At 65.0% G+C, this 55228-nt stretch carries 55 protein-coding genes and 3 other RNA genes (2 of these 58 cut by a window edge); 16 read left to right on the plus strand and 42 right to left on the minus strand.

Annotated elements, in window-relative coordinates; genetic code table 11:
- Positions 1-518, minus strand: the beginning of a protein-coding gene (locus XdyCFBP7245_RS03990; protein ID WP_104614499.1) for an APC family permease. 865 nt of this gene lie to the left of the window's left edge; only the first 518 of its 1383 coding nucleotides appear in the window; it begins with the start codon at positions 516-518; the stop codon falls past the left edge of the window.
- A gap of 189 nt (positions 519-707) precedes the next feature.
- Here XdyCFBP7245_RS03990 and XdyCFBP7245_RS03995 point away from each other — a divergent pair, with 189 nt between their 5' ends.
- The 8 genes from XdyCFBP7245_RS03995 (at position 708) to cydB (ending at position 11199) form a co-directional block, all read left to right on the plus strand.
- The gene (locus tag XdyCFBP7245_RS03995; protein WP_104614500.1) at positions 708-1472 is read left to right on the plus strand and encodes a LuxR family transcriptional regulator; all 765 of its coding nucleotides are present in this window, start codon (positions 708-710) and stop codon (positions 1470-1472) included.
- A 406-nt stretch (positions 1473-1878) separates the two neighbouring features.
- On the plus strand, positions 1879-2820 hold the full coding sequence (locus XdyCFBP7245_RS04000) for a proline iminopeptidase-family hydrolase (protein ID WP_104614501.1): 942 nt from the start codon (positions 1879-1881) through the stop codon (positions 2818-2820).
- A gap of 848 nt (positions 2821-3668) precedes the next feature.
- A complete protein-coding gene (locus tag XdyCFBP7245_RS04010; RefSeq protein ID WP_104614502.1) occupies positions 3669-4730 on the plus strand; it encodes a pectate lyase family protein in 1062 nt (353 codons plus the stop codon).
- Between the two features lie 534 nt (positions 4731-5264).
- On the plus strand, positions 5265-6644 hold the full coding sequence (locus XdyCFBP7245_RS04015) for an amino acid permease (RefSeq protein ID WP_104614503.1): 1380 nt from the start codon (positions 5265-5267) through the stop codon (positions 6642-6644).
- A gap of 411 nt (positions 6645-7055) precedes the next feature.
- Complete coding sequence (locus XdyCFBP7245_RS04020; RefSeq protein ID WP_104614504.1) at positions 7056-8285, plus strand: membrane dipeptidase; 1230 nt, start codon at positions 7056-7058, stop codon at positions 8283-8285.
- A 149-nt stretch (positions 8286-8434) separates the two neighbouring features.
- Positions 8435-8510: non-coding RNA, sX9 sRNA (locus XdyCFBP7245_RS04025), on the plus strand.
- A gap of 275 nt (positions 8511-8785) precedes the next feature.
- On the plus strand, positions 8786-10183 hold the full coding sequence (locus XdyCFBP7245_RS04030; protein WP_104614596.1) for a cytochrome ubiquinol oxidase subunit I: 1398 nt from the start codon (positions 8786-8788) through the stop codon (positions 10181-10183).
- A complete protein-coding gene (gene cydB / locus XdyCFBP7245_RS04035; protein ID WP_104614505.1) occupies positions 10183-11199 on the plus strand; it encodes a cytochrome d ubiquinol oxidase subunit II in 1017 nt (338 codons plus the stop codon). Before XdyCFBP7245_RS04030 ends, cydB begins: the two co-directional genes overlap by 1 nt.
- A gap of 166 nt (positions 11200-11365) precedes the next feature.
- Here cydB and XdyCFBP7245_RS04040 read toward each other — a convergent pair whose 3' ends face one another.
- From XdyCFBP7245_RS04040 to XdyCFBP7245_RS04115, 16 genes are all read right to left on the minus strand, one after another.
- Positions 11366-12205: a carboxylesterase family protein gene (locus XdyCFBP7245_RS04040; RefSeq protein ID WP_170068499.1), complete on the minus strand. Its 840-nt coding sequence runs from the start codon at positions 12203-12205 to the stop codon at positions 11366-11368.
- Between the two features lie 97 nt (positions 12206-12302).
- Positions 12303-13664: a magnesium transporter gene (gene mgtE / locus XdyCFBP7245_RS04045; protein WP_005993208.1), complete on the minus strand. Its 1362-nt coding sequence runs from the start codon at positions 13662-13664 to the stop codon at positions 12303-12305.
- Positions 13665-13934: 270 nt separating this feature from the next.
- Positions 13935-14009: non-coding RNA, sX9 sRNA (locus XdyCFBP7245_RS04050), on the minus strand.
- Positions 14010-14086: 77 nt separating this feature from the next.
- Complete coding sequence (ptsP, locus tag XdyCFBP7245_RS04055; RefSeq protein WP_104614506.1) at positions 14087-15817, minus strand: phosphoenolpyruvate--protein phosphotransferase; 1731 nt, start codon at positions 15815-15817, stop codon at positions 14087-14089.
- Positions 15818-15875: 58 nt separating this feature from the next.
- On the minus strand, positions 15876-16145 hold the full coding sequence (locus tag XdyCFBP7245_RS04060) for an HPr family phosphocarrier protein (protein ID WP_104614507.1): 270 nt from the start codon (positions 16143-16145) through the stop codon (positions 15876-15878).
- Positions 16138-16530 (minus strand): PTS sugar transporter subunit IIA, encoded by a 393-nt coding sequence (locus tag XdyCFBP7245_RS04065; RefSeq protein ID WP_104614508.1) that lies wholly within the window; start codon positions 16528-16530, stop codon positions 16138-16140. The genes XdyCFBP7245_RS04060 and XdyCFBP7245_RS04065 overlap by 8 nt, the downstream gene beginning before the upstream one ends.
- A gap of 483 nt (positions 16531-17013) precedes the next feature.
- Complete coding sequence (gene rapZ / locus XdyCFBP7245_RS04070) at positions 17014-17886, minus strand: RNase adapter RapZ (RefSeq protein ID WP_170068500.1); 873 nt, start codon at positions 17884-17886, stop codon at positions 17014-17016.
- The gene (gene hprK / locus XdyCFBP7245_RS04075; RefSeq protein WP_005993219.1) at positions 17883-18833 is read right to left on the minus strand and encodes an HPr(Ser) kinase/phosphatase; all 951 of its coding nucleotides are present in this window, start codon (positions 18831-18833) and stop codon (positions 17883-17885) included. Before hprK ends, rapZ begins: the two co-directional genes overlap by 4 nt.
- Positions 18830-19288: a PTS sugar transporter subunit IIA gene (locus tag XdyCFBP7245_RS04080; protein ID WP_104614509.1), complete on the minus strand. Its 459-nt coding sequence runs from the start codon at positions 19286-19288 to the stop codon at positions 18830-18832. The genes hprK and XdyCFBP7245_RS04080 overlap by 4 nt, the downstream gene beginning before the upstream one ends.
- Before the next feature lie 21 nt (positions 19289-19309).
- Entirely contained in the window at positions 19310-19627 is a 318-nt protein-coding gene (gene hpf, locus XdyCFBP7245_RS04085) for a ribosome hibernation-promoting factor, HPF/YfiA family (protein ID WP_011037930.1), read from the minus strand.
- An 87-nt stretch (positions 19628-19714) separates the two neighbouring features.
- Positions 19715-21154 (minus strand): RNA polymerase factor sigma-54, encoded by a 1440-nt coding sequence (locus XdyCFBP7245_RS04090; protein ID WP_104614510.1) that lies wholly within the window; start codon positions 21152-21154, stop codon positions 19715-19717.
- A 40-nt stretch (positions 21155-21194) separates the two neighbouring features.
- Positions 21195-21914 (minus strand): LPS export ABC transporter ATP-binding protein, encoded by a 720-nt coding sequence (lptB, locus tag XdyCFBP7245_RS04095; protein WP_104614511.1) that lies wholly within the window; start codon positions 21912-21914, stop codon positions 21195-21197.
- Entirely contained in the window at positions 21914-22468 is a 555-nt protein-coding gene (lptA, locus tag XdyCFBP7245_RS04100) for a lipopolysaccharide transport periplasmic protein LptA (RefSeq protein WP_104614512.1), read from the minus strand. The genes lptB and lptA overlap by 1 nt, the downstream gene beginning before the upstream one ends.
- Positions 22446-23021, minus strand: a complete 576-nt coding sequence (gene lptC / locus XdyCFBP7245_RS04105; protein ID WP_104614513.1) for an LPS export ABC transporter periplasmic protein LptC — start codon at positions 23019-23021, stop codon at positions 22446-22448. The genes lptA and lptC overlap by 23 nt, the downstream gene beginning before the upstream one ends.
- Entirely contained in the window at positions 23018-23566 is a 549-nt protein-coding gene (locus XdyCFBP7245_RS04110; RefSeq protein ID WP_104614514.1) for a KdsC family phosphatase, read from the minus strand. Before XdyCFBP7245_RS04110 ends, lptC begins: the two co-directional genes overlap by 4 nt.
- A gap of 48 nt (positions 23567-23614) precedes the next feature.
- Complete coding sequence (locus tag XdyCFBP7245_RS04115; protein ID WP_104614515.1) at positions 23615-24616, minus strand: KpsF/GutQ family sugar-phosphate isomerase; 1002 nt, start codon at positions 24614-24616, stop codon at positions 23615-23617.
- Positions 24617-24669: 53 nt separating this feature from the next.
- Here XdyCFBP7245_RS04115 and XdyCFBP7245_RS04120 point away from each other — a divergent pair, with 53 nt between their 5' ends.
- The 3 genes from XdyCFBP7245_RS04120 to XdyCFBP7245_RS04130 all read left to right on the plus strand — a co-directional run bounded on the left by XdyCFBP7245_RS04120 (position 24670) and on the right by XdyCFBP7245_RS04130 (position 26624).
- On the plus strand, positions 24670-24897 hold the full coding sequence (locus XdyCFBP7245_RS04120; RefSeq protein WP_104614516.1) for a BolA family protein: 228 nt from the start codon (positions 24670-24672) through the stop codon (positions 24895-24897).
- Positions 24898-25029: 132 nt separating this feature from the next.
- Complete coding sequence (gene murA / locus XdyCFBP7245_RS04125) at positions 25030-26304, plus strand: UDP-N-acetylglucosamine 1-carboxyvinyltransferase (protein WP_104614517.1); 1275 nt, start codon at positions 25030-25032, stop codon at positions 26302-26304.
- Positions 26301-26624, plus strand: coding sequence for a hypothetical protein (locus tag XdyCFBP7245_RS04130; RefSeq protein WP_104614518.1), 324 nt, complete (start codon positions 26301-26303; stop codon positions 26622-26624). The genes murA and XdyCFBP7245_RS04130 overlap by 4 nt, the downstream gene beginning before the upstream one ends.
- 846 nt (positions 26625-27470) lie before the next feature.
- Here XdyCFBP7245_RS04130 and XdyCFBP7245_RS04135 read toward each other — a convergent pair.
- From XdyCFBP7245_RS04135 to purM, 6 genes are all read right to left on the minus strand, one after another.
- The gene (locus tag XdyCFBP7245_RS04135; protein ID WP_104614519.1) at positions 27471-28154 is read right to left on the minus strand and encodes a DUF3108 domain-containing protein; all 684 of its coding nucleotides are present in this window, start codon (positions 28152-28154) and stop codon (positions 27471-27473) included.
- Between the two features lie 2 nt (positions 28155-28156).
- Positions 28157-28987: a DUF3108 domain-containing protein gene (locus XdyCFBP7245_RS04140; protein ID WP_104614520.1), complete on the minus strand. Its 831-nt coding sequence runs from the start codon at positions 28985-28987 to the stop codon at positions 28157-28159.
- A gap of 65 nt (positions 28988-29052) precedes the next feature.
- Positions 29053-29721, minus strand: a complete 669-nt coding sequence (purN, locus tag XdyCFBP7245_RS04145) for a phosphoribosylglycinamide formyltransferase (RefSeq protein ID WP_104614521.1) — start codon at positions 29719-29721, stop codon at positions 29053-29055.
- A complete protein-coding gene (locus XdyCFBP7245_RS04150; protein WP_104614599.1) occupies positions 29708-30325 on the minus strand; it encodes a DUF2238 domain-containing protein in 618 nt (205 codons plus the stop codon). The genes purN and XdyCFBP7245_RS04150 overlap by 14 nt, the downstream gene beginning before the upstream one ends.
- Positions 30326-30347: 22 nt before the next feature.
- On the minus strand, positions 30348-30806 hold the full coding sequence (locus XdyCFBP7245_RS04155) for a hypothetical protein (RefSeq protein WP_104614522.1): 459 nt from the start codon (positions 30804-30806) through the stop codon (positions 30348-30350).
- 15 nt (positions 30807-30821) lie between these two features.
- Positions 30822-31955, minus strand: coding sequence for a phosphoribosylformylglycinamidine cyclo-ligase (gene purM / locus XdyCFBP7245_RS04160; RefSeq protein WP_211287637.1), 1134 nt, complete (start codon positions 31953-31955; stop codon positions 30822-30824).
- A gap of 22 nt (positions 31956-31977) precedes the next feature.
- On the opposite strand from purM, the gene XdyCFBP7245_RS04165 reads away from it, so the two are divergent.
- From XdyCFBP7245_RS04165 to hda, 3 genes are read left to right on the plus strand one after another with little or no spacing between them, the layout of a single operon-like run.
- A complete protein-coding gene (locus tag XdyCFBP7245_RS04165) occupies positions 31978-33090 on the plus strand; it encodes a DUF2066 domain-containing protein (RefSeq protein ID WP_170068503.1) in 1113 nt (370 codons plus the stop codon).
- On the plus strand, positions 33087-34256 hold the full coding sequence (locus XdyCFBP7245_RS04170) for an AI-2E family transporter (protein WP_104614525.1): 1170 nt from the start codon (positions 33087-33089) through the stop codon (positions 34254-34256). The genes XdyCFBP7245_RS04165 and XdyCFBP7245_RS04170 overlap by 4 nt, the downstream gene beginning before the upstream one ends.
- Positions 34253-34954 (plus strand): DnaA regulatory inactivator Hda, encoded by a 702-nt coding sequence (gene hda / locus XdyCFBP7245_RS04175; protein WP_104614526.1) that lies wholly within the window; start codon positions 34253-34255, stop codon positions 34952-34954. Before XdyCFBP7245_RS04170 ends, hda begins: the two co-directional genes overlap by 4 nt.
- Before the next feature lie 655 nt (positions 34955-35609).
- On the opposite strand, the gene murU is transcribed toward hda, so the two are convergent.
- From murU to XdyCFBP7245_RS04200, 4 genes are all read right to left on the minus strand, one after another.
- Entirely contained in the window at positions 35610-36320 is a 711-nt protein-coding gene (gene murU / locus XdyCFBP7245_RS04185) for an N-acetylmuramate alpha-1-phosphate uridylyltransferase MurU (protein WP_104614527.1), read from the minus strand.
- Entirely contained in the window at positions 36317-37336 is a 1020-nt protein-coding gene (locus tag XdyCFBP7245_RS04190) for an aminoglycoside phosphotransferase family protein (protein ID WP_104614528.1), read from the minus strand. The genes murU and XdyCFBP7245_RS04190 overlap by 4 nt, the downstream gene beginning before the upstream one ends.
- A 48-nt stretch (positions 37337-37384) precedes the next feature.
- Positions 37385-37657: a GlsB/YeaQ/YmgE family stress response membrane protein gene (locus tag XdyCFBP7245_RS04195; RefSeq protein WP_005993264.1), complete on the minus strand. Its 273-nt coding sequence runs from the start codon at positions 37655-37657 to the stop codon at positions 37385-37387.
- 344 nt (positions 37658-38001) lie between these two features.
- On the minus strand, positions 38002-39495 hold the full coding sequence (locus tag XdyCFBP7245_RS04200) for a M20 family metallopeptidase (RefSeq protein ID WP_104614529.1): 1494 nt from the start codon (positions 39493-39495) through the stop codon (positions 38002-38004).
- Positions 39496-39652: 157 nt separating this feature from the next.
- Here XdyCFBP7245_RS04200 and XdyCFBP7245_RS04205 point away from each other — a divergent pair, with 157 nt between their 5' ends.
- Together XdyCFBP7245_RS04205 and XdyCFBP7245_RS04210 are read left to right on the plus strand one after the other, a co-directional pair.
- Positions 39653-40027 (plus strand): ComEA family DNA-binding protein, encoded by a 375-nt coding sequence (locus XdyCFBP7245_RS04205; RefSeq protein ID WP_005993268.1) that lies wholly within the window; start codon positions 39653-39655, stop codon positions 40025-40027.
- A 213-nt stretch (positions 40028-40240) separates the two neighbouring features.
- Positions 40241-40945, plus strand: a complete 705-nt coding sequence (locus tag XdyCFBP7245_RS04210) for a HutD/Ves family protein (protein ID WP_104614530.1) — start codon at positions 40241-40243, stop codon at positions 40943-40945.
- Positions 40946-41100: 155 nt separating this feature from the next.
- Here XdyCFBP7245_RS04210 and XdyCFBP7245_RS04215 read toward each other — a convergent pair.
- From XdyCFBP7245_RS04215 to sufB, 15 genes are all read right to left on the minus strand, one after another.
- Positions 41101-41174: non-coding RNA, sX9 sRNA (locus tag XdyCFBP7245_RS04215), on the minus strand.
- A 240-nt stretch (positions 41175-41414) separates the two neighbouring features.
- Positions 41415-43043: a sulfite reductase subunit alpha gene (locus XdyCFBP7245_RS04220; protein ID WP_104614531.1), complete on the minus strand. Its 1629-nt coding sequence runs from the start codon at positions 43041-43043 to the stop codon at positions 41415-41417.
- On the minus strand, positions 43040-44014 hold the full coding sequence (locus XdyCFBP7245_RS04225) for an FAD:protein FMN transferase (RefSeq protein ID WP_104614532.1): 975 nt from the start codon (positions 44012-44014) through the stop codon (positions 43040-43042). Before XdyCFBP7245_RS04225 ends, XdyCFBP7245_RS04220 begins: the two co-directional genes overlap by 4 nt.
- Before the next feature lie 232 nt (positions 44015-44246).
- Positions 44247-45050, minus strand: a complete 804-nt coding sequence (locus tag XdyCFBP7245_RS04230; RefSeq protein ID WP_104614533.1) for a DUF4198 domain-containing protein — start codon at positions 45048-45050, stop codon at positions 44247-44249.
- Between the two features lie 169 nt (positions 45051-45219).
- Positions 45220-45735 carry a DUF2271 domain-containing protein gene (locus tag XdyCFBP7245_RS04235; protein ID WP_104614534.1) on the minus strand — a complete coding sequence of 172 codons (516 nt, stop codon included), beginning with the start codon at positions 45733-45735 and terminating at the stop codon, positions 45220-45222.
- Between the two features lie 21 nt (positions 45736-45756).
- Positions 45757-46395, minus strand: coding sequence for a PepSY-associated TM helix domain-containing protein (locus tag XdyCFBP7245_RS04240; protein WP_104614535.1), 639 nt, complete (start codon positions 46393-46395; stop codon positions 45757-45759).
- A gap of 6 nt (positions 46396-46401) precedes the next feature.
- On the minus strand, positions 46402-47160 hold the full coding sequence (locus tag XdyCFBP7245_RS04245; RefSeq protein ID WP_104614536.1) for a tetratricopeptide repeat protein: 759 nt from the start codon (positions 47158-47160) through the stop codon (positions 46402-46404).
- Positions 47153-47839 (minus strand): Fe2+-dependent dioxygenase, encoded by a 687-nt coding sequence (locus tag XdyCFBP7245_RS04250; RefSeq protein ID WP_104614537.1) that lies wholly within the window; start codon positions 47837-47839, stop codon positions 47153-47155. The genes XdyCFBP7245_RS04245 and XdyCFBP7245_RS04250 overlap by 8 nt, the downstream gene beginning before the upstream one ends.
- Positions 47840-47887: 48 nt before the next feature.
- Positions 47888-50206, minus strand: a complete 2319-nt coding sequence (locus tag XdyCFBP7245_RS04255) for a TonB-dependent receptor (protein ID WP_104614538.1) — start codon at positions 50204-50206, stop codon at positions 47888-47890.
- A gap of 343 nt (positions 50207-50549) precedes the next feature.
- On the minus strand, positions 50550-50879 hold the full coding sequence (locus XdyCFBP7245_RS04260) for a non-heme iron oxygenase ferredoxin subunit (protein WP_055849639.1): 330 nt from the start codon (positions 50877-50879) through the stop codon (positions 50550-50552).
- Complete coding sequence (locus XdyCFBP7245_RS04265) at positions 50876-51415, minus strand: GNAT family N-acetyltransferase (RefSeq protein WP_104614539.1); 540 nt, start codon at positions 51413-51415, stop codon at positions 50876-50878. The genes XdyCFBP7245_RS04260 and XdyCFBP7245_RS04265 overlap by 4 nt, the downstream gene beginning before the upstream one ends.
- Before the next feature lie 164 nt (positions 51416-51579).
- Positions 51580-52824, minus strand: a complete 1245-nt coding sequence (locus XdyCFBP7245_RS04270) for a cysteine desulfurase (protein ID WP_104614540.1) — start codon at positions 52822-52824, stop codon at positions 51580-51582.
- Positions 52821-54083 (minus strand): Fe-S cluster assembly protein SufD, encoded by a 1263-nt coding sequence (sufD, locus tag XdyCFBP7245_RS04275; RefSeq protein ID WP_104614541.1) that lies wholly within the window; start codon positions 54081-54083, stop codon positions 52821-52823. The genes XdyCFBP7245_RS04270 and sufD overlap by 4 nt, the downstream gene beginning before the upstream one ends.
- The gene (gene sufC, locus XdyCFBP7245_RS04280; protein ID WP_104614542.1) at positions 54083-54847 is read right to left on the minus strand and encodes a Fe-S cluster assembly ATPase SufC; all 765 of its coding nucleotides are present in this window, start codon (positions 54845-54847) and stop codon (positions 54083-54085) included. Before sufC ends, sufD begins: the two co-directional genes overlap by 1 nt.
- A 271-nt stretch (positions 54848-55118) precedes the next feature.
- Positions 55119-55228, minus strand: partial view of a Fe-S cluster assembly protein SufB gene (gene sufB / locus XdyCFBP7245_RS04285; RefSeq protein ID WP_104614543.1) — the end only. It continues 1348 nt past the right edge of the window; 110 of the gene's 1458 nt are visible here — the last part of the coding sequence; the start codon falls outside the window, past its right edge; the stop codon is at positions 55119-55121.

Here is a 55228-nt window from a genome sequence, read left to right on the forward strand (position 1 = left end):
ACCAGCTGCGCAAACAAGAAGAACCGATTCGCCCGCGCCGTCGTTTCGATGCCGCGCAGATTGACCACGGTATTGAGCACCACGAAGAACGCGATCCATGCCGGCTGCGGCACCGCCGGCAACACGTTGTGCATGGCATTGGCGCCAACCACGTAGAGCAAAGTGGGTACCAGCAGGTAATCGAGCAGGATCGCCCAACCGGCCAGAAAACCCATACCGCTGCTTAATCCACGGCCGACGTACGCATAGACCGAGCCGGCCACCGGAAACGCCTGCGACATCTGCTGATAGCTCAAGGCGGTGAACAGCATCGCCACGAAGCCGACCAGATACACCAGCGGCACCATCCCCGCGCTGATGTCGAACACCCCGCCGAAGATCGAGAACGGCGCGGTCGGCACCATGAACACCAGGCCGTAGATCAGCAGATCCTTCAGCGTGAGCTGGCGCTTGAGTTCCTGCGCGTAGCCAAAGCGTTGCAGCTCTGCCGCATCGTCGCGGCGTGGTGTCTCGGTCATGCAAGTGTCCGTTGTAAGGAAGGCAGGTTCAGCGCAGGCGCGCGGTCCGGAAAGCCGATGCTGCCCTGCAGCTATGTGACCGGCATTGTGACGATAATGTGGCCGGCAAGCCCATCCATTGGTAAAAGTGCTAGGTTTTCCGTGCTGGATGTCATCCAGCAGAGGCGTCAACCGCTCCGAAGGACCCCCATGTTCGACACTCTGGCCAGCCTGGGCCGCGATCTGCAGGCACTGCGTACGCTCAACGCCTGTCTGGATCGGGTGTTCGGCGACGTGTGCGTGTTGGGCTTCCAGTCGCTGGTATACGACTACGCGCCGGTGCCGCTGAGCATGGAAGGCGCGCTGATTACCCCGAGCGTGTTCATGCAGCGCAATGCGCCCGGCGATATGCAACATGTTTGGTGCGAGCACGGTTACTACCAACATGACCCCGTTCAGCAGCGTGCCACGCAACGCACCACGCCCTTCGTGTGGTCGTACCGCACCGATGGCAACCGGCCCGGGGTGGAATACGTCGGTGCGCAGCACCGCCAGGTGACGCGCTATCTGTGCGATAGCGGCATGGGTACCGGTGTCACCGTGCCGCTGCATCTGCCAGGCGGGGCGTTTGCCACGTTCAGTGGCGCGGTCGATGCGAGTGCCGCCGAAGCGCCGCGCCTGGCCGAAGCACAGCTTGCTCCGTTCTTGCTGCTTGCGCATGTGTTCCAGGCGCGCGCACAGGAACTGCTGGACCCGCAGGAGCGACGCTGCCACCACATCGCCCTGACCCGGCGCGAGCGCGAATGCCTGCAGTATTCGGCCAAGGGGCTGACCGCCAAGAGCATCGCCGCCGCGCTCAATCGGTCCACCGCCACGGTCAACCTGCATCTGAATTCGGCCGCGCGCAAACTGGGCGCGCGCAATCGTGTCGAGGCGGTGGTGCGCGGGATGCACTACCGATTGCTGGAGCCTTAAGTACGTTGCGGTGGCTGCTTGTGGCATTGAGTGCACACCGCACATCGATGCTTGGCGATCGACGCTTCCAATGGCCAGCGCTGTGTTGCGCAGGCTGAGGTACGACGACCGACTGCTAGCAGGGCACGCGCCTGCGGCGCAGTGCGTGATGCTGAAGACCTGGTCACGCTGCGCATCGCAGCAGTTGCAGCGATGTGGTCGATAGTCGTCGACCTTGAACATCGAATTTGCGATTGGTCTGCGCAATCGTCGGTACTTCATAGGCGTTTATCCGCAGCGTGTCCAACGCGCAAGCCACCCACGCGATGGCTCCGAAACCGCTGCAAACCTGTGAGATTTGCCAGTTAACGCAGACACGGCTGCCCGCTAGGCTCGGCGTTCATCATTGCCGAGACAGGCGCAGGTCATGCAGTCCACCGAGGGGTACGTCCAATTCCGCGGCTATCGCACCTGGTACCGCATCAGCGGCGACCTGCGCAGCGATGCCTGCCCGCTGGTGGTGGTGCACGGTGGGCCCGGTTGCACTCACGACTATGTCGACAGCTTCAAGGACCTGGCCGGCAATGGCCGTGCAGTGATTCATTACGACCAGCTCGGCAATGGCCGCTCCACCCATCTTCCCAACGCGGATCCCGGGTTCTGGACGGTCGGGCTGTTTCTGGACGAGTTGCAGACGCTGATCGAGCACTTGGGCCTGTCGCAATACGCGTTGCTGGGCCAGTCGTGGGGCGGGATGCTGGCCGCCGAGCACGCGGTGCGCCGGCCCAGCGGGTTGCGTGCGTTGGTGATCGCCAATTCGCCGGCGTCGATGGGCTTGTGGCGCGCGGCAGCACTGCGTCTGCGCGCTGGCCTGCCCGAGCAGATACAGGGCGCGCTGGACCAACACGAAGCGGCCGGCACGCTGGATCACCCGGAATATCGGGCGGCCAGCCAGGTGTTTTACGCACAGCATGTGTGCCGCCTGGTGCCGTGGCCGGATGAGGTGGCGCGCACCTTCGCCGCCATCGATGCCGACCCCACCGTGTATCACGCCATGAATGGCCCAACCGAATTCCACGTGGTGGGCAGTCTGCGCAACTGGAGCATCATCGAGCGGCTGCACCGCATCATGGCGCCCACGCTGGTGCTGTCGGGCAAGTACGACGAAGCCACGCCGGAAACCGTCGAGCCGTACGCGCGCTTGATTCCGGATGCGCGATGGCACGTGTTCGCCAATTCCAGCCATATGCCGCACGTGGAAGAACGCGCTGCCTGCATGCGTCTGGTCGGCGATTTTCTCGAGGACCACACGCCGTGGCCGGGCGGCGAGCTTGCGCATCTGTCGGGATCGATCACTCGCGCTGTGTAAAGGCGTGGCGCTACTGGTGGGTAGCTTGCCTGCTGCGTCGCGTTGTCGCTGTCGCGCGTCGACCGGTGTGCAAGCCGCGCATTCTCGCGCGAGCGTGGTGCAGTGCATCGCGCTCGCGTCCTGCCGCGTGAAAACACCGCGCCAGCGCTCGACCACACATCGGCTGCGTGAGTCGGCGATGTGCGTCACCCTGATCGTTCAAGACGTTGCCTGTGGCGCAATTGGGCATCAAGCAGGGTTTCCGCACCCACTGCGGCGTCATAGCGGTCGCAATCCACGCGCTGTCGGTCGTGCGTACTGCATGCAACACGTGGCTGCGTAAGGCCGTTATCGCCATGAGCATCGTCTGATCTGACACTGCGCAGCTTGCGCAGGCATGTCATCAGCACTTGCAGCAGCGAGGCGTATCTGCGGCAAGTGCGCGTCACTTCAGCGCTACAAGACAGGTGCGATGCATCGATGCTGCGGGGACGTCTCTCTCTGCCGCACTGCACAGCATCGAGGTGCGGTGCGCGGCATCGCACTGCAACGACAGATTGAATCAACGCGTTGCAGCAGCGCAACCGTGCAGCAGTCAACGCTGACGCAGCGACTCTCGCACGCAACCGGACCTCGTCAATCACGTATCAATTTGCACGCACGGCAGTGTCCTGTCCTGCGTGTCTCCTGCTGTCTCTTTTGCATGTCCCGCAAAGAGAACACCGTGGTGCGTCAAAGTTTCAAAGATGGATAATTGTTTTATGTTTTAAATCGCGCGAAGAATGCGGCCCCCACGCACTGCTTTGCCGACGTCCTTGCCATCACGCAGACGTCGCGCATCGCCTATCGACTTCTTTGGGAGAGGCTGCATGACCAGCAAGATGCTCCAGGGCGCACTCGCGCTCGCACTGTCCACCTGCGCTGCAAGCGCCATCGCCGGCCCGGTTGGCTACGGCGCTGCCACCACCGGCGGCGGCAACAAGACACCTATCAACGTGGCCACCTTCGAAGCGATGCAGGCTGCGATCGACAGTTATTCCGGCACTGGCGGGCTGGTGCTCAACTACACCGGCAAGTTCGACTTCGGCACCATCAAGGACGTCTGCGCGCAGTGGAAGCTGCCGGCCAAGACCGTGCAGATCAAGAACAAGAGCGATGTCACCATCAAGGGTGCCAACGGCTCGGCGGCCAACTTCGGTGTGCGCGTGGTGGGCGACGCGCATAACGTGATCATCCAGAACATGACCATCGGCCTGCTGCAAGGCGGCGAAGATGCCGATTCGATTTCGCTGGAAGGCAATTCCACTGGCGAACCGTCCAGGATCTGGGTCGACCACAACACCGTGTTCGCCTCGTTGACCAAATGCTCCGGCGCCGGCGATGCCTCGTTCGATGGCGGCATCGACATGAAGAAGGGCGTGAATCACGTCACCGTGTCCTACAACTATGTCTACAACTATCAAAAGGTCGCGCTCAACGGCTATAGCGACAGCGACACCAAGAACTCGGCCGCCCGCACCACCTACCACCACAACCGCTTCGAGAACGTGGACTCGCGCGTGCCGTTGCAGCGTCGCGGGCTGAGCCACGTCTATAACAACTACTTCAACAACGTCAGCACCTCCGGCATCAACGTGCGCATGGGCGGTGTGGCCAAGATCGAGTCCAACTACTTCGAGAACATCAAGAACCCGGTGACCTCGCGCGACAGCAGCGAGATCGGCTACTGGGACCTGATCAACAACTACGTCGGCAGCGGCATCACCTGGGGCACGCCGGATGGCAGCAAGCCCTACGCCAATGCCACCAACTGGGTCAGCTCCAAGGTGTTCCCGGAGCCGCTGGGCTATATCTACACCGTCACGCCGGCCGCGCAGGTCAAGGCCAAAGTGATCGCCACCGCGGGTGCAGGCAAGAATCTGGCCGAGTAAGCGTCGGCGTAGCGTTGCATCCACCGATCCCCGGCTATGCCGGGGATTTTTTATGTGCAGCGCTGTTGCAGGCAACGCTTTCTGCACGTGTCTGACGTAGCCGCGCGCCGCAGCGACATGCCGTCGGGAGGAGGGAAGGGCGATGACGACCGCGTATCGCCACACGATTGGTGGGATGGCGCCGCAGACGAGTTATCGCGGTACGAGATCACAGTGTGCACAGGCCGCCTTCGATGAGCGCGCACGCTCGGCAAGGTCGCCGCGTTGCAGCCCTGTCGTACGACCGATCAGCGCGTCGCGTCGCCTTGGCAATGCCAGTACCGCCGTCGGCCTTGCTCCTGCGGCCAGTGTGCACTGCAGCACGACGCGCGCGCGTCGCGCACCGGCATGGCCTTGGGCAATCGCTTCGGTTGGGAGTGCCGGCTGTCGACAGCGCGGCCGCAGCTTCAGCCTGGCCTGGACGTCTTCGTCAAGAGGCGCGGTCGGCGTCACGACGCGGTATCGTGTCGCGTTACCACCTTCCCGATCCCGTCCATGTCGCTTCCGACCGATCCTGTTGCTGAGACCGCTGCGCCTGCATTGCGCCATGCCTTGAAACCGCGGCAATTGATGATGATGGGCCTGGGTACGGCGATCGGCGCCGGGTTGTTCCTGGGCTCGGGGGTGGGCATCCATGCGGCCGGCCCGGCCGTGTTGGTGTCCTACCTGATTGCCGGTGCGCTGGTGATCATCGTGATGAATGCGCTCGGCGAGATGGCTGCGGCCAAGCCGGCCAGTGGTGCTTTTTCGGTGTACGCGGCCGATGCGATGGGTCCGACCGCCGGCGCCACCGTGGGCTGGCTGTGGTGGCTGCAGATCGTGGTGGTGATCGCCGCCGAGGCGGTGGGCGCGGCCAGCCTGTTGGCCACCGTCTGGCCGGCATTGCCGGTACCGATGCTGGCGTCGATCTTCATGGCCAGCTTCACCGTGATCAACCTGCTGGGCGTGCGTAATTTTGGCGAATTCGAATTCTGGTTCGCCATCCTCAAGGTGATCGCCATCGTGATCTTCCTGTTGATCGGCTGCGCGTTGCTGGCCGGCCTGCTGCCGGGCGTGGCGTCGCCGGGGCTGTCCAATTTCACCCAGCACGGCGGGTTCGCGCCCAAGGGCCTGGCCGGGGTGGGCACCGCATTACTGGTAGTGGTGTTCGCCTTCGGCGGCACCGAGATCGTGGCGGTGGCGGCAGCCGAAACCGCCGACCCCGGGCGCAGCCTGGCGCGCACCATCCGCACCGTGGCCTGGCGCATCCTGGTGTTCTATATCGGCTCGATCAGCGTCATCGTGGCGGTGGTGCCGTGGACCAGCGCCGCGCTGAGTTCGCCGTTCGCCGCCGTGCTGGAAGTGGCGCGGATTCCCGGCGCGGCCACCGGCATCACGCTGGTGGCGGTGGTGGCGCTGTTGTCGGCGCTCAACGCCAATCTCTACGGCGCCTCGCGCATGATCTTCTCGCTGGCCCAGCGCGGTGAGGCGCCGCGTTGGCTGGGTAACACCAGCCGCCAGCAAGTGCCGCTGGTCGCGGTGATCGCCAGCGTGCTGTTCGGTTTTGCCGCGGCGGTGCTGGAATTGCTGTATCCGGGCAAGGTGCTGCCGATGCTGCTCAATATTGTGGGCGCCACCTGCCTGCTGGTGTGGACCATCTCGCTGCTGTCGCAGTTGATCCTGCGTGCGCGCGCGGACCGCGCCGGTATCGCCTTGCCGTTCCGCATGCGTGGGTATCCGGTGCTGACGCTGCTGGCGTTGGCGATCCTGGCAGTGATCTTCGTGCTGCTGGCGTCCTCGGCCGACACCCGCGCGCAATTCCTGTCGATGGTGGGGCTCACTGCCGGCATCGCGTTGATCAGCGAACTGGCACGCCGGGTACGCGCCGAGGCGTAATCGTGCCGGGTGCATAGAACCGACGCATCGGTTTGTATCGGCAAACTGTCGGCGCCTGCAGTTCAGCGACCTGCAGGCGGGTATCGGCGGCAACGTCAGGCCGCCGGCTCGATCCCGTCGCTGCACGCACTTGCGGTTGCCGACGGCAATGCCATGACACGCGCGCATCCTGCGGTCAGATGACGCCACGCAGAGGGTCGGCTGCCCATCGACGCCAATGAGCACGACGTCGCCTTGTGGATGCGCTCTCAAAAAAGCGCTGCGGCCATGGACTTGCCGGAACCGTTCCATTAGGTTTTATGCAGTCGAATCCAGCGCTTTCAGCGCGTTTTCCGGATGCCATCTTTTATGCTCCAACGATCATAGGGCGCGGTGAGTCGTGCGTGTTTCAGGGTCATTGCCGGAGCGTCCATGAGTGCGGTGTCATCCCAGGAGTCTGCAGACCTGACTGTTGCGCGGACGCTGGAGGCCGTGCATGCGCTGGCCTATCCGATCGACACGCATCTGGATTCGCTGTATCTGTCGCGGTTGGGTGGTTACGATTTTTGGAAAGGCGACTGGAAGGCGCATCGACGCTCGTTGATCCTCTGGCTGATGAACAAGACCTCGCCGAGAGGTCGCAATCAACCGCTGATGCACCATGTGAGTGGCCCCGATTTTCTTGCAGGCGGTTACGGCGGTGCCTGTTTCAGTGCCCATGCGCTCTGGGAAAACCTCATTGCCGTGCCGTTCTTCGATCCCTGGAAAAACTGGGTGGATCATCGGCGCTATGTCGAGGCTATGGTAGAAGCGAGCCGGGGACGCATGCGGTTGGCACGTAGCGCCGCCGAGCTGCGTGCGATTCGGGCCGAAGGTCTGTGTTGCGCGATCCTGTCGTTGGAGGGGGCGCATATGCTCGGTCCACGCGGCAGTCGCAGCCAGGCGTTGCGACTGGAGCGTCTGGGCACCGCCGCCGAGGAAGGGGCCGCCTACCTGACACTCAACCATTTCAGCCATACCGACATCTCGCAGGCCGGTTATGCCACGCTCAATCCGTGGCGCACGATCGAAGGGGCGGGGCTGACGCAATTCGGTCGGCAGGTCGTGGAGCGTTGCATCGCGGTCGGACTGCTGGTGGATCTGTCGCATACCTCGAGCCAGGGGGTGATCGACGCGTGCGAGATCTGCGTGCAGCGCAACGTGCCGGCCATGGCCTCGCATGCGGCATCGCGCAGCATTACCCGTGGCACCGAAACGCGGCCATCGCGTCATCTCGAGCGCGGCTTCGACGATGCGGCGATCCGCGCCATCGTGCAAACCGGTGGCTGCATCAGCGTCATTCTGGCGCCGTACTTTCTGCAACATGCGTATCTGGCCGACGGCACCCCGAATATGGATGCCGATCTGGCCTTCGTCATCGGCTACTACGAAGCCTTTGCCCGGCTGATCGCCGGCATGGGGATCGTCGAAGATCCGTGGAAGCATCTGAGTTTCGGAAGCGATTTCGATGGCGGCATCTCCAGCCTGCCGACTGGCATGCGCAGCGGCGCGGATCTGCCCCGGCTCACCCAGGCGATGCTCGATGCAGGCTGGCCTGTCCAGCGTATCGTCGATGTCTATAGCGGCAATTTCCTGCGCGTCTGGGAGCAGGTGCGGCCATAGCGGCCTGGGTGATGCGGCGACGGCATGGGAGGGCAATGCGCTGTAATCGGCTCAACGGTGCCGGTGTCGGCAGGGAGGCGGACGACTAAGAGCACTAACAAACCGACTGTGATCACCGTCAGGCAGCCGCGGCCGGCGCTCGGTGCGGCCTTTACCCTTCGTACACACCGGTTCCTCCGCGCCGCCCGCGCCCACCTGGCGACTGCTCGCTACGTTTTGTTCGCCGATCTAAGGGCACGGCGAGCGGTGCGGCGTGCGCGCATCGTCTGAACGGGCCGCACTGATCAGTGCCTTGCCGCATGCGCACCGGTGCGCCGTTTTTGCCTGGCAGCTGCGACACACTGCCGCAGATGCGACGCCATGTCGCATCGGGAACCGGTGCATCCGTCCATACCATGTTGGTGTCGCGTAGACGTCGCGATCGACCACCGCAATGTGTCTCGGCGATCGATTTGCAGCGTGTGCGCCGACGCTTCCCACCCTTTCCTGGAGCACTCTCCGTGGACGCCCTGCTGCTATCGCGTATCCAGTTCGGATTCGTCATCGCCTTCCACGTCTTGTTTCCCGCCTTCACCATCGGCCTGTCCAGCCTGCTGGCCTTCCTGGAATGGCGTTGGTTGCGGACGCGCCTGCCGGTGTGGCGCGAGCTGTATTTCTTCTGGCAGAAGATCTTTGCCGTGTCGTTCGGCATGGGTGTGGTCAGCGGCATCGTGATGGCCTTCCAGTTCGGCGCCAATTGGCCGGAACTGAGCCGCATTGCGGGCGGGGTGATCGGGCCGTTGCTGAGCTACGAAGTGCTCACCGCGTTCTTCCTCGAAGCCAGCTTCCTGGGCGTGATGATGTTCGGCTGGGGGCGCATTTCCGAGCGCCTGCATTTCTTTGCCACCTGCATGGTGGCGCTGGGCACGCTGTTTTCCACGTTCTGGATTCTCTCGTCCAATAGCTGGCTGCAGACGCCGGCCGGCTATGAGGTGATCGACGGCATCGTGCACCCGGTGGACTGGTTGAAGATCATCTTCAATCCCTCGTTCCCGTATCGGCTTGCGCACATGGCGCTGGGCTCGTTCATCACCACCTGTTTCGTGGTGGGCGCGGTGGGCGCGTGGTATCTGCATCGCGGCGTGCACCGCGAGGCCGGCCTGCGCATGCTCAAGCTGGCGGTGGTGTTTGCGGCCATCACCGTGCCGCTGCAGATCTTTGTCGGCGACATGCATGGTTTGAACACGCTCAAGCATCAGCCGATGAAGATCGCGGCGATGGAAGCGCACTGGCATGCCGAAGAACCAGGCAAGGGATTCCCGCTGGTGGTGTTTGCCGTGCCCAATGCGCAGGCCGAGCGCAACGATTACGAGCTGGCGATTCCGCGCCTGGGCAGCCTGATCCTGACCCACCGCCTGGACGGCAACATCGCGCCGCTGACCTCGGTGCCGGCACGCGACCGCCCGCCGGTGACGCCGGTGTTCTTCGCCTTCCGCATCATGGTGGGGATCGGTTCGTTGATGTTGCTGGTGGCCTGGGTGTCGGCATTCGCGTTGTGGCGCGGCACGCTGGTGCAGTGGCGCTGGTTGCTGGCGACCTGGCGCTGGATGCTGCCAAGCGGCTTCATTGCGCTGATTTCCGGCTGGTTCGTCACTGAAATCGGCCGGCAGCCGTACGTGGTCTATGGGCTGCTGCGCACAGCCGACGCAGTGGGCCCGCAGTCGACGCTGATGACCGCCATCTCGTTGTCGGTGTATGTGGCCGGCTATGCGTTCGTGTTCGGCTGGGGCATCTGGTACCTGGTCAAGATCGGCAAGATCGGGCCGACCCCGCACGATGCGCCGCAGTTGGACCATGGCGAACACACCCCCGCACGGCCGCTCTCGGCCGCGGACGAACCGATCGATGGAGCCGCATGATGGACATGACAACAGTGTTGCCGGTGGCATGGTTCGCGGTGATCGGCTTCGGGGTGTTGATGTACGTGGTGCTGGACGGCTTCGTGCTCGGCATCGGCATCCTGGCGCCGTTTCGCAAGGACGAGGCGCAGCTGGACCTGATGATGAACACCGCCGCGCCGATTTGGGACGGCAACGAAACCTGGCTGGTGCTGGGCGGGGCAGGGCTGCTGGCGGCGTTTCCCAAGGCCTACGCGGTGATTCTGTCGGCGCTGTATCTGCCGGTGTTGCTGATGGTGATGGCGCTGGTGTTCCGCGGCGTGGCGTTCGAGTTTCGCTTCAAGGCGCAGCGTTCGCGGCGGTTGTGGAGCAATGCGTTTGCTGCCGGCTCGATCCTGGCCACCTTCGCGCAGGGCGTGATCCTGGGCGCGCTGGTGCAGGGCCTGCCGATCGAGAACGACCGCTATGTGGGCGGGATCTGGGGCTGGTTCAGCCCGTTCGCGATGCTGACCGGCGCGGCCTTGGTGTTCGGTTATGCGCTGCTCGGCAGCACCTGGCTGATTCTCAAGACCGAAGGTCACGTGCACGCGCTGGCGCGTCAGTTGAGCCGGCCATTGAGCCTGAGCGTGCTGGTTTTCATCGGCCTGGTCAGCGCGTGGCTGCCGTCGTTGCAATCGCATGTGATGGACCGCTGGTTCAACGAGGCGCATTACCTGTGGCTGATGCCGGTACCGGTGCTGGTTGCCGTGGTGGGCTATGCGCTGTGGCGCGCCACCGAACCGGGGCGGCCGGATACGCCGCCGTTCCTGCTGGCGATGGGCTTGTTCGTCCTCGGCTTCCTGGGCCTGGTGCTGGGCATGTGGCCGTATCTGGTGCCGCCGGTCTATACCATCTGGCAGGCTGCCGCGCCGCCATCCTCGCAGCTGTTTGCGATGGTGGGGCTGGTGATGTTGCTGCCGCTGGTGCTGGGCTACACGGTGTGGTCGTACCGGGTGTTCCGCGGCAAGATCACCGCGGAAACCGGCTACCACCACTGATGGCGGCAGTCAGGTCTTCGACTGCTGCGCGGGTTGAAATCGACTGGCAGGCGCGACGCGCGCTAGCGCCAGGTAGGCGCCGGCACGATCACGGTCGGCCTTCGCCTTCACTGCAGCAATCTCCGCGCGCCTGAGCGCGCGTCCACTGCGGCCAACTGCAACACGCTCAGCGCAGACGTTGCTTGAACATCCACTCCCACATCGCCGGGTCCGCGTAGGTCACGTCCCAGACGTTGTGGTTGCCTTCGGGATATTCGCTGTAGCGCAGGTTGGCGCCCACGCCTTTTGCCGCGCGGTACAACGCGCGGTCGTCGTGCGGTGGCACGGAGGTGTCCTTGGCGCCGTGGAATGTCCAGATCGGCACGTGCTTGAGCTGGGTGACCGCTGCCGTGTAGGGGTCGGCCTCCTTGGCCACCAGGCTGACGTACAGCGTGCGGCGCTCGTCGCGTGGCGCCTTGAGCGCGCCGCAGACCGGTACGATCGCGGCGAATCGCTGCGGCTGCATCAGCCCGATTTCCCACGCGCCATAGCCGCCCATCGAGATGCCGGTGAGGTAGGTGCGTTGCGGGTCGGCAGCGAACTCGGCGCTGGCCGCATCCAGCGCGGCGATCGCCATGCGCGCATTGATGCCCAGCCATTCCTCGTCGTCGGGTACCTGCGGCAACACCACCAGTGCCGGGAAGTCGGCGGTGTGTTCGCTCAGGTAAGGCCCGACGCCGACTTCGGCCTGGTCGCGTCCGTTGTCGCCGCGCTCGCCGGAGCCGTGCAGAAACAACACGATCGGCCGTGGCTGCGGCGCCTTGGCGGCCGGCACGAACACCTGATAGCGGTATAGCCGGCCTTCCAGCTGCAGGGTGCGGGCGACGAAGTGGCCGCGCCGCCCATCATGTTTGCGCTCAGCCATGCTGGAGCAACCGGCGAGCACCAGCGCAAGAATTCCAAGTAAGACGCAACGAGCAATCACGCAGCACTCCCCATCGATCACCAAGCTGCAGTATCGCCGCATGCAGGGGCGCTGGCACGTCGCGTTGCGGCGAGCAACGTGGATGCGTCATGTGCTCCACCATTTTCGGTTGCGCGTGCACGCGGTCAGGCGCACGCGCTCACGGCATCAGGATCAACGTGGCCAGGCCCAGGAAGCTCAAGAAGCCCATCACGTCGGTCAGCGTGGTCAGGATCACGCCGCCGGCCAGCGCCGGATCGAAGCCCAGCCGTTTGAGCGTCACCGGCACCAGCACGCCGCCGAAGGCCGCGGTCAGCATGTTCAAGGTCAGCGCCGTGCCGATCACCAGCGACAGCATCGGCTGGCCGAACCAGGCCAGCACGATCAGCCCAAGCCCCACGCCCAGACAGAGGCCGTTGATCAGCGCGACCGTGAGTTCCTTCTTGAGCAGGGTCATCACGTTGGACGAGCCGATCTGCCCCAGCGCCAGGCCGCGCACCATCAGCGCGAGTACCTGGGTGCCGGCGTTGCCGCCCATGCCGGCCACGATCGGCATCAATGCCGCAAGCGCCACCAGTTTTTCGATGGTGCCTTCGAAGCGGCTGACCACGCTGGAGGCCAGAAAAGCGGTGCACAGATTGATGCCCAGCCAGATCAGCCGGCGACGGAATGCACGCCGCGCCGGGCTGAACATGTCCTCGTCTTCGTCCAGACCGGCCGCGCTCATGGCCTGGTGCTCGGCCTGCTCGCGGATGATGTCCACCACGTCATCGATGGTGATGCGGCCGAGCAGGATGTTGTTGTCGTCCACCACCGGCGCGGAGATCCAGTCGTGATCGGAGAAGCGCCGCGCCACCTCGTCCGAGCCATCGCCCACATCGATCGCCGGTTGCTCGTCGTCGATCAAGCGATTGACCGGCGTGCTGTCCTCATGCGTGACCAGCGCGGCCAGCGACACGCGACCCAGGTACTGATGACGTCGGCTCACCACATACAGGTGATCGGTGTGATCGGGCAGCTCGCCGCGCAGGCGCAGGTAGCGCAGCACCACATCGACATTGACGTCGGCGCGCACCGTCACCACGTCCGGGTTCATCAGGCGGCCGGCGGTGTCTTCCGGATACGACAGCACCTGCTCCAGCCGCTCGCGGTTCTCGCGGTCCATCGACTTGAGCACTTCGTCGATGACGGTGTCGGGCAGGTCTTCGACCAGATTGGCCAGATCGTCGATGTCCAGGTCTTCGACCGCAGCGACGATTTCGTCGGTGTCCATGTCCGCCAGCAGGCTTTCGCGCACTTCGTCGCCGACATGCAGCAGCACTTCGCCATCGTCTTCGGGGTCGACCAGCCCCCACACCACTTCGCGCTTGCCCGGCGGCAGCGATTCCAGCAGGTTGCCGATCTCCGCCGGCGCCAGCGTGTTGACCAGCCGGCGTACCGGCCCCAAGCGTCCGCTATCCAGCGCGTCGGACAGCAATCGTAGCTGGCGCGCAGTCTTGTCGTGGCGGACGGCTTCGGCCATGCGCGGCTCCCCGGAAAAGTGGACGCGCCGTCAGTGGAAGACGCGGTGCTGGATCAGCGCGGCATTATCGCTTGCGCATGGTGACGAAACATACAGCGGTGTGGCGATCCGCATGCGGATTGCCGAAGCGATGCAGGATGCGCCCTGAAAGGGTGAGCGCATTGCGCCGGCGCTTGCCGCATCGGGCCAACGACGTGCGGCGTGCGCAAGTGGCTATGAAATGGCCGACTCTGCGTGTCGCGGTGCGCGCAGGGCAGAGGCGATCAGATCGGCTAACAACACGTAGCGAGCAGTCGTCAGCTGGGTGCGGGCTGCGCGGAGGAACCGGATGTCCGTGTGGTACATGCCGCACCGAGCACCGGCTGCGCACGCATGGCGGTGAACACAGTCGTTTTGTTGGCTGCTCTCAGTCGCCTGTGGCGCTAACGCAACACGGCCTGCGCATTGCAGGCCAGCCACTTCTCGATGCCCTTGCGGTCGCGTGCGCGCAACAACTTGTCGCCATGCACGCGCAGCTCGCCCAGGTGGATGTCGCGTACCGCGCGGCGCACTTCCAGCAAGGTGGCCGGGTGCAGGCTGAATTCGGTGAGCCCCAACGCCAGCAACATCGGTACGAACCGCGGGTCGCCGGCAATCTCGCCGCACACCGCCACCGGCTTGCCGTATGCCCGCCCGGTGGCGATCACCTGCGCAATCAGCCGCAACACCGCCGGATGCAATGGCGAATACAACTCGCCCAGCGCCTCGTTGTTGCGATCCACCGCCAGCAGGTACTGCACCAGGTCGTTGGTGCCGATCGACAGGAAGTCGATGTCGTCGATAAAGCAATCCAGCGCCAGCGCCGCAGCAGGCACCTCGATCATCGCGCCCAGCGGAATGTGCTCGGCAATCTCGTGGCCTTCGTCGCGCAACTGCGCGGTGAGCTTTTTCAGCTGTTTGCGCACCAACTGGATTTCTTCGCGGCCGCTGACCATCGGCACCAGAATGCGCACCGGGCCGTAGCCGGACGCGCGCAGGATCGCGCGCAACTGCGCCTGCGCCACCGCGGGGCGGGCCAGCGACAGGCGCACGCCACGCAGGCCCAGGGCCGGGTTGTCTTCGTCGCTCAAGGTCAGGCCGGTGCGGTCGGCCTTGTCGGCGCCCAGATCCAGCGTGCGAATGGTCACCGGGCGGCCGCTCATGCCCAGCACGGTGTCGCGGTAGGTGTGGAACTGCTCGTCTTCGTCGGGCAGCTCGTTACGCTGCAGGAACAGGAATTCGGTGCGGTACAGGCCCAGGCCGCTGGCGCCCAGCGCATGCGCGCGCGCGACGTCTTCCAGCGACTCGGCGTTGGCCAGCAGGGTGATATCGACGTTGTCGCGGGTGCGCGTGGGCTTGGAGCGCAGCCGGCCGAGTTCGCGCTGCTCCTTGGCCAGCGTGCGTAAACGCTCGCGGTAGTCGCGCAGATGGTCGGGCGTGGGGTCGACGATGACCTGGCCGGAGCCGGCATCGACGATCAGCACGTCGCCATCGTCGATCCGCTGCACCGCATCGCTGACTCCCACCACCAGTGGCAGATGCAGGCTGCGCGCCAGGATCGCGCTATGCGACAGCGTACTGCCGGCGGTGGTGACGATGCCGACCACGCCTTGCGCCTGCAGCTGCGCCAGTTCGGACGGCGCCACGTTGTCGCAGACCAGGATCTCGCCGGCCACGCCCTTGAGGTCGGGCGCACGCTTGTGCAAGAACGCATGGATGCGGCCGATCACGTGATCCAGATCGTCCATGCGGCTTCTGAGATAGGCGTCTTCCATACCATCGAACACGGCCGCCAGCCGGTCGCGCTGCACGCGCAGCGCGTAGTCGGCGCTGTAGCGGTGGGTGCGGATCAGCTCATCGAGTCCTTGCAGCAATTCCGGGTCGTCCAGCAGCAGCGCATGCAGTTCCAGAAATTCGCCGACTTCGCGCGCCAGCGCGCCATGCAGGCGGTCGCGCAGTTCCTGCATTTCGACACGTGCTGCCTCGATGGCGGTGTGCAGGCGCTGCAACTGCGTTTCCACCTGGTTGGCGGGCACGCGTTGCTCGGCCACTTCCAGCGTGTGGCTCTGGCGTACGCGCGCGCGCCCGAGCGCATTGCCGCGCGAGGCGCCATGTCCGCGCAGGCGCAGACTCATGCGTGTGCCTGGCGCAGTGGCGCCGTGTCGGTCGCAACGGCACCGACGCGACGCATGCTCAGCTGTCCTCGTCGAAACGACGCTCGAACAACTCCACCAGCGCCTGCAAGGCCTGCGCTTCGTCTTCGCCATCCAGGCGCACCATCACGCTGGTGCCTTGGCCTGCGGCCAGCAACATCACGCCCATGATGCTCTTGGCGTTCACCTCGCGGCCCTTGGCCGCCAGCGTGGCGTTGCTGCGATAGGACGACAACGTCTGCACCAGCTTGGCGGTTGCCCGCGCATGCAGTCCGAGTCGGTTGGACACAATGAGTTCGCGTTCAAGCATCGTCGATGATCGCTCCGTTGCGGGTACCGGCCGCCGCGGTGGCGGGCAGCTCCTGCAAACCTTGTTCGGGGTAATTCATCACCCGCAGCAGCATCGGCAGGCTGAGCGCGGACACCCGGCGAACCGGCGTGCCCAGCGTGGCCAACCGGCTGGCGAGATTGCTGGGGCTTGCGCCATACAGGTCGGTCATGACCAGCACGCCGTCGCCGCTGTCGACCCGACGCATCGCCGCCGAGGCCTGGGGCAACAACGCGCCCAGGTCTGCATCGAACGGCACATCGAATGCTTCGGTCTTCAGCGGCAAATGCCGCAACAGCCCCGTCGCCACGTTCAACAACGCTGCGCCGATGCCGGGATGAGTAATGAGGAGAATGCCACAGGCCATGCCGAAACGTTAACAGGTCAGCGTGACCGCGCGATAGCGTTTACCCGCACCGATGCGTTGCGAACTGAATAGCCGTTTAAAACCACAGCAACAGAGCGCGTACGCGGCGCGCAACCAGCGCGTTGCAGCGGGTATGACCAATGATCCGTGACACGCATCAGATCGCTGCCGAACACAGTTCAAGCGAACGCTGCAGTTCGCATTCTGCGGAGCAGTGCACGTCCAGATGCAGGAGAGGTCTGCTGGTTCTTCAACACGCACGCGCATGTCGAAGCACCTGCAATCCGCGCCGCTGCATCAAGACTAGGGAAGCTGCAACGACGCGCGCCAGACACATCCAGTCCTGCGGTCAACGCCAACCAGACGCAGCTGCCCCGCACCTCGACGAACGCACCACCCACTTCAGCGAAGCGATACACGTCACAGCACGCAGGGCTGCGCGTTGACGAATCCCGAATTGCCAATCCCCACTCCCAGCTCCAATCAGTCCTGCTCGCGATGAAACGTCGCCACCTCCGGCCAGCCCTGTTCGCGCGCATGCCGCGCCATGCGTTCGGCCATGTACACCGAGCGATGCTTGCCGCCGGTGCAGCCGAAGGCGATGGTCACGTAGCTGCGGGTGTCGTTGCGCAGCCGCGGCAGCCAGGTGTCGAGCAGGTCCACGATCTGCGCGCTGTAGCGCTGCACGTCCGCCTCGTTGTCCAGATAGTTGCGTACGCCGGCATCGCGGCCGGTGAGCGGGCGCAGCTCCGGGTCCCAGTGCGGGTTGGGCAGCACGCGCGCATCGAACACGAAGTCGGCTTCGGCCGGCACGCCGCGCTTGTAGGCGAACGATTCGAACAGCAGCGACAGGCGGTCGTTGGAGCCGAGCGCAAACTCGGTGACCACGCGGCGACGCAACTGATGCACGTTGAGCGTGCTGGTATCGATGATGGCGTCGGCCTGTGCGCGTAGCGGTTCGGTCAACTGCCGCTCGCGGGTGATCGCCTCCGGCAACGCCAGGCCGAGATGGCTCAGCGGATGACGGCGGCGGGTGTCGGCATAGCGTTTGATCAGCGCTTCATCGCTGGCTTCGAAAAACAGCAGGCGTGCCTCGATGCCGTATTCCTGCGCGGCCTGGCGCCATTGCGCCAGCTGGGTCAGGTCGCTGCGGCTGCGCACGTCGATGCCGACCGCCAGCCGCTGGTCGCCGATCGGGTTGCCGCGCAGGCGGCTCTTGACGAAGTCCGGCAGCAGCTCCACCGGCAGATTGTCCGAGCAGTAGTAGTCCAGGTCTTCGAAGGTCTTCAATGCGACCGATTTGCCCGAGCCGGACAGCCCGCTCACGATCATCAACGTGGAGGGCGCGGTACTCATGGCGTGCGTCGCTCCAGCAGGTTGCTGTGGCGGGCGATGAACATCGCCGCCGGGTCGATGCCCTTGGTGCGCAGGATATGCAGCCGGGTGGCGGCCTCTGTCAGCACGGCCAGGTTGCGGCCCGGCATCACCGGCAGGGTAATCAGCGGCACATCCAGATCCAGCACGTGGCGGCTGCCGGAATCGCCGGTCAGGCGCTCGTAGCCGGACGGCGTGGGCTCGGTCATCGGCCGGGTCAGGTGCACGATCAGGCGCAGATACTTGTTTTTCTTCACCGCGGTGTCGCCGAACATGTCGCGCACGTTCAACACGCCCAAGCCGCGCACTTCCAGCAGGTCCTGCAGCAGTTCGGGGCAGGTGCCGTCCAGCACGTCGGGGGCGATCTGGGTGAATTCCGGCGCGTCATCGGCCACCAGGCGGTGACCACGGCTGAGCAGTTCCAGCGCCAGCTCGCTCTTGCCCGAGCCGGCTTCGCCGGTGATCAGCACGCCGATCGAATAGATCTCCATGAACACGCCATGCAGCGTGACCCGCGGCGCCAGCGTGCGCGCCAGGTGGTAGGAAAGGTGGTTGAGCAGCTCATGGCCACGCTTGGGCGAAATCCACAGCGGGGTATTGGATTCGTCGGCCGCCGCACGCAGATCTTCCGGGCACGACTGGTTCTTGCTGATCGCCAGTGCCAGCGGCTGCACCTGGATGATCTTTTCGATGGTCTCCCAGCGCTGCCGCGCGTCCAGCGAATCCAGCCAGGCCAGCTCTTCGGTGCCCAGGATCTGCACCTTGTTGGGATAGATCACATTGAGATAGCCAGCCAGCGACGGGCGGCGGGCGTTGTTGCTGCCTGCCTGGATCTCGCGGTGCTCGCCTTTCTGCCCGGCGACCCAGCGCAGCGCCAGCTTGTCGCGTTGCTGGTCGAATAATTCGCGTGCGGTGATGCTGGTATTCATGCCGCGCTGGCCTGTGGTGGAGGCGCATCGGTGAGCAGGGCCATCAGCGCGTCGGCATCGGGCGCGGCGCGCAGCTGCTGACGGAACTGCGCGTCGGAGAAGCGCTCGGCCAGTTCCGACAACAGCATCAGGTGTTGGTGGGTGTAGTGCGCAGGTACCGCCATGGCGAACACCAGGTCCACCGGCTCATCGCTGCCGAACGCAACCGGCGCATCCAGCCGCAGCAGCGCGCCGCGCGGTTCGGTCAGATTGGGGCAGCGTCCATGCGGAATGGCGATGCCATGGCCGATGGCGGTACTGCCCAGTGCCTCGCGCTCGCACAGGTTGGCGTAGAGCTCGTCGGCACCGGCCTGTCGGCAGGACAGCAACTCGGCGGCGGTGTGCAGGACGGTGTCGCGATCGGCGGCCGGCGACACCACGGTGCGCACGGCCGCCATCAGATCGGTTAAAGGCATGAGGGCATCAAGCGGGAAGCGTCATGCGGGATTGTCGCGCACCTCGCGTGCGTGGTGGTTACATTTCTTTTCTTTGTGCTTGAGCACCAGGCGGTCGAGCTTGTCGACCAGCAGGTCGATGGCTGCATACATGGTGGAACCGCTGGCATCTGCGTGCAGGGTGCGACCGGGAAGGTTGACGGTGGCGACCACGTGGTGGTCCGGCTTGCGAACGGCCAGCTGCGTTCGGACTTCGCAGTGCTGGTCGAAATGGCGCTGCAGTCGCTGCAGCTTGCTTGCCACGTAGTCCCGCAGGGCGGGGGTTACTTCAAGCTGGTGGCCATACGTCTCGATGCGCATCGGATACCTCCATTGGTCGGTGGGCCAATGAACCTTTCCGGTGATCCGACTCACCCGGCGCAGGCCGGCGTTGCGGTGGTTGCAACGTCAGGCGATGCGTACGCGTTCGTGGGAGGCGGAAATGTTCATGGCCTCACGATACTTCGCAACGGTGCGCCGCGCCACTGGTACGCCGGAAGTCTTCAACAGATCTGCCAACTTGGCGTCCGACAAGGGTTTGCGCGGGTTTTCTGCGTCGATCAGGCGCCGGATCATGGCCTGGATGGCGGTGCTGGACGCTTCGCCGCCGCTGTCGGTGTCGATGCCGGAGGCAAAGAACGAGCGCAGCGCGATGGTGCCGCGCGGGGTGCGCACGTATTTGCGGGCAATGGCGCGGGAAATGGTGGATTCGTGCAGGCCGAGCTCGCCTGCGATCTCGCGCAGGGTCAGCGGGCGCAGCGCCTGCGCGCCGAATTCCAGAAACCCGGCCTGGTGCTGCAACAGGCAGCGCACCACCCGCAGCAGGGTTTCGCCGCGGGCTTCCAGGCTCTTGAGCAGCCAGCGCGCCTCCTGCAATTGCCCACGCAGGTAGCCGGCGTCGGATTCGCCGCAGCTGCGGATCAGGTTCTCGTAGCCGCGATGGATGGTGACCTTGGGCTGCGAGCGGCCGGCCAGCGACGCGCGCCAGACGCCGCGCTGGCGCCAGATCACGCAGTCGGGCACCACGTAGGTGTCTTGTGACAGGTCGCCGATCTGCTTGCCCGGGCGCGGGTCCAACGAACGCACTAGCTGCACGGCCTGTTCGACATCGGCGGCCGAGCGCTTGAGTTCGTGCGCCAGGCCGGGCACACCGGCACGCGGCAGCCGTTCCAGCGGGCCGGCGACGATCTGCAGCGCCAGCTCGCGCCCGGGGATGGCCGGGTCGAGCACCGCCAGCTGCAAGGTCAGGCACTCGCCCAGCGTACGCGCACCCACGCCGACCGGGTCGAAACGCTGGATCTGATGCAGCACGGTCAGTACTTCCGCCTCGTCCACCGCAGCGCCCAGCGCCAGTGTTTCGAGAATGGCCGACAGCGGCTCGCGCAGATAACCGTCTTCGTCCAGCGCATCGATCAGCAGCGCGCCGATCTGGCGGTCGCGTGGCGACAACGGCGACAAGTGCAGTTGCCACAGCAGATGGTCGGCCAGGGTTTCCGATTCGGCCACGCGCTCGGCGGCATCGCCGGACTCGTCATCGTCGAAACTGCCACCGCTGCCCGAGCCGGTCCACTGCAATTCGTCCTGCGACCAATCGTCGTCGCGTTCGGCAGGCGCCGGTTCTTCGCGCTGGGGTTCCTCGCTGGACGAGGACGACGCGGACTCCACCGCTGTGTCGCCGGCCGCATGCGCGGCTTCGTCGGCCCATTCCAGCAGCGGGTTGGTTTCCACCGCTTCGGCGATTTCCAGTTCCAGCTCGGTGGTGGACATCTGCAATAGCTTGATCGCCTGACGCAATTGCGGCGTCATGACCAGCTGCTGTCCTAGCGATGTCTGAAGCCGGGCTTTCATGCAGGCACTGACTGGAAGAATCGATGGCGCGGCGACGCGCTCAAAGGCGGAAAGTTTCCCCCAGATACACGCGACGGACGTCGGGATTGGCTAGCAGCGCGTCCGGTGCCCCCTGCGCCAGCACGCCCCCCTCGGCGAGGATATACGCGCGGTCGCAGATTCCCAAGGTCTCGCGCACGTTGTGATCGGTGATCAACACGCCGATGCCGCGTTCCTTGAGGTGAATGATGATGCGCTGGATCTCGCCGACCGAAATCGGGTCCACGCCGGCAAACGGTTCGTCCAGTAGCATCATGCGCGGCTTTGCGGCCAGCGCGCGGGCGATCTCGCAGCGGCGGCGCTCGCCGCCGGAGAGGCTGGCGCCGAGCTGATCGGCCACATGGGTGATCTGCAATTCTTCCAGCAGCGAGGCCAGTTCCTTCTCGCGGCCGGCGGTGTCCAGTTCCTCGCGCAGCTCCAGCACCAGCCGGATGTTGTCGGCCACGGTGAGCTTGCGGAAGATCGACGGTTCCTGCGGCAGGTACCCCACGCCGAGCTTGGCGCGCGCGTACATCGGCTCGGCGGTGAGGTCGCGTCCGTCCAGCTCGATGCGCCCGGCGTCGGCTTCGACCAGGCCCACGATCATGTAGAAGCAGGTGGTCTTGCCGGCGCCGTTGGGGCCGAGCAGGCCGACCACTTCGCCGGCCTCGAGCGTGAGGCCGAATTCCTTGACCACTTCGCGTTGCTTGTACTTCTTGCGCAGACCGGTGGCGACCAGCATTACTTCTTCCCCTGCGGCTTGGCAGCAGGCTTGGCGGCCGGTGCCGGCGTTGCCGCGGTGGGGGCTGCATTCTTGGGCTGGATGATGGTGCGCACGCGGCTGCCGTCGCCGCCGCTCTGCATATTGCCGGTCTTGGTGTTGTAGACCATGCGCTGGCCGGCGTTGGTGCCCTTGGGCGAGTCGACCTTGTAGTTGCCGGTCAGGATGATGATCTCGTCGGCGACCTTGTATTCGATGTTGTCGGCCTGGCCGTTCATCATCGCGCCGTCGTCCATCTGCTGCTTGAGCGTGGCCTGCTTGCCGTTGAGCACCACACGGTCGGTCTGGCCGTTCTTCTGGAAGATGTCGGCGGTATCGGCGTGGATTTCCAGCGTGCCCTGGGTGATCACCACATTGCCGCTGAAACGGCACTTGCCGCTGTCGTCGAGCATGTTGCAATCGTTGGCATTGGAGTCGATCGCCATCGGCTGATTGCGGTCGCTGGTCTTGGCCATCGCCATGGCAGGCAACAGCAGCGCGGCAAACGCCAGTTTAGCGGGCAGCATTCGGTTCATAGCGGGTCTTGACCTGAGAAAGGAGCTTGTACTGGCGTGATTTGAGATCGGCTTCGAAGCCGACCCCGCTTTGCATGATACCCGGCCGGCGCATGGTCACCGGAGCAGCGGTCTTGGCGAGGTTCTGCTGCGGAAACACGTCCAGACTTTCGGTGCGGAAGGTGGTGGGCGGCGTCGCGCCGGCGGTCGGGCTGTCGCCTTGGACATCGCCGCGCAAGCGCAGCTCGTCGCCCTTGGGGCTGACCCAGCCGGTCTTGGCGCGCAGCGTCCACGGCTGGTTGGCGTTGTCGGGCAGCAGGAACACCGGCGTGGTGATGTCGGAGGTCTGGTCGGCGCGGTTGCGGTGCATTTCCGGCGCGCGCAGCGTCATCGATTCCTTGCCGCTCTGCTTGTCCAGGGCGATCAGTTCGAAGTCGCGCAGCACATAGTCGACTTTCGACTCATCCACCGCTGCCGCGACCGGGCGGGCGCGTTGCTGCCATGCCGACCAGCCGGAGATGACTGCGGCGGCAAACAGCACCACGCCCAGGGTGGTGCGCCAGTTCACGCTCATGCGGAAAACCTTTCGATGATGCCCTGGACCTGGCCTTGCGCGGCGAGCACCACATCGCAGACCTCGCGAGCGGCGCCTTCGCCGCCACGTGCCTGGGTGTGCCACTGCACGCGCTCGGCGATCCAGGGGTGCGCGTTGGCTGGCGCCACCGGCAGGCCGACCGCCAGCAACGCCGGCAGATCGGGCAGGTCGTCGCCCATGAACAACACCTGGTCCAGCGACAGGCCGTGTTCCTGACACAGCGCCAGCACCGCCAGGCGCTTGTTCTTGACTCCGATCTGCACGTGCAGTCCCAGATCCTGGCCGCGCTTTTCCGCCGACAGGCTGGCGCGCGCAGTGATCAGCGCGACATGGATGCCGGCGTATTCGAGCTGTTTGAGGCCCTGGCCGTCGAGCACGTTGAACGCCTTGCTCTCGTTGCCGGCATGGTCGTAGTACAGGCGCCCGTCGGTCAGGGTGCCGTCGACGTCGAAACAGGCCAGGCGGATACGCGCGGCGCGTTCGATCAGCTCGGCGGGGAGGTGCTGCAAGGGAGAGTAGGGCATCGGCACGAATCGGTGAGAACGGGGTTCCGCAGTTGAAAACTGAACCTGTTAAACCACCTTGGCGCGCAACAGGTCGTGAATGTTCAATGCGCCGACCGCACGCTGCTGGGCGTCCACTACGATCAGGCCATTGATCTTGTAGTCCTCCATCAGCCGCGCGGCCTCGGCTGCCAGCTGGTCGGCGCCGATGGTGCGCGGGTTGCGCGTCATCACCTCGGCAATGCCGGCGCTGCGCACGTCGATGTCGCTGTCCAGTGCGCGGCGCAGGTCGCCGTCGGTGAACAGGCCGATCAGGCGACCGTCGTCGTCGACCACCGCGGTCATGCCCAGGCGCTTGCGGCTCATTTCCATCAGCGCCTGGCTCAGGCTGGCATCTTCGCGCACGCTGGGCAGGTCATCGCCGCCGTGCATGACGTCGGTGATGTGCAGCAGCAGGCGCCGGCCCAGGCTGCCGGCCGGGTGCGAGCGCGCAAAGTCGTCCGCGGTGAAACCGCGCGCATCCAGCAGCGCCACCGCCAGCGCATCGCCCATCGCCAGCGAGGCGGTGGTGCTGGAGGTCGGTGCCAGGTGCAGCGGGCAGGCCTCGGCGGAGACGCTGACATCCAGGTGCACGTCGGCGGCCAGGGCCAGACTGGAGCCGGGGCGGCCGGTCATGGCGATGATCGGGTTGCCCTGGCGCTTGAGCACCGGCAGCAACATGCGCACTTCGTCCGATTCGCCCGAATACGACAGCGCCAGCACGATATCGGCCTCGGTGATCATGCCCAGGTCGCCATGGCCGGCTTCGCCGGGATGCACGAAGAACGCCGGGGTGCCGGTGGACGCCAGGGTGGCGGCGATCTTGCGCGCGATATGGCCGGATTTGCCCATGCCGGTGGCCACCACCCGCCCGCGCGACGCCAGCACCAGCCGGCATGCCGCGGCAAACGCGTCGCCGATGCGCGCGCCCACGCTGGCCAGCGCCTCACGCTCGATCTCCAGCACGCGCTGCCCGCTGGCGACCAGGCTGGCGTCGCTGACGGTGGCGGTGGGCAGGTGCGAGACGGCCATGCGGGACTCGGGTGAAGAGTAGAATGTGCACTCATTTTATGAGGAAACGCCCTGTGGACGCCGAAACCATCCGTAAACTCATCGAATCCGGCTTGCCCGAAGCCCGCGTCGACGTGCACGGCGACGACGGTGTGCACTTCGAGGCGACCGTGGTCAGCCCGGCATTTGCCGGCAAGGCCCCGTTGGCGCGTCACCGCATGGTCTACGCGACCCTGGGCGAGTTGATGGGTGGCGCGATCCACGCGCTGCAGCTCAAGACGCTGACCCCCGACGAAGGCTGAGCGGCGCCGTCGGGCAGACCGGCCCCGGCCGTAGTGCCGCCCGGGGCGCGTCGTCCGGCACGCCGTTGTCTCAGCTCTTAATCCCGCGATCTCTCATTCCCCCGACATCTCTTTCGGATCTCCCAAGCTCCCATGGCAAAAATCGTAGTGACCGGCGGCCAAGCGCTGCATGGCGAAGTCAATATTTCCGGCGCCAAGAACGCAGTGCTGCCGATCCTGTGCGCCACCCTGCTGGCCGATGCGCCGGTGGAAATCAGTAACGTGCCGCACCTGCACGATGTGATCACCACGGTGAAGCTGCTCAGCGAGCTGGGCGCCGAGGTCACCATCGACAAAGGCACCCTGGCCAAGGGCCGCTCGATCCTGGTCGACCCGCGCTCGGTGACCCATCAGGTTGCCCCGTACGATCTGGTCAAGACCATGCGCGCCTCGATCCTGGTGCTGGGCCCGCTGCTGGCGCGCTACGGCACCGCAGAAGTGTCCCTGCCCGGTGGTTGCGCGATCGGCTCGCGCCCGGTGGACCAGCACATCAAGGGCCTGCAGGCGCTGGGTGCGGAGATCAGCGTAGAGAACGGCTACATCAAGGCCACCAGCAATGGGCGTCTGAAGGGCGGCCGGTACGTGTTCGACATGGTCAGCGTCACCGGCACCGAAAACGTGCTGATGGCCGCCGTGCTGGCCGAAGGCACTACGGTGCTGGAAAACGCGGCGATGGAACCGGAAGTCACGGATCTGACCGATTGCCTGATCGCGCTCGGCGCGCAGATCGAAGGCGCCGGCACGCCGCGCATCGTGGTGCACGGCGTGGAGCGTCTGGGGGGCGGGCACCATGCGGTGCTGCCGGATCGCATCGAAACCGGCACCTTCCTGGTCGCTGCGGCGATGACCGGTGGCAGCGTCACCGTGCGTCGCGCGCGCCCGGACACTCTGGATGCGGTGCTGGACAAGCTCACCGAAGCCGGCGCCACCATCACCACCACCGCCGACAGCGTCACCCTGGACATGCACGGCAAGCGCCCGCGCGCGGTCAACCTGACCACCGCGCCGTACCCGGCGTTTCCCACCGACATGCAGGCGCAATTCATGGCGCTCAACTGCGTGGCCGAGGGCGTGGGCGTGATCAACGAAACGATCTTCGAAAATCGCTTCATGCACGTCAACGAACTGCTGCGCCTGGGCGCGGACATCCAGGTCGAAGGCCATACCGCGATCGTGCGCGGCGCCGAGCGCCTCAGCGGCGCACCGGTGATGGCCACCGATCTGCGCGCGTCGGCTTCGCTGATCCTGGCCGGGCTGGTGGCCGACGGCGACACCACCATCGATCGCATCTACCACCTGGACCGTGGTTACGAAAACATCGAGGAGAAGCTGGGGGCGCTGGGCGCGACCATCCAGCGCACCGCATGATCCTGCGCGGGCGATTCACCACCCGACGCAAGATCCTGTTGGGCGTGATCGTGCTGATCCTGGCGTGGCTGGCCTACGCCTGGAGCGTGGGCATGGCCATCACCCAGGGCGTCGAGTTCAAGGATATGGATTGGAACGGCGACGGCACTGCCAGCCGCAACGAGATCGCGCAATCGTTCTACGCGGTGGCGGTGAAAAAGACCGTCGAAGGCAAGCGCCATTGCGATCTGTTCTATTGGCGCAGGAACGACGAACAGATCCGCGTGGATTGCCGCACGGTGTTCAGTACCGGCGATGACAAGGCTGCTGCCAAGCCCTGAGAAGTGATAGGTGCGTGCGGATGGATCACCATTGGAGCAAGTGATAGGTCAGCGAGGACAGATTACTTGTGGAGCGGCTGATCTGCGGCTTCGGTGCAGGGCCCTTGCCCGCCCACCATCACGGGACACGCCGCAAGTACGTCCGTGTAAGCTCTTACGCGGCATCCATGCCGCATAAGGTCCTGCGACGGTGGGCGGGCAAGAACCAGTCATGATGGTCGGTGTGCATGGTGCAAGTAGTGCATGACGTGCTTCTGATGCGCTGGATCTCATGTAGTTGCAGCCGTGCTCGCAAGCCAATGCAACCCGCGAGATGGCAACCTTTTACTTGGCTACCGACCAACTTCCTGGTGCGGTGTCCTCGCCGCTTGCGGGACCGTGTGGCGGCATGGATGCCGCCAACGAGCCTGCAAGGAAGGATTCACGGCGTGTCCCGCGAGCGGTGAGGGCATCGCGCCCTCGACGCCGCGAGTTTGCTGCAGAGCCCTTAGCCGCTCACCACCGCAGGACACGCTGCAAGTACGTCCTTGCAAGCTCTTACTGCGGCATTGCATTGATGCTGCGTAAGGTGCCTCGGCGGTGAGCGGACAATGACCCGTCGAGACGATCGGTGTGCATGTTTTCAACAAAACAACCGACTAACTCTCTGGCGCGGTGTCCTCACCGATTGCGGGACCGTGTGGCGGCATGGATGCCGCCACCGAGCCTCCAAGGAAGGATTTACGGCGTGTCCCGCGAGCGGTGAGGGCACCGTGCCCTCGACTCAGTAAGCGTTTGACTGCACTAAATGACTTTACGACCGGGACTATGGTGGCAATCAGTCCTTTGGTCGACGGTTTGACGCGCTTAACGCAGCGACTTGATGGTCAGGTCCAGCACGTCCTGGCCCTTTTCCTTCTGCAACAGACGCGCCGGCACCGGCAGGTCCTTGACCACCCAGGCGATCAATTCCTTGTCGCCATCCACGCGCGAAACCTTGGTGGCCTGTTCCTGCTTGCCGTTGACGGTGATGGTTTCCTTGCCGATCACCTTGTAGCTCATCGGCTTGATGCGGCCTTCGTCCACCATGCGGTAGTTGAGCGGCTTGCCGGCGGCCACATCGCGGGTGATCGCCAGGTTGATCAGCAACGCGTCCATGTCGCCAGGCTGCAGTTTGACCGGACCGCGGCGGTCCGGCTTGATATCGCCGCCCCAGGTCGCCTGGCTGGTTTTCCAGTCGTAATTGGCGGTGACGTTGCGACGCTTGATCATCATCGACGAGGTGTCGTTGCTGCTGACCGGGCGCAGCTGGCCACTGGTTTCTTCGAACACCGTGCTCTGGGTCAGATTGGCCAGCTGGTTCTGGATGGTCAGCGTGTAGCGCCACTGGTTGGCGCCGGCCGCGGCCAGCGTCATCGTGCCGTTGGCCTGCATGCCCATGTAATTGGCGGAGTAATCGGCCTGGAATGGCTTCATCGCGAATGCCGGCAGGCTGGCCACGGCCAGTGCGGCGGCAGCGATCAAGGTGCTGGTGCGAGAGAAGGTTTTCATGGTCACACTCCTTGGTATTCGACGAGGCGGAGATCGACCTGATCCTCACCTTTGTCACGTTGCAGGATGCGCACCGGAGTCGGAACCCCGTTGGCGATCCAGAGGATGGTTTCGTTGTCGCCGCTGTTGACGCGGTACACGCGCAACGCGTCGTAGCTCAGGTCGCCGACCTGCACCACTTCGGTGGTGTCGGCGGCGCGGTAATCGTATTTGCGCACCCGGCCCACATCGACATAGCGGTAGCTCAGGCTGCGGCCGGGCTGCGCATCGCGCATCAGCGAAAGATTCAACGACAGTGCGCTTTGATCGCCGTGCTGCAGTGGAATGGGTTGCTGACGCTCTTTCTTCAGGTCGCCGTCCCATTGCGCGGTGCCGGCTTGCCAGTTGTAGACGCCGGTGACTTTTTTGCCGAAGAACATCGCCTTGCGCACGGTGCTCTGGCTCAACGGCACATAGGTATCTCCATCGACGCGAAACACCGTGCTCTGTTCCAGGTTCAGGCCCAGGATGCTGGCGAAGCCCTTGCGGCCGCGGACCGACATGTCGATGCGCCACTGGCTGCCTTCGCCGTGGCTGACCTGCATGGTGGCATCGCCGGCCTCCTTGCTGCGGTAGAACGCCTGGTAGGTCGCCACGAAAGGCTCCAACGGCGGCGGCGTCCAGGTGCTTGCCGGCAGCGCGGCTGCAGCCGCGGGGGCAACCGGCGGAACAGGCGTGGCAGGTGTTTGCGCGGCAGCTGCCGACGGGGCCGCTGCCTGTTGCGCACGGCCTGCGCCGGCCTGGCAAAGCAGGGCCGTGGTCAACAGCGCGGCGGCGATCGGGATGGCTTTCATGCGCGGGAGCGGAGGCACGGGGCCACAAGGATGTCCGAGACGGGATGAGGGGGGCGTATCCGCATTCAGGCGAGCGCGGCGTCAGCGGACTCTAGTCGTAGTGGCGTAAACAGGCACTGACCGTCGACATGCACCGCATCCCCGTCCACCTGCAGGCGTCCGCTGGCCAGCAGGTCGAGTGTGGCGAGCAGCAGCGGGTGCTCGCGGGCCAGAACGCGCGCGGCCAATTGCTCGGCGCTGTCGCCGGGAAGCACCGGCACGCGCGCTTGTGCGATCACGCTGCCGGCATCCAGTTCCGGCACCACCAGATGCACGCTGGCGCCGTGTTCGGTATCGCCGGCCTCCAGCGCGCGCGCATGGGTGTGCAAGCCACGGTACTTGGGCAGCAGGGACGGGTGGATATTGAGCATGCGCCCGGCAAAGCGCCGCACCAATGGCTCGCCCAGAATGCGCATGTAGCCGGCGCAGATGACCCAGTCCGGCTGTACGACGGCGATGGCATCGCCCAGCGCGGCGTCGAAGGCGTTGCGGTCGGCGAAGTCGCGCGGGCTGGCGCTCCAGCGACATGTCGCGTCCATTTTTTGAAGCGCCGGCGCCTGCGGACGGTCGGAAAACACCCCGACCACTTCTGCGTGCAAGCGCCCGCTGGCGATCGCGTCAAGGATGGCCTGCAGATTGCTGCCGCGGCCGGAGGCCAGCACGGCCAGGCGCAGGCGGGGATCAGTTGCGAGCATTGAACAGTGTCCTCACCACGGGGTAGGCCGCCAGGCTGCCGAAGGTTGCCAGCAGCATGTCGGTATGTGCGTCCCAGGGGTCGCCCTGCTGGCCGTTGTAGGCTTCGGCGGACTGTGGCGACAGCAGCAGCGCAATGCCCCACTCGAACCACTCGTAGACCAGGCTGACGCACATGATGCTCATCACCGTCAGCGCGAAGGCCTGCCGCAGCGTTAGGCGGGGCCACAGCCGCAACGCCAGTTGCGCAATGGCCGGCGTGAAGCACAGCCCGAACAACAGGTGGATCAAACGGTCGAAATGATTGCGCGTCCAGCCGAACGTGGTGCTGGGCGACCAGTGCACTAACTGCATGCTCCATTGCTCGTAGGGCACGTTGGAATACAGCCAGCGCGCGCCGATGCAGTGCAATCCGATAAACACGCAGATCGCCACGAAGGCGGCGTTCTCCAGCGGCCAGCGACGGTCGGCCCACACCAGTGCGATCAAGCCGATCACGGTCAACGAACTATGCAAGGCCTGTTCGACCGGCCATAGCGGTGCGATCCAGCTCGCCAGGAACACCGCGATGGTGACGGTCAACGCAGCCGGTTTGGCGCGGCGCAGGGTCCTGATGATCACGTGGCTCTCAGGCGGCGGTTGCGGCAGGGCCGAACAGTGCCTTGACCTGGGGGCGCAACAAGGTGATCAGCGTAAAGACGCCAAGCACGGTGCCGAACGGCATGAAGGAGCACGAAATGCCGGCCACGACCAGGCACAGCAGATGCCGCCGGCGCTGGGCGATACAACGGCCGGCATAGGCCATGAAGCCGGCCAGGGTCAGGCCGCAGGTGATGATTGCGGCCGCAAACACCACGAAGATCCAGCCGAACAAGCGCATCTCGTCCGGTGCCGCTTCGCCATTGCTGCCCTGCATCGGCAAGTGCCCGGTGACGATGGCCAGCCCCATGAACAGGTGGATCAGCGGAAACAGCGAAAACAGCCCGGTGATGCCGGCCAGCACGTAATGAAAGATCGACAGCAGCTTGAGGTGCTGCAGGTCATCGGCGCTGGCCGGCGTCGGCAGGGCAGGAGGGGAAGCGTCCATGCAGGTCTCCTTGGCTCAGCCAATCCGCACGCGTTCGTCGCCATGCGCGGCGACCACGTGGCCGATGCGCCAATGCGCAAGCGATTGCGCGTCCAGTGCCTGTTCCAGCTTGGCGGCCTGCTCGGGCGAGGCGATCAGCACAAAGCCGATGCCGCAGTTGAAGGTGCGCCACATTTCGGCATCGGCCACCGCGCCTTCGCGCTGCAGCCAGGCGAACACCGGCGGCAAGGTCCAGGCGGTGGCATCGATGTCCAGGCCCAGGCCGTCGGGAATCACGCGGATGATGTTTTCGGTGAGCCCGCCGCCGGTGATGTGCGCCATGGCATGGATCGTTTCGCCGTGCGACCTGAGCAACGCCAGCACCGGCTTGACGTACAGCGCGGTCGGTGCCATCAGTGCGTCGATCAGCTTGGTGCCGTCGTCCAGTACATGCTCTGCCGGCGCGCCGACACGTTCGTAGATCTTGCGGATCAGCGAATACCCGTTGGAATGCGGGCCGGAGGACGCAAGGCCGATCAGCACATCGCCCTCGCGCACCTGCGCGCCGTCCAGCAGCTGCGATTTTTCCACCGCACCCACGGTGAAGCCGGCCAGGTCGTATTCGCCGGGCGGGTACATGTCGGGCATTTCGGCGGTTTCGCCACCGATCAAGGCGCAACCGGACAGCTCGCAGCCGCGCGCGATGCCGCCGACCACCGCTGCGGCGGTGTCCACGTCGAGCTTGCCGGTGGCGAAGTAGTCCAGGAAGAACAGCGGTTCGGCGCCCTGCACCAGCACGTCGTTGACACACATGCCGACCAGGTCGATGCCGATGGTGTCGTGGCGGCCGAGCTGCTGCGCCAGCTTGAGTTTGGTGCCCACGCCGTCGGTGCCGGAGACCAGCACCGGCTCCTTGTACTTGCCGGACAGGTCGAACAGCGCGCCAAAACCGCCCAGGCCACCCATCACCTCCGGCCGGAAGCTGCGCTTGACCAGCGGCTTGATGCGTTCGACCAGGGCATTGCCGGCATCGATGTCGACACCCGCGTCGCGGTAGGTCATGGGCGAGGGAGTGGAAGGCGTTGGGCTGGTCACGGGCGTGGGTGGCTCGGCAGTAAAGGCGGCGATTTTAACAGCCACGTTGGCGCTAGCGCCCCATTCGGGCAACAATTCACCCGGATACGCTTACACCATGGAACCGTCGATGCGCCGCAGTCTCGCTTTCTTTCTTGCCCTCGTGGTCGCCATGCCTGTGGTTCCGGCCTTTGCGCAGGCCGATCTGCGCACCGAAGGCGACGTCGCCAAGGCGCAAAGTGCCTACGACGCCGAAGTGCCGGTCAACAGCCAGGGCGAATCCGATCGCCCCGGTGCCCTGGCGCGCGCGCTGGGCGCCGTGCTCGGCAAAGTCTCCGGCGATCGCTCGGTGATGAGCCGCCCCGGCGTGCCGCAGGCGCTGCGCAATGCGCCCAACTACGTCGAACACTACGACTACCGCCAGGATCAGGGCACCTCGCGCGCCGGTGCGCCGACCTTCCGCACCACCCTGGTCGCGCGTTTTCGCAAGTCCGATGTGGATGGCTTGATCGCCGCGCTCGGCCTGCCGGTGTGGCCGCTGCCGCGCCCCAAGCCGGTGTTGTGGCTGGCCATCGATGACGGCAGCGGCCCGCGCCTGGTGGGCGTTGCCCAGGCCAACGCCGCACGCAGCGTGCTCGACCGCGCGATCGAGCGCGGCTACCGGCTCGGCCTGCCGGGCGGAGCGGCCGCCGAGCAGGCGCTGGCCGGTGCGATCTGGCGCAAGGACACCGCCGCGGTGTCGCGCGCGTCGGCCAAGTACAGCCCGCCGGTGCAGCTGATCGGCAAGCTCTACCGCAATGATGCCGGCTGGACCGCCGACTGGGTGTTCGTGGACAACGGCAATGTGCTGTCGAGCTGGACCAGCAGCGACGGCGATGCGCGCCGCGCGATGGCCGCCGGTGCCGATGGCGCCGCCGATGCCTTGGTCAAGCGCTATGCCAAGCGGGTGGATTCGGGCGTGCCCGGGGTGTACCGCGCCGTGATCACCGGCATCCACAGCGCCGACGATTACCTGCGGGTCGCCGCCGCGTTGCAGGGCGTGTCGGTGGTGCGCAGCATTCGCCCGGTCAGCGCCAACGGCGACCGCATGGAAGTGGATCTGGAACTGCTCACGGGCATTTCGGGGCTTAACCGTATGCTCGGCGACAACAGCCCGCTGGTCTCGGTCTCTGTACCGACCGAGGGCCCGATCATTCTCGACAACGAGCACGCCGAGTACCGCCTGAAATGACGTTGACGCCCGAAGCCGAAATCGCTTTATTCCTGCGCCGCCTCAAATGGGTGGCGGTCATTGTCGGCGTGCTGTGGGTGGTCTCGCTGCTGTCCCCGATCCTGACGCCGTTCGTGCTTGCGCTGTTGCTGGCCTGGCTGGGCGACCCGCTGGTGGACCGCATCGAACGCGCCGGCCGCTCGCGCAACATGGCAGTGTCGCTGGTGTTCGTGCTGGCGCTGCTGTTGGTCGTGCTGGCGCTGATGATTCTGGTGCCGATGATCGAACGCCAGATCATGACCTTGATCGATGCCTTGCCGCAGATGCGCACCTGGGCGATCAGCACGGCCATTCCGTGGCTGGAAGCCAAGACCGGCGTGGAGCTGATGGGCTGGCTGGACCCGGAGCGCTTGATCGACTGGATCCGCAGCCACTGGGAGCAGGCCGGCGGCGCCGCCAAGACCTTCTTCGGTTACGTGCAGCGCTCGGGCTTTGCGATGGTGACCTGGGTGATCAACCTGGCGTTGCTGCCGATCCTGGCGTTCTATTTCCTGCGCGACTGGGACCGCCTGGTCGAGCGTGTGGCGGCGGTCATCCCGCGTGCCTACATCGGCACCGTGAGCCGGCTGGCGCTGGAGTCCAACGACGTGCTGGGTGGCTTCATCCGCGGCCAGTTCCTGGTGATGCTGGCGCTGGGCGCGATCTACGCCACCGGCCTGTCCATCATCGGGCTCAATCTGGGGTTGTTGATCGGCATCATTGCAGGTTTCATCAGTTTCATTCCGTATCTCGGGGCAACCACCGGCATCGTGCTGGCGCTGCTGGCGGCCATCGTGCAGGCGCAGGGGCTGGATCTGAAACTGCTGATCGGCGTGGGCGTGGTGTTCACGGTCGGCCAGTTGCTGGAAAGTTATTTGCTCACTCCGCGCATCGTCGGCGACAAGATCGGCCTGCATCCGGTGGCGGTGATCTTTGCGGTGATGGCCGGCGGCCAGTTGTTCGGCTTCCTCGGCATGCTGCTGGCGTTGCCGGTGGCAGCGGTGGCCAACGTGCTGCTGCGGTATGCGCATGAGCAGTACACCCGCAGCGACCTGTATGCCGGCGAGCGTGCGGGCATCGTGCTGCAGTCCACCACGGCCGAGCGCAGCGTCATCATCGACCCGAGCAAGGACGCAGATCGGTCGTGAGCGTGCCGCAGTTGCCATTGGCGTTGCGCGCGCCATCCGATCAGCGTTTCGATAGTTACATTGCCGCGCCCGAGGGCCTGCTTGCGCAATTGCAGGCGCTGGCTGCCGGTCAGCTGAGCGATTGGCTCTATCTTGCCGGACCCGCCGGTACCGGCAAGACGCATCTGGTGCTGGCGGTGTGCGCAGCGGCCGAGCAGGCCGGGCGGGCAACCGCGTATCTGCCGCTGCACGCAGCAGCCGGCCGCCTGCGCGATGCGCTCGAAGCGCTGGAGGGCCGCAGCCTGGTGGCACTGGACGGCGTGGACAGCATTGCCGGGCAGCGCGACGACGAAGTGGCGCTGTTCGATTTCCATAATCGCGCACGCGCCGCCGGCATCAGCCTGCTCTACACCGCACGGCAGATGCCCGACGGCCTGGCGCTGGTCCTGCCGGATCTGCGTTCGCGGCTGTCGCAATGCATCCGGATCGGATTGCCGGTGCTCGACGATGCGGCGCGCGCGGCAGTGCTGCGCGATCGTGCGCAGCGGCGCGGGCTGGCGCTGGACGATGCGGCGATCGACTGGCTGCTGACGCACAGCGAACGCGAACTTGCCACCTTGGTAGCCTTGCTGGATCGGCTGGATCGCGAATCGTTGGCGGCCAAACGCCGCATCACGGTGCCGTTCCTGCGCCGTGTGCTTGAGGATCGCGGGGCGTAAGGCATTGGATTTGCGGCTGTCTTGCAGCGCGCTTGCCTGCCCACCATCGCGGGACACGCTGCAAGTACGTGCAGGCAAGCTCTTACGCGGTACCCATGCCGCGTAAGTTCTCGCGAGGGTGGGCGGATAAGGATCAGTCGCGATGGTAGGTCAGCATCGCTTTCAATAAAGCAGCCAGCAAACTTTCTTGTGCGGTGTCCTAGCCGCTTGCGGGACCGTTGGCGGCATGGATGCGGCCATCGAGCCCCCATGGAGGGGTTTACGGCGTGTCCTGCAAGTGGCGAGGGCACCGCGCGCTCGATGCTGCGAGTTTGCTGTTGAAGTCTTGCCCGCCCACCATCGCGGGACACGCTACAAGTACCTCCATGCAGGCTATTGTGTGGCATCCATGCCACGTAAGGTCCGTCAACGGTTGGCGTGCAAGGACCCGTCGAGATGGTCGCTGCGTGGTTGCGAGCGGTACACGCGATGCTGCCTGCCGCTAACGTGCGGTGTGATCAGCTCCTTTCGTCCCAGCGATGTCATTGCCAGTCCGGACATCCCCTCACCCATCGGCGAAGGCGCATGTGGCAGACACCGTTGCAACCAGTGAGCCAGCGCTCGAAGGTTTTTAGTCGATGCGCTTGATGACGAGCCTTGCAGCAACGAGTTGCGATCAGCCGCCGTTGCGCAGTAACTGTGCATCCAATTCTGCCAGGCGCTGCGGCGTGCCGACATCGGTCCAGCGCCCGGCATGGTGGATGCCATCGATCAGGCCTGCCGCCATCTGCGCGCGCAGGATCGGCGCCAAGGCAAACCGCGGCGCCGCGCCGGCCTGCTCTGGCAACGGACCAATCACCGATTGCCAATCGTGCAGCAGCGTCGGTCGATACATGCCGATGCCGGAGTAGGTAAGCGTTGCAGGCAGATCTGCGCGCACCTTGCCGTCCGCATCCAGCGCAAAGTCAGCGCGCTCTGCATACGCGGGGCGATCCACCAGCACCAGCTGCACCAGTCCTTCCGGTGCATGCGACAGCCGGGCAAAGTCCAAATCGGTCCAGATATCGCCATTGACCAACAGAAACGGTGCATCGCCCAACAGCGGCAGTGCATGCAACATGCCGCCGCCGGTTTCCAGCGGCGTTGCGCCTTCATAGGAATACGTCAGACGCAGCCCGAACGCGCTGCCGTCTCCCAGCGTTTGCGGAAACTGCTCGGCCAGCCACGAGGTATTGATCACTACCTCGTCCACGCCCAACGCCGCCAGTTTGCGCAAATGCCAGACGATCAACGGCGTGCCCCCGACAGACAGCAAGGGTTTGGGCGTGTGCTCGGTCAACGGCCGCATCCGCTCGCCAAAGCCTGCTGCAAAAATCAACGCCTTCATGCGTCCGCCTGCACTGCGCGTGATGCCAATGCGGGTTTGACAACCTCGTCCAGCAGCGCGATCAGCGGCGCCAGCTCGGCATAGCGCGGCAGTACTTCGTCCAGATAAGCGATGAAGCGCGGCACGTTGTCCAGATACCAATGCTTGCCATCGCGATGGCTCAGACGCGAAAAAATGCCCAGGTTTTTCAGATGCCGCTGCACGCCCATCCAGTCCGCATCGCGCAGAAACTGCTGCAGTGGCGGCACCGGCAATCCGGCGGCCTGCGCACGTGCGTGATAACGCGCCAGCCAGCCGTCGACGCGTGCGATCGGCCAACTTACCGAGGTGTCCTTGAACAGACTGATCGGGTCGTAGGCGATCGGCCCGATCACGCAATCCTGAAAGTCCAATACTGCCGGGCCATCGGGCACCGGCATCAGATTGCGCGGCATGAAGTCGCGATGGGTGAACACGCGTGGCTGCGCTAGCGCGTTGTCCATCAAGCGCCGCTGCACCAGCTGCAACTGCTCGGCCTGGCCGCAGTCCAGCTGCACGCCAAGATGGCGACCTAGAAACCATTCCTCGAACAAACCGGCATCGCGTTGCAGCAGCGCCTCACCGAACACCCCGCTGTCGGCAGGTGGCGGGATCTGTTGCAGCAACAGTAATTGCGCGATGGCGCCATCCAGCAGGGCGTCGGCATTGGCGTCGGTCAGGACCTGCGCCAGCGTCGGTACGCCCAGATCCTCCAGCAGCAGGAAGCCGATCTCCAGGTCCTGTGCCAGCACCTGCGGCACGCGGACTCCATGCGCGCCCAACACGGCGTGCATGCGCAACCACGGCGCCACATTTTCGAGCTGCGGTGGCGCATCCATCAGGATGCGATCGGTGCCGCGTCCCTGCGTGCGCCAGTAACTGCGAAACCCCGCGTCGACCGACGCGCGTTGCAACACCGTAGAGGGGTCATCCAGTGCGTGTCGCGCCCATTGCAGGCGCAGCGCGTCGCGCGCAGGGTCAGAAGGCGATACCGTCATGTGTCGTGGTTGCGTAGTGAAGTGAGGACGAAGCGTGCAATGCAGTGGTCAGCGTTTGCTGCCGCTGAACAAGCGCAGCAGTGCAAGGATGGCGATGGCACCCAGCAACGCGCCGAGGAAACCGGCAGGCTCGCCTGCGTGGTACCAGCCCATGTAGCGGCCAAACCAGCTTGCCACCACCGCCCCGGCGATGCCCAGCACGATGGTCAGCAGGCAACCCAGGCGCTGCGTGCCGGGCGTGATGAAACGCGCCAGCAGCCCGACCACAAATCCCACCAGCAAAATGTAGAGCCAGCTGTCGCTACCAAACAAAGTGTTCATTGCAGCACCGAAGGCAAACGGGATCGGCAGACTAGCATTTCGGATGTCGGCGACTCGCGCTGCACGCACAGTGCGAATGGCGCTGATGGGGTGCCTTCAGCAAATCGTTGCGTTGGGTATTGCCACAGAAACCCTGTCATGGAGTGACTGCCCAGACAGCCGCCGCCTTCAATCGCATGATCGAACACCCAGCGCATGATCGAACACCCAGCCTCTGTCCCTGCGGGAGAGGAGCTGGGTGAGAAGACGCTGACCAAGTTGCCGATGCCGTGTCCTTTGCGCCAAATGCAACGCAATGCTTCACGTCAGGGCACGCCCTCAACCCGCAGTCGTCTCTCGTCGACTCAACAGCAACCGTGTCCACCATGACGGGTGCCGCTATCGGCAGCCACCGGCGAGCCGCTGGTTTCGCCGCGCAGGCAGGCCGCGTGATGCTCGGCGATCACCTTCGACACGCAGGCGGTGACGCGCTTACCCATCGGGATGTGCAAAAACTCGTTCGGGCCATGCGCATTGGAATGCGGCCCCAGCACGCCGGTGATCATGAACTGCGCGCCGGGGAACTTTTCGCCCAGCATGCCCATGAACGGGATCGAGCCGCCTTCGCCCATGTACATCGCCGGCTTGTCGAAGAAGGCCTGGCTGGCATCGTCGATGGCCTTCTCCAGCCACGGCGCCATGGCCGGGGCATTCCAACCGGACGATGCCTTTTCCAGCTCCAGCGTGACCTGCGCGCCATTGGGCGGATCGCGCAGCAACGCCTGCTTGAGCAGTTCGCCACAGGCCTTGCTGTCGGCGGTTGGCGGCAGACGCAGCGACAGCTTCACCGCGGTCTGCGGACGCAACACATTGCCGGCCGAGGCCAGCGGCGGCATGCCATCCACGCCGGTGATCGACAGCGCCGGGCGCCAGGTCCGGTTCAAGACCAGCTCGGTGAGGTCGTCATGCATCGGCACCAGGCCATCGACCATCGGGAATTTATCGAAGATGGCGGTATCCAGCGTCGCCGCTGCAGCCTTGGCCTGGGTCAGGCGCTCGGCCGGCACCTCCACATGCAACCCCTCCAGCAGGATGCGGCCCGTGGCCTCGTCTTCGATGCGCGACAGCAACTGCCGCAGCAGCCGGAAGCTGGACGGCACCACGCCGGACGCATCGCCGGAATGCACGCCTTCTTCCAGCACCTTCACGCTGAGGTTGCCGCCGGTCAGGCCGCGCAGCGAAGTGGTGCACCACAACTGCTCGTAATTGCCGCAACCCGAATCCAGGCATACCACCAGCGACGGCTTGCCGATACGCTCGGCCAGATGGTCCACGTAAGCGGGCAGATCGTAGCTGCCCGACTCTTCGCAGGCTTCGATCAGCACCACGCACCGCGCATGCGACAGACCCTGGGTGCGCAGCGCCAGAATCGCCGCCAGCGAGCCGAAGATTGCGTAACCGTCGTCGGCGCCGCCCCGGCCATACAACTTGTCGTCGCGCAGCACCGGCTCCCAGGGGCCCAGGTCGGCATCCCAACCGGTCATCTCCGGCTGCTTGTCCAGATGGCCGTACAACAACACGGTGTCGTCGCCGGACTCCGGGCCGGTGGCCGGGATCTCGATGAAGATCAGCGGCGTGCGGCCGTCCAGGCGCACCACCTCCACTTGCATGCCATCGATGGCCTGTGCGCGCGCCCAGGTTTCCATCAGCGTGACGGCCTGCTCCATATAGCCATGGGCCACCCAATCGGCGTCGAACATCGGCGACTTGTTGGGGATGCGGATGTAATCGACCAGCTGCGGGACGATTTCGCGGTCCCAGGTTTCGCTGATGAATTGGTCGATCTTGGCGCTGTCCATGAAGGCTCCGAATGCGTGACGTAACGACACATTCTACGCCCGGGGGCAGGGGTAGGTATTTCCCTACAAGGCGGCGCGCAGTTCACCTGCTGTGTGAAAAGTTCGTTGGCGATAGGATTGCTGCATGTGGCGCGGGACACTGGCTCCGCCGGCAGGAATGCTGGCTAGGACCATCACCCAAGCCACAAGGAGCGTTGCAATGAAGTCATTTACCGTAGTCCTGAAGTCCCTGCTACTGGCGTTGTTGTTGTCCTCGAATGCGTACGCGCTTGAGAAGGTCGATATCAACACCGCGTCTGCTGAGGAATTGGACAAGGTGCTGACGAATGTCGGGCGATCAAAAGCCGAGGCAATCGTTGAGCACCGTCAGGCAAACGGTCCCTTCAAAAGTGCCGAGGAACTGGCACTGGTCAAGGGCATCGGACTCAAGACGGTCGAACGGAATCGTGACCTGATCGAAGTAGGAGCCACGATGGCTCCCGCCAAGAAGGCTGCCAAGGGGGCGGCGGTGAAACCGGTGGGACGGCGTTAAGGGGAAGGGATCCGAGATACGGTTCGACGCGAGGATGCGTGGCCGCAACCTAACTGGACAGGATGTCCGGGGGATGGCTGGAAGCCGACAAGGACGTGGAATCGCCCGGTGTTGCACTTGGATGTGCAGCCGGGCGTTTTTCGTTTCAGGGTGTGCCGCTCTGCCACGCAGCGGCGGAGGGCTTCGGTAGCGGGCTTCGGGCACAATGCGCCGATGCAGCTGACAGACCTGAGCAGCCGGGTGATTCCGGCCACCGAGTACCGCCGCGAGCGGTGGCGCAATCAATTTGGTTGGACACGCGAGATCCTGCGGCTCGGAGAGCCTGAGGCCTGGGCATTGCGGCTGTCGATTGCCGAGATCGAACGCGACGCCGCGTTTTCCGCATTCCCGGGGATCGACCGCGAATTGGTGCTGCTGCATGGCAATGGGATGCGGCTGCAGTTTGGCGACGGTGAGCTTGATCCCGGCAATGCTTCTGCGCGTGCTGATGGCCTGATCACAGGTACACCTACTGATGACGGTGATGCTGGCGCACGCGTCGCTGGCGCCGCGCGTGTCGTCGAATTGCTGCCGCCCTATCAGCGCGTCCGATTCGCTGGTGAGGAGACGGTCGACGCGAGCTTGCTCGATGGGCCGACGCAGGACTTCAATCTGATGTGGCGCCGCGATCTGCTGCGTACCGAGCTGCTGCATCGCCCCTTGGTCGGCACCATGCTGTTCTTTGCGGACCCGGGCAGCGCCTGGGTCATCCACCTGTTGGCGGGCCAGGCCAGCTTTGGGCGCGACAGTGGGCTGCCGCCCCTGGCTGCGGGCGACACCGCATGGCTGAGTGCATCGACGCGGACCCGCTACGTGCTCGATGGCGGCGGCGAGCTGCTGGCGATCTGGGTGAGTCCGCTTGCTGGCGCCTCTGATTAGCCGGTTCGGGCAGTTGAGAGTGTTCTTGCTTGCATTGAACGGCCGAGATGCAAGTGTAAGTGCAAGTAAAGGTCAAAGCGCAGCCAGTGAACCGGGTAGTTAGCAATTGGGATTGATACGTGTCACGTGCACTGTCTGCGTCGAGGAATTAAAGAGGCTGACAACAAGTAGCGAGCACTCGTCTGGTGGGTGTGAACGGCGCGCAGGGACTAGAGTGTGAGTGGCACACACCGATGCCGAGCAACGGCCGCGGCCGTCTGGCAGCTGCACAGTCGTTTTGTAAGCTGCTTTTAGCGAACTCGCAGAACTGCAGCAACTTGCCGAAGCGTGCCGATGCAGAGCACGGTTGCCGACAAACGAGCGTTGCTGCATGCAGGATTCGGATGCCATGTCTGCCTGCCCACGATCGCCACGTGATGGCAGCGCTCCACGCTGCCAAGCTGCGATCGTCAGCCTGCACGCTTGCTGTTCAATACACGTCGCGACGGTAGCGGCCGCTGTGTAGCAGTTCTTGCCTGACCTCGGTGCCCAGCAGGGTGTCGAGGGTGCGGTCCACGTCGGGTGCCATGCCGCGCAGGCTGCCGCAGAGATAGATGCAGGCGCCGCGGTCGATCCATTGCCGCAGGCGATCGCTGGCGGCAGCCAATGCATGTTGTACATAACGTACCGACGGGTTGTGGTCGCGCGAGTACACCAGGTCCAGACGCGCGATCCAGCCATCGTGTTGCCACTGCTGCAGTTCGTCGGCATACAGCGCATCGTGCGCGGCATTGCGTTCGCCAAAGATCAGCCAGTTGTCGCGCGCACCGGCTGCAATGCGTGCGCGTAGGTGGGCGCGCAAGCCGGCGATGCCGGTGCCATTGCCGATCAGCAGCATGGGCTGCGCGGGTGCGGGTGGGTGGAACCCCGGATTGCTGCGCAGGCGCAAGGCAATCGGCGTGCCGACGGGAGCATGCACGCACAGCCAGCCGCTGCCGATGCCCAGATGTCCGTCGGCCTGCCGGTGTTCGCGGATCAGCAGTTCGGCGTGGCCTTCTTCGCTGATCGAGGCCAGCGAGTATTCGCGATGCGGCAGGGTGATCAGGCTACGCACCAACGCGGTTGCATCCGCTGACGCCGTCGCCGCCGTCTGTGCATCCGTCTTTGCATCGGTCGGCAGGTGCGAGCGGCCAAGCCAGTCGCGCAGCGTACGGCCGTCGATGATGTCCGAGCCATCGCGTCGATGACGCTGCAACCAGGCGTCGACACTCTCCGGTGCGTTCTGCGGCGCGACCTCGGCGATGTCGCCAGCACGCCATGCCGGCAGTGCGCCATCGATGGGCGTGAGACGGAGCCGATGGATCGGTGCGCCGGCACTGCCTGGATTGAGGTGGACGCGCTCGCGCAGCTGCCAGGCCGTGTAGGTCGGCACGCTCCAATCCGACTGCGTCGCAAGCGCAGGCGCCAACGTCGATAGACGTTGTTGCCATTGCTGCAATGCGTGTGGGTCGGCATTGTCGACCTCGATGCGCTCGAACAGGCGGGTGCCGCCGCGCGCGTGCAGGCGGTCATCGAGATGGCGGCCGAACGCGCAGAATTGCGTATAACGACGATCGCCGAGTGCCAGCACCGCGTACTGCACGGCGGCCAGATCCTGTCCGCTGTCGGCGAGCCAGTGACGCCCCGCAGCCTGTGCGTGATCCGGTGCATCGCCTTCGCCCGTAGTGCTCACGATGCATAGCAAACGCGGCACGCGCGCGAGCTGCTCGGGAACTAACGCCTCCAGCGGGAGTGCGTAGGCACCGATACCTGCCGCTTGCAAGGCATCAGCGCTACGCTCGGCCAGTTCGCGTGCGAATCCGGTCTGGCTTGCCCATACGATCAACACGCCGCTGCTGTCGCCGTGCGACGTGTTGGCGCGTGCCCGGCGGCGCAACAAGACCGCCGTGCACAGCACGGCATACGCCGTCATCCCGACGCCTGCCCATTGCAAGCGATGCGGTGTCGGTGCGCTCCACCAGGCACCGTCATGCAGGTGGGCAAGCCATCCGACAAGCGTCGCCAGGGCGAGCAGCAGCGCCCCGTTACCTATCCAGACGCGTAGGCTTGTGGCGCTCATGACGCCGCCAGATGTTGCTCGAACGCCGGGCTCATCACTTCATGCAAGCTGCCATCGTGGCGCGTCAGAAAGCGCACTGCCAGGTCGGTCTTGGCGGCATAGGCAAGCCCGGCATCGGTTCCGAGCACGGTCATCGCGGTGGCCCAGGCATCGGCCTGCATGGCTTCGCGCGCGAGCACGGTGACGGCGGCAGGCGCATGCGGAATCGGTGCTCCGCTGCGTGGATCGAAGGTGTGCGCGTAGCGCATGCCGTCGGCATCGAAGCGGTGCCAGCGATCGCCTGATGTGGCGACTGCCAAGCCATCCAGCGTGAGCACACGTGCCGGCAATATGGCACCGGCGTCTTCGTCGGGCGCGGATTCGACCAGCACACGCCATGCGCTGCCATCGGGTTTGCGCCCATAGCCGAACAATTCGCCACCCACATCGATCAACGCACTGACGATGTCGGCCTGTCGCAATGCGTGTTGCACGCAGTCCACACCGAAGCCTTTTGCGATGCCGGACAGATCCAGCGCGACGGCGCCGGGTTGCAGCACCCGCTGGCCATCCAGAGCCAGGCGTTGCCAGCCACAGCGCAGGCTGGCCAGTGCGATCTGCTCGGGCGAGGGCACACGGCGTCGGCTGCCGGAGGCGCCAAAGCCCCACAGTTCGACCATCGGCCCGACCGTGGGGTCGAACGCGCCGTCGCTGGCCTGCGCGATCTGCAGCGCGGTGCGCAGCACGGTGAAAAAGTCATCGGGCAATGTCTGCCACTGACCGGCCGCGGCACGGTTGTAGCGGCTGATATCCGAGTCCGCTTCCCAGGTGCTCATTTGCGCGACCACGCGATCGAGCGCTGCCTGGATACGCGCATGCAGGGGATGCAGGTCGCGCGCACGCGGCGCCACCAGCTTGACGCTCCAGGTGGTGCCCATGCTGCGCCCGCCCAGGGAGGCAACGGCGTCATCTGCGGAAGAAACTGGATGCATGCGTGGACCGGTCGAGCAGGCGCTGCCTGAGGCAGCCATGGTGACGCGCGAGCGTGTCGTTTGCATCACGCGGTGTGATGTTTGAAACAACCGAGGATGCGCGTGTTGATGCCGCGTGCACTGCGCGCTCGGCAGACCGCACACGCCGATAGCATCTGCCGCCTCAGCAGCGCCATTGCACTAGCGCCACTGCATTGGCTATCCGGTCAACGCAGTGGTGGGCATGCGGCGATTACTGCGGCAATACTTCCAGCGTTACCACGTAGCCCAGGCGACGTTGTTTGGCCTGCGGCAGCGAGGTCTTGCTGTCTTCGCTGGTGGTTTCCAGCCAGTACATGCCCGCTTCCGGCCAGGTCACGCTGAAGCCGCCCTTGGCGTCGGTCTTGAGCTTGATCTCGTTCTGCGCATCGCGATAGCGCGTGCCGCCACGCACGATCTCGATCTCCAGCCCGGCGGCCGGCTTGCCGTCCAGCTGCAGGGTGAACTGCGCCGCTTCACCGGCGACCAGGTCGTTGGGGTGGGTCACCGGAATCAGCTCGATGCCCTTGCCGCTGGGCTTGAACGCGGCGGTGGTCGGTGCGCCGCGAGTCACGAAGGTTTCCACGCGATTGAGCGATTGGCTGACCTGCAACTCCTGCGCGTTCTTCGGCACTTCGGTGGCAAAGCTTGCCTCGTTGCCGCGCCAGCGCTTGGGCTTGCCGTCTTCCTTCCAGCTGGCGAACAGGCCGGCATTGACGATGCTGAGTTTGTAGGTGCCGGGCTGGGTGAGTTGCAGGTCGAATACGCTGCGGTACTTGCCGGTGGCCGGGTTTTCTGGCTTGAGCGCGCTGCCATCGGGCGCGGTGATGCTCAGATTATCCAGGCGCAGCGGCACGTGGTTGAAGTAGAACAGGTCGTTGGACACCGCCGCATCGACGGTGATCCACGGCGCTTCGCCGGCCAGGACGGTTTGCGATGGTAGCAGCCAGGCCTTGTGGGCGAAGGCGCTGACGGGAAGTGCGGCCAGCAGGGCGATCAGGACATGCGAACGTTTCATGACAACTCCTTGAAGAGCGATAAGGCGGGTGGGTCACGTGTCTGATCAGCGCACTGCGGCGCTGCGTGGATGCGTGGGTAACGAAAGTCGATACGCGTCTGCGCCACGTAGCGCGCGCGTCATGGGCACGGATGCATGCACGGCGGCACCGCATCCGCGCCCATCTGCATCAGGGCTTGGCGGTCAGGCTCACCGCGCCGAGTTCGGTGCTGCCGCTGGCCTTGGCAGACTGCGCCGAGGTGGCCGGCCAGGTGAAAGGCACCTTGACCAACTCGCGGCCACCGACTTCGCGCGCAGCTTCCACCACCAGGGTGTACTGGCCGGCCGGCAGCGACTTCAGCGCGCCCTTGGTGTCGGTGAACGACAGCGCATGCGCGCCGGCAGGCCGGGTGGGGCCGGTCACGCCATCGACCGGCACCTCCAGCGTGCGGCCGCTCTTGCGCCACCACTGACGCAGATCCGGCAGCCATTTGGTGCCGTGGCCTTCGGCGGTGTCCTTGGATTGGTACCAGACCGCCAGATTGGCGGCGACCTTCTGGTCTGCGCCTTCCAGCCAGATTGCCACGTATGGGCGGTGGTATTCGGCGACATTGAGCTTGGGGATTTCGACGTTGATGTCGAGCGTGGCCGCATACGCCGGCATGGCGAGCAGGCCGCTCAGAGCGATGGTCAGGGTGGCGCGCATGATCGTCTCCGGTGAGTCAGGTCAGTGGATCAACAGCAAGGCAAGCAGCAGCGGAATCAGCAGGCCCAGGCCGACCAGCGGCCAGGTCATGCTGCGCTGACGCGCATGCAGGTGCAGCAGGAACAGGCCGGTGATGCAGAACACCAGGCAGGCGATGGCGAACACGTCGATGAACCAGCCCCAGGCCGGCCCGGCGTTGCGGCCTTTGTGCAGATCGTTGAGATAGGCGATCCAGCCACGCGTGGTGCGTTCGTATTCGATCGCGCCGGTGCTGCGGTCCAGGCTTAGCCAGGCATCGCCACCGGGGCGGGGCAGGGCGACATACAGCTCGTCGGGCGACCACTCTGCGTTGCGGTTACCGACGCTGATCTCCAGTTCGCGACCCAGCCACTGCGCCACGGGCGGAGGCAGCGGTGCATCGCCGTCCTGGCGCGTGCCCAGGGTCTTCAACAGCGCTGGCGGCAGGGTGAGCGTGCGTTGCTCGGTGGACGGGCTGGCTTCGATGCGCGCGGCATGATTGAGGGTGAGCCCGGTAGCCGTAAACAGCAGCATGCCGATCAGACACAGCGCCGAACTGATCCAATGCCATTGATGCAGCATGCGCAGCCAGAAGCCGCGGCGTTGCTGTGCAGTGGCGATGGTGTCGTTGGAAGCGGGCATGCCGGTTTATGCCACGTCTGCGGGAACGGGCGGCTGCAGTTGCGATTGCCGCGCGGCCACATCGCTGAGCAAGGCGCGCAGGCGTGGCTGCGGTGCGTTGGCCAGCACGGGCGTGAGCTGACGCAGGAACCCGGCGTGCCCGCCGCCGATGGCGCGTCGCATCCAGTGTTCGGCCTGATCGAGCGCGCCTTCATCGGCAAGCAGCGTTGCATAGCTGGCCTGGCCGCGAAAATCGCCCGCTTCTGCGGCGCGGCGATACCACTGGCGCGCGGCAAGCGGATCCGCCGCGCAGGCTAGCCCCTGGTCGAGATAGCGCGCCACGAAATTCATCGACTTGGCGTGACCACGTTCGGCCGCGGTGCGATACAGCGTCAAGGCATGTGCCTGGTCCTGCGCCACGCCGCGCCCGGAGGCGTACAGATGCGCCAGGTTGTACATGCCCCATTCCAGGCCGTGCTCGGCGGCGCGGCGATACCACAGCGCAGCCAGCACCTCGTTGATGGCGGTTCCAAAGCCCAGTTCGTGGCAGCGGCCCAGTTGGTTCATCGCTTCCGGATGCCCGGCATTGGCGGCCACTTCGTACCACAGCATCGCCATGGCCGGATCGGCGGCAATGCCGCGGCCTTCGGCATACAGCTGTGCGAGCAGCAGTTGTGCAGTCACATCCTGACCGGCGGCGGCCTTGCGCAGCAACGCGACTGCCTGGGCAGGCTGGGTCTGAAGCAGTGCAATCAGCAGGGCTGGGTCAATCGCAGGCTCAGACATCGGCCCACTGCCGCAGCAGGTTGTGATACACGCCGGTGAGCTGGATCAACGACGGATGCCCGGGCGTGTCCTGGGTCAAACGACGGATCGATACATCCAGTTCGAACAACAGGCGGCGCTGCGCATCGTCGCGCAACATGCTTTGGATCCAGAAGAACGAGGCGACACGCGTGCCGCGCGTTACCGGCATCACTTTATGCAGGCTGGTGCCGGGATAGATCACCAGGTGCCCGGCCGGCAGCTTCACCGACTGCGTGCCGAAGGTATCTTCAATCACCAGCTCGCCGCCGTCGTAACTGTCCGGGTCGCTGAGGAACAGCGTGCCCGACACATCGGTGCGGACCGCCTCGGCACCACCGCGGCTGCGGTCGTAACGCACCGCGTTGTCGACGTGATACCCGAACGACTGCCCGCCGCTGTAGCGATTGAACAACGGCGGATAGATCCGACGCGGCAGCACCGCCGAAAAGAACGTGCTGCTGCGCGACAGCGCCTCCAGCACCAGTGCGCTGGCCTCGCGCGCTGCGGCGCTGTCCTCGGGCAACTGCACGTTGTCCTTGGCCTGCGCCGATTGATGGCCAGCGGTAATGCGGCCGTCTGCCCAGTCGGCCGCGTCCAGCCGCGCGCGCAACTCGCTGAGCTGCACGGGCGTCAAGACATCGGGAATGGGCAGCAGCATGCGGCGCTCTCCATGCCGTCCGCAGGATGCGGGCGGCGTGCCGGAAGGTTAGAAACTGAAGGTAGCGTTCAACACCGCCGAGCGGCCATCGCCCGGCAACGCCCAGCCACTGCCGGCGGTGACGGTGCCCGCGGCGTTGACGGTGAGGTTGTTGCGGATGCTGGTGTAGTACTCCTTGTCGAACAGGTTGTTGACGTTCAACTGCAGGCTGAGCCAGTCGTTGACGCGCAGGCCCACCATCGCACGGTGCACCCAGTACGCGTCGGTCTTGCGGTAGACCGCGGTCGAGGTGTTGTTCGGGTAGAAGCTGCCCTGGTAATTGACGCCATAGCCGAAGGTCCACTGGTTGAGCGCGTAGGTGGTCCAGAGATTGCCGGCATTGCGCGGGGTCTGCACCAGTTCGCGTCCGGCAATCGGGTCGCCGGTGAGGCTGGCGGTGCGGTTGGACACGCTCTGCAGCACTTCGCTGTCCAGGAAGGTGTAGTTGGCGAAGACCGACCAGCGCTCGGTCAGATAGCCGGCCGCGCCCAGCGCGATGCCGTCCACGCGCGCCTTGCCGTCGAGCACCTGCTCGGGAATCAGCGGGTCGCCGCTGTTGACCTTGTAGTTTTCGCGCTCGTTGCGGAATACCGCAGCGGTCAGCGCCAGGCGCTCGTTCAACACGTCCCACTTGCCGCCGAGTTCGATATTGACTGCACTTTCCGGCTCCACATTGCAGTTGGCACCGGCGGTGGCGGTGGCGATCGGCGTGCACGAGCCATTGACCGACGCCTTGGACGGGGTCTTGCTGTTGGCGTAGGACAGATACAGGCTGGCGTTGTCGACCGGCTTGAATACCAGACCGGCGCGGTAGGAGAACAAATCGTCCTTGCTGCCCGCCGGGAAGCCCGGGGACACGCCGGTCACGCCGCCGGTGGCATCGACGGTGTAGGTGGTGGTGTCGCCTTCGTTGTGCTCGTAACGGCCGCCCAGGTTGAGCATCCATTGCTCGTTGAACTGCAGCGTATCGAACAGGTACACCGCCTGATTGGTCAGGCTGCCCTTGCTGCGGCCGGTGCGGAAATAGTTCTGCGGGCCGGTCCAGATGTTGTACGGGTTGTCGAAGGTCTGCAGCGGGTAGGTGATGCCGGTGGTGGAGCCGTCGGCATTGCGGAAGATGTTGCCGCTGTCGAGTTCGAAGTCTTCCTTGCTGAAGGCCACGCCGGCGACCACGCGGTGCTCGATGGCGCCGGTGTGCAGGGTGGCGGTCAGGTCGGTCTGGCTGTGGGCGATGAAGTTTTCGGTGTCGCGCACCAGCCCGCGTGGGCCGCTGTTGGGACTCCAGGTGGACGGCGGCTGGCCGACGCAGGCGCGGCCGGTGTAGGCGTTGGTGTTGTTGGGCAGGCACCAGGTGCCTTCCGGTGCGGTGGCCGAGGTGGTCTGATCCACGCGCTGCAGACGCGCCAGGCTGCGCAGCTTGACGTTGTCGTCGAAGTCCATTTCCAGCACGCCGGTCAGCATGTCCACGTCGATCTCCTGACGCGAGACATTGCGATAGCCGTAATAGGTTTCGCGGTCCACGCCCGGCAGCGGGCCATCGTTGAACGGGCTGAGCGCGAACGGCACGCCGTACTGCGGCAGGTTGTTGTCGTGCTGGTGCAGGTAGCTCAGCGTGAAGCGCGTATCCGAGCCCAGGCCGAATGCGATCGACGGCGCAAAGCCCCAGCGATGGCGGAATTCTTCATCGCGGCCCGGCACGTCCTGGGTGTGACCCATGGCGTTCAGGCGCACGGCGGTGCCGTTTTCGAAGTCGTAATTGCTGTCGACGGTGAGGCGGCCATAACGGTCGCTGCCGCCGCCGATCAGCACGTTGGTGAAGTCGCCTTGCCCGGCGGTCTTGGTCACCAGGTTGATGTTGCCGCCGACCGAACCGGCACCGGACATCGCCGAGTTGGCGCCGTTGATCAGCTCCACGGACTCGAGATTGAAGGTGTCGCTGCGGCTGTACTGCGCGCTGTCGCGCACGCCATCGGTGGTGATGTCGCTGCTGGCGGTGAAACCGCGCAGGTTGATGCTGTCGCCATACCCACCGCCGCCTTCGCCCGCGCCGAAGGTGATGCCGGGCAGCGTGCTCAGCACATCGCGCAGCGACAGCAGGTTCTGCTGGTCCATGGTCTGCTTGGTGACAACCGTGATGGTCTGCGGGGTGTCGCGCAGCGCTTCGGTGTACTTGGGCGAGGACGGCTTTTGCGCACGTTCCTGCTGCACCCGGATGGCATCCAGATCCACCGCACCCGGAGGCGCCGGCGCATCGCCAGGCTGGGCGAACGCGGGAGCGGACAGGGTCAACAGCACGGCCGAGGTGAGCGGGGAAATCCTGGGAGTCATGAGACGTCTCGAAAAGGAAAGCGGTGCTCCGGCCTGGCGATGGCTCGGCGGATGCGGAAGGGTGTGCGTGCGTCGCTAGCCCGTGGCGCCAGGCTGGCGTCCACCGCACGCGCCGTCGCACCGCGCTGGAAAGCGCAGGCGAGCAAAACGCAGATCGGAGGTGTCGGACAGTGCAGGGCGCATGGGATCGCAGGGCAGGTCAGATGTTAAGAAGACCTGAAGGGCTGCGATCTTAAATGCAAATCATTCTTCTTTGCAATCTTTGCCGACCGGAGGCGCACGTCGTCAAACACGCGGCGGCTTCTAGCGTGGAAAATATGCGTTGGTAGCTGCCGCTGCCGTGCTAGCGGTCGTCGCGGGTCCAGATGCCGTCGAGCTCGCGCTTGACCGGGAATTTGGGCACGGCGGTGTAGGCGGGCGCGCACAACGGGCGGCCATCGCGGATATCGAAGCGGGCGCTGTGCAACAGGCATTCGATGGTGCCGGCGACCGGGTCGAAGCTGCCGGGCGACAGCTCGTAATCTTCGTGGCTGCAGCGGTCTTCCAACGCGTACAACTCGCCGTCGAGGTTGAACACCACGATTGGCGCGTCGGTGACGGCATCCCACGCTGTCTGCAGTTCGCCGGGTAGCAGCGCTTCGCTTGCGCAGACGAAGGTCCAGGTCTCACTCATGGCGCGGCGCCGTCCAGCGATTTTTCCAGCACTTCGAAGCGTAGATCCTGTCGCAGCGGCACGCCGAAGCGTTCGTCGCCATACGGGAACGGCTTGAGGAGGCCTGTGCGGCGATAGCCGCGCCGTTCGTAGAAGGCGATGAGTTCGTTGCGCACATCGATCACGGTCATGCGCATCACCGGCAGCTTCCACGCGGCGTCCACGATGCGTTCGGCTTCGGCCAGCAGCGTCTTGCCGATGCCGCTGCCTTGCAGCGACGGGTCCACCGCGAACATGCCGAAGTATCCCGCGCCGCCGTCGTCGGCGATATGCGCGCACGCCAGCAGGCGCCCATCCTGTTCGACCAGCAATACCAGGCTGCGCTCGCGCAGGATGTCCTGACGCAGCACGGCCGGGTCGATGCGGGCACCGTCGAGAATGTCGGCCTCGGTAGTCCACCCCACGCGACTGCTGTCACCGCGATAGGCCGAGGTCACCAACTGGACAAGGGCGTCGATGTCATCGACGGTGGCAGTGCGGAACGTGGTGGTCTGCATGAGGGCGGGGATTTGGGAGTGGGGATTGGGTATTCGTAACAGCGTAGCGAAGTTTGGCGCTTTTGAATTCCTACGTGAATAGTCGGTAACAGGAGAGCGATGGAAGTCCGCCGTCACTCGATGACATGCTTTTGCGATTCCCTATTCCCTATTCCCGATTCCAATCAGCCCAGTAGGCGACGCACCTTCACCAACGCGGCAACAAAACGCTCGATCTCGTCATGCGTGTTGTAGAACGCCAGCGATGCGCGACAGGTTGCCGCAACGCCGTAGAACTGCAGCAGCGGGTGCGCGCAGTGCTGGCCAGAGCGCACTGCCACGCCTTCCAGATCGAGCAGGGTGGCAAGGTCGTGCGAATGCGCGCCTTCGATCAGGAACGACACCACGGCGGCTTTGTCGGGCGTGGTGCCGAAGATGCGCAGGCCATCGATCCGCTGCAGCTCTTCGGTGAAGTGCGCCAGCAGCTCGGCTTCGCGCGCTTCCACGTGCTCCAGGCCGATCGACTCCAGATAATCCACCGCCGCGCCCAGGCCGATGAAGCCGGCGATGTTGGGCGTGCCGGCTTCGAACTTGTGCGGGGCATCGTTGTACACGGTGCCTTCGAAGCTGACTTCCTTGATCATTTCGCCACCGCCCAGAAACGGCGGCATGGACTGCAGATGTTCGCGGCGCGCCCACAGCGCGCCGGTGCCGGTGGGGCCGCACATCTTGTGGCCGGTGATGGCGTAGAAATCGCAGCCGATTGCGGCCACGTCGATGCGCCGATGCGGTGCGGCCTGCGAGCCGTCCACCATGGTGACGATGCCGCGCTTGCGCGCGTCGCGGCAGATCTCGCGCACCGGGTTGACCGTGCCCAGTACGTTGGACACATGGGTGATCGCCAGCAGTTTGACGTCCGGCGTCATCGCCTTGCGTAAGGCATCCAGATCCAGCGCGCCCTCGGGGGTGATCTCGGCTACGCGGATGCTGGCACCGGTGCGCTGGGCCACCAGCTGCCACGGCACGATGTTGGCGTGATGCTCCATGCGCGTGATCAGGATGACATCGCCTGGTCCCAGACGCGGCAATGCCCACGAATACGCCACCAGATTGATCGCAAAGGTGGTGCCGCTGCACAGCACCAGCTCGTCGGCGCGCACATTGAGAAAGCGCGCGAGTTTGCTGCGTGCGCCTTCGAAGGCATCCGTGGCTTCGCTCCCCAGCGCATGTACTGCGCGGCTGACGTTGGCGTTCTGGCGCCGATAGAACTCGTCGGTCGCGGCAATCACCTGCAGCGGCTTCTGCCCGGTGTTGGCGTTGTCGAAATAGATCAGCGGCTTGCCATGCACCTGCCGCATCAGCAGCGGGAAATCCGAACGGACGCGTTCCCAATCCGGAGCGCTGCCCTGAGTGACGGCAGGTGCATTCATGCCACGCCCGCCGAATTCAGGGCGCGGTCCAGCTGCAAGGCCAGCACGGCGCTCAACGCAGCCGGCAGGACCCGCAACGGCTCGTGGCAGAACGCCGCGCTCAACAGACGCTGCGCCTGCGCTTGCGGCAGGCCGCGCGAGCGCAGATAGAACAAGGCGTTGTCGTCGAGCTGACCGACAGTGGCGCCATGCGCTGCCTGCACTTCGTCGGCATCGATCACCAGCACCGGCTGGGTATCGATTTCGGCATTGGAAGAGAGCAGCAGATTCTTGTTGGACAACCGCGCGTCGGTGCCGTCGGCGCCCTGGCGGATATGGATGCCGCCATGGAACACCACACGGCTGCGGTCCGCACCGACGCCGCGCCAGACCAGCTCGCAGGCGGTGTCGCGGGCGATGTGTTCGATGCCCAGGCGGGTATCGACATGGCGGCGGCCATTGCCCAGCAGCACGCCATTGGCGGTGAGCTGGGCGTTGCTGCCCTCCAGGCGCACGTTGAGTTCGTGCCGCGACAGGCCGGCGCCCAGTTCCAGATCCACGCGCTGGTAGCGCGCATTGCGTGCCAGCACGGCATCGGTGCGCAGCAGTGCGGTGGCGTGCGCGCTATCGGCCTGCACCCGCGCATGCGACAACACCGCGTCCTGTGCCAGATGGACATGCATCACGCTGTTGTCCAGATGCGCCGCATCGCCGACATGCAGATGATGCTCGACCACATTGAGCGCTGCGCCGGCACGGACTTCGATCAAATGCCGGTAATGCCAGGACAGATCGTGCTCGCTGGCCGCGCTGACGAAGACGATGTGCAGTGGCAGTTCGATCTGCGCGCCGTCTTGCACGCGCACCAGCACGCCTTCGTCGGCCAGCGCGGCATTGAGGCGGGCAAAGATCTCGTCGCTGCCTTCGAAACGGCGGCCGAGCAAGTGCTTTGCGTCATCGCCTGCGGCCAGTGCGGCCGACAAGGTGTCCAGCTGCACGCCGTCCGGCAAGGTCGAGACATCGCTCAGCGCTGCGGAAGGGCGTCCGTTGACGAACACCAGCCGCGGCGCGGGGATCTCGTCCAATACGGCGGCATCGAGCAGCGTCGGCACCAGCGGTGCCGGCTGAAAACTGCGCCGTTCCAGCCGACGCAGCGAGGTGTATTTCCACGCTTCGGCGCGCGGGCCGGGCAGGCCGGTCTGCAGCGCGGCGTCGAGCTCGGCGCGGCGTGCATCGTCGCCACTGAAGCCGCGGGCCAGGGAGTCGAGCAGGGCGCTCATCAGGCAGCAACCTCGGGCACCACACGATCCTTCAGGAAGTGGTAACCGTGTTTTTCCAGTTCCAGCGCCAGTTCCGGGCCGCCGCTCTGCACGATGCGTCCTTCGGACAGCACATGCACCACATCCGGCTTGATGTAGTCGAGCAGGCGCTGGTAGTGGGTGATCACCAGGAACGAACGCTCCGGCGAACGCAGCGCGTTGACGCCGTCGGCCACGCTCTTGAGCGCATCGATATCCAGGCCGGAGTCGGTTTCATCCAGGATGGCGAGCTTGGGTTCGAGCACGGCCAGCTGGAAGATTTCGTTGCGCTTCTTCTCGCCGCCGGAAAACCCCTCGTTGACGCCGCGATGCAGCAGCTCGTCCTTCAGATGCAGCACCGCCAGCTTCTGCCGCACCAGCTTGAGGAACTGCATCGAATCCAGCTCTTCTTCGCCACGCGCCTTGCGCTGCGCATTGAGCGCGGCGCGCAGGAAATAGGTGTTGTTGACGCCGGGGATTTCCACCGGGTACTGGAACGCCAGGAACAGGCCGGCGGCGGCGCGTTCTTCCGGCGGCAGGTCGAGCAGGTTCTTGCCTTCGAACTGCACGCTGCCTTCGTTGACTTCGTAGCCATCGCGACCGGCCAGCACATTGCCCAGCGTGGACTTGCCCGCGCCATTGGGCCCCATCAGGGCGTGCACCTGACCGGGCTGGATGTCCAGCGACAGGCCTTTGAGAATGTCTTTGCCGGCGATGCTGGCGTGGAGGTTTTTAATGTTGAGCATGCTGATGGTCCGTCAGAATTCTTATGTAGCCCCTCTCCCGCCGGGAGAGGGGTTGGGGTGAGGGTTGGCGCCGCAAACAACTTCAAAGGCATCAGCGATTGATGAACGCGTCGCCACGCGCCATTGAAGTGAACATCCAGGAGCTCTTCGATTATTCACTTGAGTGGCGCGTTGCGACGCGTTCGTCATAGCTAATCTTTTCGAGATTCTCCTGGCGCCCCTCATCCGGCGCGGCGCGCCACCTTCTCCCGAAGGGAGAAGGGAAAGGGCGTCAGCCGACGCTGCCTTCCAGCGAGACTTCCAGCAGCTTCTTGGCTTCCACGGCGAACTCCATCGGCAGCTCGCGGAACACCTGCTTGCAGAAACCGTCGACGATCAGCG

Source organism: Xanthomonas dyei, from assembly GCF_002939865.1.
GTDB lineage: Bacteria > Pseudomonadota > Gammaproteobacteria > Xanthomonadales > Xanthomonadaceae > Xanthomonas > Xanthomonas dyei.

Excerpts from the sequence above, each read along its gene's own strand:
- XdyCFBP7245_RS03995 (WP_104614500.1), top strand. The coding sequence starts at position 708 with ATGTTCGACACTCTGGCCAGCCTGGGCCGCGATCTGCAGGCACTGCGT.
- XdyCFBP7245_RS04000 (WP_104614501.1), top strand. The coding sequence starts at position 1,879 with ATGCAGTCCACCGAGGGGTACGTCCAATTCCGCGGCTATCGCACCTGG.
- XdyCFBP7245_RS04010 (WP_104614502.1), top strand. The coding sequence starts at position 3,669 with ATGACCAGCAAGATGCTCCAGGGCGCACTCGCGCTCGCACTGTCCACC.
- XdyCFBP7245_RS04015 (WP_104614503.1), top strand. The coding sequence starts at position 5,265 with ATGTCGCTTCCGACCGATCCTGTTGCTGAGACCGCTGCGCCTGCATTG.
- XdyCFBP7245_RS04020 (WP_104614504.1), top strand. The coding sequence starts at position 7,056 with ATGAGTGCGGTGTCATCCCAGGAGTCTGCAGACCTGACTGTTGCGCGG.
- cydB (WP_104614505.1), top strand. The coding sequence starts at position 10,183 with ATGGACATGACAACAGTGTTGCCGGTGGCATGGTTCGCGGTGATCGGC.
- XdyCFBP7245_RS04040 (WP_170068499.1), bottom strand. The coding sequence starts at position 12,205 with ATGCGGCGATACTGCAGCTTGGTGATCGATGGGGAGTGCTGCGTGATT.
- mgtE (WP_005993208.1), bottom strand. The coding sequence starts at position 13,664 with ATGGCCGAAGCCGTCCGCCACGACAAGACTGCGCGCCAGCTACGATTG.
- ptsP (WP_104614506.1), bottom strand. The coding sequence starts at position 15,817 with ATGAGTCTGCGCCTGCGCGGACATGGCGCCTCGCGCGGCAATGCGCTC.
- XdyCFBP7245_RS04060 (WP_104614507.1), bottom strand. The coding sequence starts at position 16,145 with ATGCTTGAACGCGAACTCATTGTGTCCAACCGACTCGGACTGCATGCG.
- XdyCFBP7245_RS04065 (WP_104614508.1), bottom strand. The coding sequence starts at position 16,530 with ATGGCCTGTGGCATTCTCCTCATTACTCATCCCGGCATCGGCGCAGCG.
- rapZ (WP_170068500.1), bottom strand. The coding sequence starts at position 17,886 with ATGAGTACCGCGCCCTCCACGTTGATGATCGTGAGCGGGCTGTCCGGC.
- hprK (WP_005993219.1), bottom strand. The coding sequence starts at position 18,833 with ATGAATACCAGCATCACCGCACGCGAATTATTCGACCAGCAACGCGAC.
- XdyCFBP7245_RS04080 (WP_104614509.1), bottom strand. The coding sequence starts at position 19,288 with ATGCCTTTAACCGATCTGATGGCGGCCGTGCGCACCGTGGTGTCGCCG.
- hpf (WP_011037930.1), bottom strand. The coding sequence starts at position 19,627 with ATGCGCATCGAGACGTATGGCCACCAGCTTGAAGTAACCCCCGCCCTG.
- XdyCFBP7245_RS04090 (WP_104614510.1), bottom strand. The coding sequence starts at position 21,154 with ATGAAAGCCCGGCTTCAGACATCGCTAGGACAGCAGCTGGTCATGACG.
- lptB (WP_104614511.1), bottom strand. The coding sequence starts at position 21,914 with ATGCTGGTCGCCACCGGTCTGCGCAAGAAGTACAAGCAACGCGAAGTG.
- lptA (WP_104614512.1), bottom strand. The coding sequence starts at position 22,468 with ATGAACCGAATGCTGCCCGCTAAACTGGCGTTTGCCGCGCTGCTGTTG.
- lptC (WP_104614513.1), bottom strand. The coding sequence starts at position 23,021 with ATGAGCGTGAACTGGCGCACCACCCTGGGCGTGGTGCTGTTTGCCGCC.
- XdyCFBP7245_RS04110 (WP_104614514.1), bottom strand. The coding sequence starts at position 23,566 with ATGCCCTACTCTCCCTTGCAGCACCTCCCCGCCGAGCTGATCGAACGC.
- XdyCFBP7245_RS04115 (WP_104614515.1), bottom strand. The coding sequence starts at position 24,616 with ATGGCCGTCTCGCACCTGCCCACCGCCACCGTCAGCGACGCCAGCCTG.
- murA (WP_104614517.1), top strand. The coding sequence starts at position 25,030 with ATGGCAAAAATCGTAGTGACCGGCGGCCAAGCGCTGCATGGCGAAGTC.
- XdyCFBP7245_RS04130 (WP_104614518.1), top strand. The coding sequence starts at position 26,301 with ATGATCCTGCGCGGGCGATTCACCACCCGACGCAAGATCCTGTTGGGC.
- XdyCFBP7245_RS04135 (WP_104614519.1), bottom strand. The coding sequence starts at position 28,154 with ATGAAAACCTTCTCTCGCACCAGCACCTTGATCGCTGCCGCCGCACTG.
- XdyCFBP7245_RS04140 (WP_104614520.1), bottom strand. The coding sequence starts at position 28,987 with ATGAAAGCCATCCCGATCGCCGCCGCGCTGTTGACCACGGCCCTGCTT.
- purN (WP_104614521.1), bottom strand. The coding sequence starts at position 29,721 with ATGCTCGCAACTGATCCCCGCCTGCGCCTGGCCGTGCTGGCCTCCGGC.
- XdyCFBP7245_RS04155 (WP_104614522.1), bottom strand. The coding sequence starts at position 30,806 with ATGGACGCTTCCCCTCCTGCCCTGCCGACGCCGGCCAGCGCCGATGAC.
- XdyCFBP7245_RS04165 (WP_170068503.1), top strand. The coding sequence starts at position 31,978 with ATGGAACCGTCGATGCGCCGCAGTCTCGCTTTCTTTCTTGCCCTCGTG.
- XdyCFBP7245_RS04170 (WP_104614525.1), top strand. The coding sequence starts at position 33,087 with ATGACGTTGACGCCCGAAGCCGAAATCGCTTTATTCCTGCGCCGCCTC.
- murU (WP_104614527.1), bottom strand. The coding sequence starts at position 36,320 with ATGAAGGCGTTGATTTTTGCAGCAGGCTTTGGCGAGCGGATGCGGCCG.
- XdyCFBP7245_RS04190 (WP_104614528.1), bottom strand. The coding sequence starts at position 37,336 with ATGACGGTATCGCCTTCTGACCCTGCGCGCGACGCGCTGCGCCTGCAA.
- XdyCFBP7245_RS04195 (WP_005993264.1), bottom strand. The coding sequence starts at position 37,657 with ATGAACACTTTGTTTGGTAGCGACAGCTGGCTCTACATTTTGCTGGTG.
- XdyCFBP7245_RS04200 (WP_104614529.1), bottom strand. The coding sequence starts at position 39,495 with ATGGACAGCGCCAAGATCGACCAATTCATCAGCGAAACCTGGGACCGC.
- XdyCFBP7245_RS04205 (WP_005993268.1), top strand. The coding sequence starts at position 39,653 with ATGCTGGCTAGGACCATCACCCAAGCCACAAGGAGCGTTGCAATGAAG.
- XdyCFBP7245_RS04210 (WP_104614530.1), top strand. The coding sequence starts at position 40,241 with ATGCAGCTGACAGACCTGAGCAGCCGGGTGATTCCGGCCACCGAGTAC.
- XdyCFBP7245_RS04220 (WP_104614531.1), bottom strand. The coding sequence starts at position 43,043 with ATGAGCGCCACAAGCCTACGCGTCTGGATAGGTAACGGGGCGCTGCTG.
- XdyCFBP7245_RS04225 (WP_104614532.1), bottom strand. The coding sequence starts at position 44,014 with ATGCATCCAGTTTCTTCCGCAGATGACGCCGTTGCCTCCCTGGGCGGG.
- XdyCFBP7245_RS04230 (WP_104614533.1), bottom strand. The coding sequence starts at position 45,050 with ATGAAACGTTCGCATGTCCTGATCGCCCTGCTGGCCGCACTTCCCGTC.
- XdyCFBP7245_RS04235 (WP_104614534.1), bottom strand. The coding sequence starts at position 45,735 with ATGCGCGCCACCCTGACCATCGCTCTGAGCGGCCTGCTCGCCATGCCG.
- XdyCFBP7245_RS04240 (WP_104614535.1), bottom strand. The coding sequence starts at position 46,395 with ATGCCCGCTTCCAACGACACCATCGCCACTGCACAGCAACGCCGCGGC.
- XdyCFBP7245_RS04245 (WP_104614536.1), bottom strand. The coding sequence starts at position 47,160 with ATGTCTGAGCCTGCGATTGACCCAGCCCTGCTGATTGCACTGCTTCAG.
- XdyCFBP7245_RS04250 (WP_104614537.1), bottom strand. The coding sequence starts at position 47,839 with ATGCTGCTGCCCATTCCCGATGTCTTGACGCCCGTGCAGCTCAGCGAG.
- XdyCFBP7245_RS04255 (WP_104614538.1), bottom strand. The coding sequence starts at position 50,206 with ATGACTCCCAGGATTTCCCCGCTCACCTCGGCCGTGCTGTTGACCCTG.
- XdyCFBP7245_RS04260 (WP_055849639.1), bottom strand. The coding sequence starts at position 50,879 with ATGAGTGAGACCTGGACCTTCGTCTGCGCAAGCGAAGCGCTGCTACCC.
- XdyCFBP7245_RS04265 (WP_104614539.1), bottom strand. The coding sequence starts at position 51,415 with ATGCAGACCACCACGTTCCGCACTGCCACCGTCGATGACATCGACGCC.
- XdyCFBP7245_RS04270 (WP_104614540.1), bottom strand. The coding sequence starts at position 52,824 with ATGAATGCACCTGCCGTCACTCAGGGCAGCGCTCCGGATTGGGAACGC.
- sufD (WP_104614541.1), bottom strand. The coding sequence starts at position 54,083 with ATGAGCGCCCTGCTCGACTCCCTGGCCCGCGGCTTCAGTGGCGACGAT.
- sufC (WP_104614542.1), bottom strand. The coding sequence starts at position 54,847 with ATGCTCAACATTAAAAACCTCCACGCCAGCATCGCCGGCAAAGACATT.